The organism is Bacillus sp. PK3-037 (assembly GCF_054161355.1).
Window position 1 is genome coordinate 3903150 of record NZ_CP096408.1, and the last position, 49351, is coordinate 3952500.

Genomic DNA, 49351 nt, shown 5'->3' on the forward strand with positions numbered 1-49351 from the left:
CATTTTTGAATGACTAAATCATAGAAATAGTAGTGGATATTGCTGATTCCGCTTATAATCTCTGGAGTGGAAATTCTCATTGGTGAAGATAAAATGGAAGATAGTACATATTCAGCTGCAGTTAAAATGGGATCTAGTTTGTATGGGATATGGAACTTGTCCCAATGATGTAATGCACTTATAAATTGTTCTGTTGGAAGGTTTCCCGCACCTCGAGCCATCCCGCATAATGATGTATCTATAAAGGCTGCCCCCGCATCCATTGCTGCAAGAGCATTTGCAAAGGCTAATCCAAGATTGTTATGTCCGTGAAAACCAACTGGACAATCCGCCTGATCACATGCAGCAGCTACCCTGTTTTTAACACCATCCGGCGTTAAATTTCCGAAAGAATCAGCCATATAAAACACATCCGCACCAAAAGCATGCGCTTTTTTCGCTAGCTCAGCCACGTCCCTCTCTTCAATATAACTGGCTGCCATTACATTAAAACTAACGTGAAAGCCTTGATTTTTCAGATATTCAATATACGGTAAAGCATCTTCGGCATTATGAGGATACGAAGCAACACGCATCCATGGAATCTGCTGCGGATTCAGATTATCCAATAGATGAAGCTCACAGACTGATGGGACAACCATCGCCGCTAATTGTGAATGGCTCATCTTCGGCAGCTCATCTAGAAGTTCAGGTGTACAGTTTGCTAAACTCCCGACAGATTTTTCTTTATTGCTCCCCGAACCCCCTACATAACCGATTTCTATGATATTCACATTGGCTTTATCCAAGTTTCTGATAATTTGACCGATGTCTTCAGCAGAAAAAAACCAGTTATTGAAATTACCGCCGTCCCGAAGTGTACAATCTATTACTTGCGTATTCATACTGACACCTCATTTTCTAAAGTGATTTCATGTGTAAAACGCTGAACGATTTCTTGCGGTGTCCAATGCACTCTTTTACCGATTTTTTCACTTCGTGGTTCAACTTTAATATGGATGAGTGCCGGACCTTCGTTAGGCAAATCAAAGCTTTCCTGTACGGAATTGATTTCAACGGCATACTTATATCCCACCTGTAAAGCGATATCTGTTACATTCATTAGCGGAACCGTCTTTTGCCCGCCCGTACTTTCATGCATACCGTTATCCAAAACAACATGTATGAAATTTTTAGGCTTTTGATGGCCGATCATCGTAATAATCCCCATATTCATTAAAAACGAGCCATCTCCATCCAGCACAACCAGAGGAACATCAGGATACACGGCAGACAATCCTAATCCGACAGGAGCAGCCATCCCCATAGAGCCAACCATATAAAAATTCTTGGCTCTGTCATCTATGTTGTACAAATCACGGCTTATATGACCGCATGTACTAACCAAATATGCTGACGGAAACTGTTCTAAAACAAGCTGAATTGCGTCATGTTTATTCAAACTGACTCCTCCTATATTTCATCTTTAATTAATATCGCAACAGGGCGGTTTGTCTTTTCGATTAAAAAAAGCGCCTCTACTAACGTGTCTTCAGCATTTTCATCATCCAGCTCTTTGTAAGGGATGTCCACTGAATGGAGTAAATCAGTGAGTTTTTCACCGATTATGTCATGTTCAACAGCATCATTACCGTATGCCCCTCTCCAGCTAATGAGCAATAAAATAGGAATGTCATATATGAAGTTAAAGGATGTAAGTACATTTAAGCAGTACCCTAAGCCTGAATTTTGCATGAGCATCACGCATTTTTTCCCGCCTAGATACATACCGGATGCAACACCTAAAGCTGAATCTTCTCTAATGGAAGGGATAAACGTAATATTCTGTTTTTCCGCAGTTTCATTTGATTCCAGCAGCCTGAAAAAACCTTTTAACAATGAACATGGCACTCCGGTAAAATGTGTATAGTTGTTTTCTGTAAGTGTACTCAGCATTCTTTCTGCAGTTGAGTTCAAATCGAATTCTCCCCTTACATGAAATAAGTAATGATTATTTATTCATAACCTCAGCTTCATTAAATTGAATGAATCTATGCTTTCTGTTTCCGATACGATATGCTGTTAAGGCAAAACAGATCGACAAAGCTGCAACTAAGAAAATCGTTCTTCCGCCAAAAAGGCTGAGGATCATGCCTCCAAGCCACGGGCCTATAAACTCGCCTATATTATAGAAATTCTGCGCTCCATAATAAGCTCCCCTCATACTGTCAGGGGCCAACTCATCCATTAATACATTCATTGATGGAAAACATAGGATTTCGCCCATAGTTAATATAAACATAGAAATACAGAAAGTAAGCCAACCGGTTGAGAAAGCAAAACCAATATTCCCGATGATACAACACCCGGTTCCAACAGAAATCGTTGTCATTGATTTATATCTCTCAAAAAGCCGTGTTAATGGAAGCTGCAATATAATGACAGTTACAGCATTAATGGTTATTAAAATTGAGAAAATCTTCACGCCGTTCACGAAATCAAGATTGAGGTACTGAAGCAAGGTACTCTCCATCTGAGAATAACTAAATAACAAGAATATTCCGCCTGCTATATAATAACGAAGAGCAACATCCTTTTTTAGCGTCTTTACAATAAACGACAAATGAAATTCTTTTTTTGAATTTCTTTTATGTTTCAAAAGCAGTTTATTCATCATAAATAATAATAAAAGAGCATAACAAAGGTATACCGCGCCAGTAATAATAAAAGGAGTTCCGCTGCTCACGAGCCCCAGGTATGTTCCTAATAGCGGACCTAAAGCACCGCCAACGTTAATAGCCAGATACCGTAAAGAAAAAATACTGAGCCTCTTCTTGCTATCTGCTAATTCAACCATTAAAGCTTTCGAAACCGGCTCGAAAAAGGAATGACACAGACCGCTTAAAATATTTAACAAACTGAACCATAAAATTGTATGAACAATGCCAAAAAGAAAGAAAACAATACTCCAAATAAAAATGGAACATAACATAACACTTTTTCTGCCGATTCTGTCAGAGAGGGTGCCGCCAATGATTCCGCCTATCGTAGTTGCAAAATATCCTAAGCCAATAACCAATCCAATGACACCGAAACCCTCTCCTGTTTCTTGATGGAGGTAAATAGCCAAAAACGGCGTTGTCATTGATTTTGCTGCTTTTGTGACAAGAGTTCCCACAAGCAGAAACTTAATGATCGGATGTAATCCGAAAAACTCTTTTATTTGAGAGACCACGTTGATTGGCCTTCCCAAATCATATTCTCACTGCACCATGAGGCAACTTGATGAATTCTATTAATCAGTACATCTTCCGAATCCCCTTTGATTAAGTAACTTGATACCACATCTACACTAGAAGAAGCACCTTGAAAAATCTCCCCTTCTTTAGCAGATATCTTTTGCTTTGTTATCCAATTCTCAAAAGGAATTGAAGGAACTTTGACCAGCCGCCCGTGTTTAGGAGGAATTAAAATCCATCCGCTTAACTGTTTCGGCCCTCTTTTAAGCTGTGAATCATTTGGAATATCATAGGACAGGCCGCATTGTTTTTTCACGCAAACCTCATTCAAGTCAAAACCAAATCCTTGCTGTGTAGCCTCACGTATTAACCCACCTCCAGTCCGGCTGGCAATTTCGCAAAACACTAGCTTATCATCCGGAGTATGAAACACTTCCGCGTGAAAAGTAGTTGTTTTTGGTGATGGCAGCGCCTTTAGTGCTTTTTCAACAATGTCCGTTAGTCTGGCGGTCAATGGATTGTCAGCACCAAGCTGATAACTGGCTAAAAATTGTTCCTCTTGGAAAGCCAAACATCCGTTTATATACCGAGAGGGCCAATTTAATGTCATCTGTCCATCTATCAGCATCCCATCAATATGGTACATATCACCATCAACAAACGTTTCCGCTTCCATATTTTCACTGAGCCCTTTAGATAGATATTCCATCATGTCTGATTCATTTTTCAGCACCTTTGTACCGACAGATCCCGACCCGTCTATTGGCTTGACGACTACCGGAAAACCAAACTGCTGTACAAAAAGGTACAGGTCAACCGAAGATTCAATTTTCCGATAAGGAGGAACAGGAATCCCCGCTTCTTCCAAACGCTGCTTCATTAACACTTTGTCCCGAAATAATAATGCACTCTCATAAGACTGCCCTTCCACTCCTAAATGAGTACGGAGTTTACCTGCTCTTAAAAGATCATACTCAGACATTGCAATGATCGTATGAAATCTATATGTTTCATGTAACTCCAGCGCTCTGATTTCAATACATCCATTAACAGGGTACTCATCAAATGACTCGATCTGATCATAGTTTTTACATTCGTTCAATCGTTCAGTTGAAGTTAGCATGACGATAGGTTCTTCTAAATCCTTCAGCCATAAATCATACGGAGATTTAGAATATGAGGTTTTATTCAATATTAAAGTGCTAATCGCTTTTACTCCTCTCTTGTACGGTCTTTTGGTTCATTAATGATTCTTTAATAAACCATTTACATCACGAATCGACTCCATCGCTGATTTTACCTTTTCAAATTGCAACTCGACAGATTTAATATTGTTTTTAAACTTGCCGTTCAACTCTTTGCCAAAGTGATAATCGTGAAGAGCCCCAGTATCTTTTAAGATATTGCCTGTTAAAATACACAAAACTGATTCATCTTTGTCTATTATGTGCTGTGACCTCAATTGGCGGAGTCCTGCTGCAGTCGAGGCAGAGGCAGGCTCGCAACCCACTCCTGTTCTGTCGATTATTGCTTTTGCATCAAGAATATCCTCGTCTGTAACAGAAACAGTGATTCCATTTGTATCATCCAACACCTTTTTTGCTTTTTTCCAGCTAGGAGGATTTCCTATATTCAATGCAGAAGCTCTAGTATACGGAAATGGTTCTGGATCAAGGGTTTCTTTCTTTTCACTAATCATTTGATGAAATGGACTGGCGCCCTCTGCTTGTATGATGGCTACCCGAGGTATCTTGTCTATGAAGTGTAGAGCATATAAATCACGGAGCCCTTTCCCTAAAGCCGTTGCATTGCTAAGAGCACCCCCAGGAACAATAATCCAATCAGGCAATTGCCAGTCTAGATATTGAGCGATTTCATAAATAATGCTCTTTTGGCCTTCAATTCTGAAAGGATTAATAGAATTGCATATATAAAAACCAAAATCACTGCTATACTTTTCCAAAAACTTGATCCCGTCATCATAAGTTCCCGGAATACTGAATACATTTCCACCGTAAGCAGCTGTCTGTAATACTTTATTCATTGAAATTTCTTTATCTGGCACAAAAACGTAGGAGGAAGCATTTGCAAGAGAAGCATACATTCCCAATGATGAAGAAGTATTTCCAGTAGACGTGCAAGCGTATTTTTCATAACCTAAATGTTTGCCATGTGAAACAGCAACAGTCATGCCGTTATCCTTAAATGAACCGCTGGGATTTTCACTTTGCGCCTTTACATATACCTGTCTAACCCCTGTATATGTCGATAGCATCTCAGAGCGGTATAATCCTGTGTTCCCTTCATATTTTGTAACGATGCTTTCAACAGGCAAGTCTGGATAGATAAGTTCCTTATATCTCCAAACTCCGCTTGCAAAAACAGACATGCGTTCAGATAGACGTTCATGAAATACATGCTTTAAAAAATCGGGATCGTATTGAGAAAAATCATGAACAATATCTAGCAGTCCACCACAAGAACATTGATACTTAAAATCATCAGGAGACATTTCTTGGCCACAGTCAATACAAATTAGTTTCATTTTTTACTAGACATCAAGCTGCCTCTCACCACCTATAAAGTATTTATATGTGGATTTATAATAATATAGACAAATGGAAATTTCTAATATATATATATTTTATAATCATAATTATTTTTTATGAATGGAGAGATGAACGGTGAATCTTCATGCATTGAGACTGTTCTACACTGTAGCTGAGGAAGGAAATGTCACAGGCGCCGCAAAAAAACTAAATATAAGTCAGCCTGCTGTAACAGCTCAGATTAAAAAACTAGAGAAAGAAATAGGACTAACTTTGTTTCACCCTAGAGGAAGAGGTGTCTTTTTAACGCAAACAGGTCTCCAGCTTGCTAAACAAGCAAAAAGATTATTCTCACTCCAACATGAGATTGAATCCTATCTGGAACATATAAAAGAAGGCTCTGTAGGAACCCTGCATATCGTGACCACTAGTTTACCAGCTAATTTTTTACTCCCGAAGTGGATCAGCCGATTTAAAAGAGAATACCCTGATGTTGATGTAGAAATTACCACAGTCAATTCAACAGAAGCCATAAATCAACTAGTAAATTATAAAGCTGACATCGGTATTATTGGCGGAAACAGGACATTTAATAAACACATTAGCAGTTCATTATTATTGGAGGATGAAATGTTATTTATCTCTAATAACATACATAAATATGCAGAACAAACCATCTCGCTAGCGGAAATGGTAAAAGAACCGTTTGTTTTTCGTGAGGAAGGGAGCTTCTCTAGGGAGTTATTATTCTCTTTATGCAACCTTTTCAATGTGAATAAGCCATGTACCGGATTACAAATGAACGGACTAAATGAAACCATTAACACTGTCATAGAAGGATATGGCGTAACATTTGTTTCTTTCCTTGAAGTCAATAGTTATTTATCAAGAGGAGATGTGAAAAGAATTAATGTGGAACATGTAGAGGTTACTAACCCTATTTCGCTATGCTGGAGAAATGATGATGTCATCTCGACAACAGCATTTAATTTTATTGAACTAATAAGAACAGATAAAATGGAATAATCTTATCTCTCTATCGAATCAATCCCAAAAGATCCTAAATACCTTCTATTTATTATATGAATTCATCGCCCTCATCATATCACTTGCACTCTTTTAATTTTATATGTAATGAGCAGTTTTTCTTCGTGCTGAAAAACCCCTTACATATTCAGTCTAAGGGGTTTACATTTTATCATTTTTGAAATTGAAATGAGTTCCTGTTTTATCTGTTTTTAAATGGTACGTCATATGAAGAAGCCTGCATATATCATCAATAATCTTTAGCCCAAGCCCATCACTGTTCTTATTCTGGTCAAACCCAATACCATCATCGCGAATAGAAACAGTGCCATCTTCGATCGTGACTTCCATCTTATCAGCTTTTGCATGCTTTAATGTATTTTGAAAAATATTATCAAACAGCCTTTGCATCCATAACACGTTGCTCATCCATATCACATCTTGATCTGCCGGCTTAAAGTGCAATTCAATTCCATTCATACTATATAAATAATCCCACTTTTTCACGGCTGTTTCTAACAGCTCGTTTAGACGCACTTCTTCATTTACAATATAAGAACTTTCTAACGTCTCAGCGGAATATAAATTGAATTCATTGGTTAATTCCGCGATATAGTGGATTTGCTGATACAATGATTCAAATACGGCCTGATCATCACATTGGCCCTCCAAATAAAATAACTGCAGCCTGAGAGCTGTTAAAGGTGTATTCATGTCATGACGCAGTTTTTGCAAAAGCTCCTTTTTCACTTCCTCCTGCTGCCTCAGTTCCAGTTCACGGTATATCGTCCGTTCAATTAACAAATTGACCGACTTAATCAGTTCCCCGATTTCATCAGCGCGTTTCACTTCTATTTTATCAGGCACCTTTTGATCACTCGCCAGATGCCGAATGGTTTGATTCAATAGATTGATTTTATACAGCAGAGAATGAATCGATTTTGAAAATAAAAAAGCTAACAATAAAAGTGATAATAAAAATACAGCCAGCATTGCCGGATACGCAAAAGATCTGTGAAAGGGCATGCCATGATTGATCGGTTTAAACATGCTGTCATAAATCACCGACATCAAAATGCTAACCGCCAGCAATAGCACCGGAACACTAATGACGGCGGTACATAGTAACAACTGATATTTTGTCTTGAGCTTCATTTCTTCACAACGGTATTCAGCCGATACCCTTCTCCATAGATATTTTCAATAATCTCACCCGTTTGATCATTGATTTTAGCTCTGATTTTTTTAATGTGCACATTGACGATATTCGGGTTTCTGTCTTCGAGCTGCCACAGATATTCAAAGAAATGTTCCTTTGTCAGGGTGCTGTCCCTATTTTCATATAAATAAAAGAAAATTTTCCGCTCAATTGCAGTAAACAGCACCTCATCATGTAAGGTTTCATTGAACACTTTTTTCGTTTCTGCATCAATATACAAATGTTTGATTTGCGTAAAGGTGCCATAATGATGCTCAAGCATATTTTTCATTCTCAGCAGCAGCTCTCTCGGATCAAAAGGCTTTACCATGTAATCCTCGCCGATTTTCAACCCTTGAAGCTTGCTGTCCATGTCATTGCGGGCGGACAGAAAAATAATAGGAAGGTTTAACCCTAAATCTTTAATTTTCTTAGACATTTGATACCCGTCCTCACCCGGCAGCATCACATCCATAATGATCAAATCCGCCTTCTGAATGACCGAAAGCACATCCGCTCCATCTGTTTTCCACATCACATGATATCCCTCACGCTGTAAAATCTTCTGCAGCAGATCACCAATCATGACATCGTCTTCCACGATTAAAATATGATAACCCTTCATCTTAGCGAACCTTTCATTTCAGTTTTTGTTTGAGAAACTTCATAGAAAGCTGATAGATTTGATCAGGCTGGTATAAATATATGCTGTGTGTGCCCCTTAACTCTTTCACTTCTGATACTTCTAATTGGTCTGCAAGTTCTTTATAATCTTTACGTTTCTGTTTTGTATATTTTGAGTTTTTATATTGATCAGCGATGGCATCTAAAAATAAAATCGGGGTTTCTTTTGGTACCGGAAGATTGACTGATTTGCTGCCATTTTGGTAAGACTGTAACAGCTCATGCTCCATATCAGCATTAAAAAATTGCTTAAAATGAATGGCTTTATAGATTTCTTTTTCTTCATCAGTTAAAAACGACTGATGAATCACCTCAGGATTATATACTGCGGAAGGCATAAATCGATGAAAACCAATCGCAGTTAACAGATGAAACCCCCTCACTTTCAATCTGTCAATCTCGCTCATTTTATGCGTGACATACTGCTGAGGCAATCCAATATCCATCGCAACAATCGCCTTGATCTCCTTAGGATATTTCTGCGCCCAATACATCGCTTCAATCCCGGATATGGAATGAGGCATTAAAATATAAGGAGGCTTATTCCCGCTTTTCAGAAGCGCTTTCCTCGTCTGTTCTAATATTGTATCAATATCCCTGCCATCATCATACACGTCGCTGTAGCCATAGCCCGCACGATCCACTACAGCAATCTTGTTTTCTTTTGAAAACTTACTGTACAACCCTTTCATCTCATAAGCAGGCGCAGCAATCCCCGAACCGGACATAAACACAAACGTTTCCTTCCCGCTTCCCTCTTGATACACATTCATCTTTTTACCGTCAACATTGACTAATGTGCCTTTTTCTTTAAGGAGCGCTGCTTCCTTATTTAGCTGGTAATGGTGGTAGATAAAAACCGAGACGGCTGCAAGCAAAATCAAAGCACCTATGCTGCCAAAAAAGATTTTTACGACTTTCCATAACGTTTTCATATGATGCTCCTTTCCCTGATACGGAAAGGATACGACATGAAAATAAATAACTGATTAACTTTGGAACAGTTTTATTTTCATATTTGACTTTGCCCTTACGGAAAGGTGTACATTTGGAGCATGGAGGTGATCGCTTGCTGTCGATCGGTGAATTTTCAAAGATATGCAAAGTATCAACAAAAACATTGCGATACTACGATGAAATCGGACTCATCCACCCCGAGGACATTAATCCTGAAAATGGATATCGATATTATTCTATCAGGCAGCTCAAAGAAATGCTCTTGATTAACCGTTTAAAGTCGTATCATTTTTCTTTAGAAGAAATCAAAGCCATCCTCGATTTGGAAGAGGATCAGGCTGAAGAAAAGCTTGGTTCTGCCCTTCAGCGAAAAAGAAAAGAAGTACAGGAAAAGATCAATGCTTATGAATATACCCTTACCCAATTGAACCTCGATATTCTGCGTGCAGAGAAAGGCAAACCAATGATGTCATGGCTTGACGATATAGAAGTAGTGCTTGCTGAAACCCAGCCAATGAACATCCTGTATTTACGCAAAATGATGAGCAGTCATGACTATGCCCTAGGATACGAAAAATATTTTAGCAGGCTATATGAAAGAATTGCTGTTGATAAACTTACCTTGCTCGGCACGCCCATGACCATTTATCACAGCCCTGAATACAACCCTGCCGGCAATGATACAGAGTTTGCGATTCCAATAGAGGAGACTGTTAGAGGAACAAGAGATTTGCGCGGAGGCCTATGCGCAAAGTCTGTATTAAAGGGCCCCTATTCAGAATTGACATCCGTATACGCTAAGCTGAGGGAATGGGTCGAAGATGAAGGCTATGAATTGGCACAATCCCCCTATGAAGTGTACGTAACCGATCACCAGCAAGCTGGTGTCCCAGAGGATATTGTGACTGAAGTGTATTTTCCAATAAAGAAAAAAGAGAGGTAACTGTCATGCAAAGAAACGACTGGCCAACTGCAGACCCGGCAGCCTTAGGGATGGACGCCGAAAAACTGTCTGAGCTTGACCCTAAAATAAAGTCCGAATACAGCAATATAAACGGTGTGGTGGTTGTGAAAAATGGATACATCGCCTTTGAGCGCTATTATCATAGCTATGGACCGAATGATACGCATCATGTAGCATCAGTAACCAAAAGCATCATATCAGCTCTTATTGGGATTGCGATACATGCAGGATACATAAAAAGTATCGACCAAAACGCATTCGACTTTTTCCCAGAATACGTTCCGGCTCCCTATAATAAACAAAACCAAAACATCACCATACGCCATCTTCTCACAATGACGGCCCCCTACCCATTTGAGGATTGGCATGAACCGCTCGACAAGATGTGCATGCAGCCAGACTGGATCACCTATACGCTGGATATGCTGGGACAAGGAGGAACGATCGGCACATTTAAATACTCCACCGCAGGCGCCCACCTGCTGTCAGCCATCATCACCCGCAGCACAGGAAAAAGTGCCCGCAAATTCGCCAACGAGCGCCTGTTTAAACCGATCGGCATGAAAGAAATCCCGCATTATGATATGCAATCATTCGGCTTTGACGATCTATTCGGAAAAAACGTGAAGGGATGGGTTAATGATCCGGACGGCAACTCAACCGGAGGATGGGGGCTTACGCTGACTCCGCGGGATATGGCACGGTTTGGTTATCTTTATTTGAATCATGGTACTTGGAACAACCAACAGATCATTCCGAGATCATGGATTGACGAATCAACAGTGATGAACGCCAATAACTATGGTTATCTATGGTGGCTTCGTGATGAGGATGATGTTTTTTCATACTCATCACTAGGCGATGGCGGGAATGTGATTTGCTGTGTTCCGGAGAAAGATCTAGTCGTAGCGATCGCATCAGAATTCCTTATAAATGCTCTTGATAGGTGGAAGCTCATTAAGGAATGTATTGTCCTGTCAGTGAAAGATTAAACTTTTTTAGGAAAGATAAGAATAAAAATAAGCGGCAGCCTCAAAATTCTCTCCATATCTTTCTCTTAGAAAAGGCTGCCAACCTCCAATAGGAATTTTTCGTCCTTTCCCCTAATTTCACGGAACTATATAGAGAATAACAGTTCCTCATTCTCATTTTTACCGCTTATCGATACAAAACTAGAACACCTGCTATCCTAACTTCAATCCTCCTTATCTTTAAGCTGAAAAGCAATCAGCTTTCCTAATGCCTCTTCAGCCGCAAACGGAGCAACCATTCCTGAAGGGTGTTCATGCTCGCGTTTTAGGCACTCATACATCTTCGGTTCAATGTGAGACGGATCGATCCATGCAATACACCAAGATGCCCAAAAACATGATTGCCCTTCACTATCTTGAGCGATTTTGATGACAAAGGGGAGGCTGGGTTTCCCAATTCTCATGAGTGAAATGGCCGCAGCCATTCTTGTATCTTCTGCATGACTTTTTAATAGACGTGATAGTTCTTCCGCTGCTTCACTCGCATCTTCCCCAAACTCACCTAAAACAGCCGCAGCGATATTACGCAAAGAGCCTTCATCTTTTAAAGCCTCAACCAAAACAGGTATCGCGTCTTTTCCTGACTTCTTTAACTCCCCTATCGCTTGAACAATTGTGATCTCATTTGTATTCGCTAAATTTTGGACAGATAACGATAATTCATCACCATTTGATTTCATAAAAGAGCCCCTCTCTCGTTTGATAACAGATACTCAGCATATTTTCCACAAAGATATATCAGTAAGCGCCTTAACTTCCAATTAACATATAAATACCACAAACACTATGAATACTCCTGTGAGGAGCTAATAAAACGACTAACAAACTGACCATTTTGATATCATATATACTACTGTTAACTTGTTTGTCAGTTAGTATCAGTCATACTACTATAAGGATCTCAGCTGCTCTTTCAGCGAGATAATGCAAGTGTTTACTCCCCAAGGGGCAACTTCCTTGACGTTTACGCGGATGTTCAGGTTTACATGCTCTTGTGTTTCCAGTTTTCGATCAAGGCAATCGTGCCATGCTTCAGCTCACCGCCGGCAAAACCTTAAGAAATCTCTTTCAGCTTCAGAACGCCTTCAACACATACAGAACGATGTTGGCCCTTGGAAGTCTTATGAACTGACTTTGAACAGCTTATAAAAAAACACCCGCTTGTATAACGGGCGGATGTTAGATCTTTCGAAATGAACCTATTGAATTTTAAGAAGTATATTATTGATTAAGATCTTTTAGCGCCTGTTTCGGTTGTGAATGAAAAATCATCAATGATGCAATAATGGCAATCATAACCCCTAATGCACCAATCCAAGTAATCGAAGCCAATGATACGTTTTCTACAAAAACTCCCCCTATTCCTGCGCCGACTGCCATGGCAAGTTGCATCATTGACTGATTCATGCTAAGCAAAACACCTGACATTCCCGGCTCTATTGTAGCCAGGTGAAATTGCTGTGTCGGACCGGTAGACCATGCGGCAAACGACCATAATATCAGAATCACCAACACTCCGATATGGGAATGGGTGACAAGTGACAGCAGAATCAGTGTGACGATATGCAATGTCATCCCGCCAACGAGTGTAAAGGGCACTCCCCATTTATCGGTGCTATATCCCCCAAACTTTGATCCAATCAAACTGGCAATTCCAAATATAAGCAAAACACCGCTAAGCAGCTTGCCGCTTATTCCTGAAATGTTCAAGAGATACGGTGACAGATAGGTATAAGCAACTGAATACCCCCCGAGCCAGAAGAAAGTGATTGATAAGCCCATCGCCACTTTCCGTTTTTTGAAAAGAGCAAGCTGTTGAAGCAATGGTACAGGTTTATCCCCTTCAGTATGCGGAAGAGTAAAGAATATAACGGCCATTGCGATCAATCCCAACAAAGCAATTGCACCAAATACAGATTTCCAGCCTAATGCTACTGCTATCATTCTTCCAAGCGGAACACCAATGATTAAAGAAGCGGTAAATCCCATAACGACCGTAGCGATGGCACTGCCCTGCTTCCCTTCCGGCGCAATCTTAGCGGCAATCGTTAATGCAGTTACAACAACCACACCCGCTCCCATCGCCATAATGATCCGCGCTGCAATAAACCAACCATAACCAGGCAGAACAAAGGCCAAGATATTGCCGAACACAAACAAACCGAGAGCATACATCATCAATCTGCGTCTATCCATACTTGCTGTCAACGCCATGAGTACGGGTGTTAAAAGAGCATATACAAGTGAAAAGATCGTAATGAGCTGGCCCGCGGCAGCCAAGGTGATCCCGAGTGTATGAGCAATGCGATCCAAAATACCCGAAATGATGTACTCTGAAGTTCCGACTAAAAAGCTGACAATGGCTAACATATAAATTTTGAAGGTGTTAGACATAAACGTTCACTCCTTAATTTTTATTATAACAACATATCACGAATTATCGATATGTTAATTTAAAAAATAAACACATCGTAATATGTCGATATGTATGGTGTAAAAATAAACATCTTTTGATGTTTATTTTTTATATCTCTGTTTTAAGAAAGTCCGCAAGCTTCCCAATGGCTTCTTCATCTCTTTTATAATAAGTGAACTTTCCAATACGCTCCGCCTTAATCAGGCCGGCTCTTAAAAGGATGGTGAGATATTGGGAAGCCGTTGATTGCGTCATTTTCAATTTGTCTGTTATTTGACTGACACATACCCCGATTGTGTTCATATCAATCCCTTCATGGGGTGAAAAATGACGATCAGGTTCCTTCAGCCATTGCAAAATTTGCAGCCTTGATTCATTTGATAAGGCTTTGAATACTTCAATGGGTTCCATATCGTTTATTATATCGTTATATTCCGATATGTCAATTCGTTTTTTTCTTTTTTGATGCCTAACTTCTTTTTAGACATTAAAAATCTGAAGACTTATTTCAGGCCAGTTGGAGGTATTACAGAACTTAACTTTCGCATATCTACTGTTAGATTGACCATTAGAAAGCGCTGCTTTATATATACTTTGCTCTCATTCTGCTTTTTTATCTCTCCAAATATTATAGATTTTTCTCAAGATCATTACATAATTTAAATACCATCACGCGTTCACCTGTCCGAGAGCTTAAATCAGTATGAAAACTTATCACTTCTTCTCCAGTTATCGTTAGGATAATATCCTTTAGACCCTCTATCCCTGATTCAACTAACTCCGAACGAGTTTGTTTGATAGATAACATACCCTCTTTTGATCCACAAACTGCATATTCTGCTGGTGTTAAAATTCCTTTTAAATTAACGATGATCATATCCCGCAGTATATCAGTTTTAACAGATACAGACCCGCGCCCAAGATAATCCTTCTCCCATTGCGTAATGGACTTACTGATCTCTGATTCAATAGAACCCTTCGTTTTTTTCATATATAACACATCTCCTGGCAAAAAAATTGGCATATTCTATTCGTTATTTCGTCTCATTAATATTCTCTTACAACATATCCTTCATATACACCTTCAATATCCAAATCAGTTGTGCCGTTTCTTGTGACCGCTACAATTTTGGATAGCATATTTTCTTCCATCATAGAGTGTACATGCAAAAATCGAACGCTCCCTAAATGGGTTTCCTCAACTTCTTCATAAGATTTTAAATGATAAAAATGAATTGCTTTTCTTATTACTGTTTTTATACATTCCATATTTTCACGATCAAACAGAGTCATTTCCTCTATTGTTTTCGTGACAAAATCAGTTATACTAGCGCCCATTACATTCTCCTTAAAACTGCTTTCTCCCCATATATGGGTGTAGAAGCTGACCACTTCACTCCATCATGACAAGCAATGATCAGGTAAGGCTTGACCTGTTTTAATAGAAGGAACCTCCACAATTGAGGATTCCCCATCCTTATGATCAACGATTAAACCTCTGACTTTAACATATGACGGCACCAGTGGATGCTGACGAATGATATCAACACTTTTTTCAATACCATTGCTTTTTTCATTTAGCCATTCATCGACTGTACCACCTAAAAATTCAGGCTTGCAATTTTGAAAGAGATAATCCAATGTTTGTATTTTATCCTTCATTGTTTCAAGTTGAGTTAGCATATGATCTGTTGAAGTCCGCTTATCTTTAGTTCCTACAACAAAGACCTCCTCAACATCTTCCTGGTAAATCGCAAAAATAACAGATCTCATGATTTCTCCATAAGGATGTGAGATAGCGGCACCATAGCTTTGTATCGTCAGCATATTTTCTGCTGGAGTGTTCGTCACTTCTTGTAAAATAGGCTCCAAACCGTTTTCCATGTCCGTCAAAAATAATACTTTTTTATTTACATTCATATAACACACCTCTTCCTTATGTTTCATCATTTTATATTGAGTAACAAATCCATTTGATAAATGTTTAGATTCATGGTTACCAGCTTTCCCAACATCCATCTGAATCAATACTAGCCAGTCGAACCCATCCATTTTGAACTTTTTGCAGAAATACTGGGTCACTATTTAATAACCGTTCTACATGTTGTCTAGGCGCTTGGATGACAATCAACAAACGAAGAGGAGAATGATATGCCTCATGATCTGATTGCATGACGGATTGCCAAGGCAGTCCGGCTAACAAGTCGCTTGCATTCCCCTGCATCACTCCGAGACCTGCAGTAACGGTTTGTGTTGCTTTATTTCCGCTGCCATAATATTGGGGTGCTACTGTTGATGCGTAATATTGTAAATTAATCCATTGGGCCACAGTTCCAGGTCCTGCAATAATATTTGCTAGGAGTTCACCGCTTTCATCCTGCTTCCAATCATAATTATGAAGGAAAGCTCTTCCTTCCAAATCACAATCCTGTGTCAGTTCACGTTGGCCGATAATAAAAGCGGCATTACGAGCCAGTCCCCATTCCGGACGTATCTCACTCCAATCTTCCGCAAATCGGTGTGCCTCAGCCTTCGGATTTTTAAGGTTCGATTGGATATTCGGTAATTGGGCCAGACGTTCTGCATTTACGTTATGTCTCACTTTCGGCATAATAGCTTCGATATGTTCAAACGCTTGCTGCGCAGCTTCGGAAAGCTCTGGCACATAAAGCCAATGTAATTCATCCACCGTTGTATTATGTTCAGCGGCGGCAAACACCGTATCCTCAGGGATTTTCATTCCTTCAGTTAATAGAGCTTCTCTTACCTCTGAAAGATTACATAAAGCAGCTAACACTCTTGCATTGAATCCGCCGGCCGCTCCACCGCAGGCACCACAATCAAGAGCCGCGGCATAAGGATTATTTGTGCTTTGACTGCCATGTCCGCAAATCACGACTAAGGGTGCAAAATTCTCTGTTAATCCCATCATTTTTAGTGCTTGCCGAGCATAGTTCACTTTTTCTTCTTCAGTAAAACCCACAGGAATCTCTGCCTCTGTATCATTAACATGATGAAGCGAGAGTTTTGTATCAGGTTTGCACAGCCAAGCCTCACGGAGATTACGAATGAAACGACCCGCTTTTCTTGGCACAAAGCTACGTGCTGCCATTTGCACAGTAAGCCAAGGTCCGCTTAGCTCAGGTAGAAGTAAGCTTGAAAGCACATTCTGTTTCATCGTTTTAAATGTATAGCTTAAGGAATGAACTGCCTGCTTGCGTTGGTTGTATTTTTCGAGTACACCTTCATCCGCGAACTCTTTTATTCTATTTTGCGGTTTTTGTATGATCGGCAAGGAGGCATGACTGTGTTTACTGCCAAGTTCACAAGTTGCAATCGGCACCCCGAAGAAACCTGCGATGCCAATCGTTTCAAACGGACCTTCTTTTTCTAGATGACGACGAAAAGGCTCTGACCGTACATCGATACAGAATGCGAATTGAGCTAATGCAGATTTTTTACCGGTTTCACGTTGTTTCGAGATGATCTTTTGACTTAATCGATCAGTGTATGTTTGTTCCCAAGCTTCTAACCAAAGTTTCCTGCGAAGTTTCTCATCAAAGCTGTAGGCAAATGATAAATATTCGTTTTGTTCATCGGCCGACATCTGTGGCCATTCCTCTAATGTAAGGCCCCCCCAATGAATCCAAGCTGCTATAAGGGGAGCAGTTGAAATTTTATTCCCAAATCGTTCATTATTAATAGGTAAATATGGCTTTATAAGAGCCCACTCCATGGATATTCGGACTGCTAAATATTCTGTTAGAAGTGCATGTTCATGGCTCGATTGTTGGGAGCGCCAAAGCATCATCCCTGCCCATCCGGGTAAGGAAAGTAAATGGCCTTCAAGATAACGCTGTATCTCTGATTCAGGGATTTCTAGTGCGAATAATGCTTCTTGTAAAGCCAAATGTGCCTCTTGCGGCCAACCTTTTAATCTTTCACGCTGCTTTTTACTAAGTGCTGGATCATACTGAATGAGATGCTGCCAGGCACGATAGAAACCTTCCTCACGGTTGGGCATTGTCCAACCTGCCTGAGAGTCATCAAGATATAATTTACTCCACTTAATGACATGATGGTCTAGTATGTTGCCTACCTTTTCACCATCCTGATTCTCTATATACGAACTGATTGGCTGCATAAAAACATTCTCGATATGATCCAGTCCACTGCATTCATTCACCAATTTCTCCAGCTTATGTGATGATAAAAGGTCAGAAGGTAATGGATCTAATTGTAATCCCGCATGACAAAACCGTTCTGCCACGTCCCGTGGGATTTGAAAAGAATGTGAATTAAGCCAATGCTGCAGCCCCATTTCCACAAAATCTTCATCAATCTCACCTTTATTCTTCGCTGATCGGATCATAGACGTACTAGGGTATATATCAACATCACGAGTATGTTTCAACCAGCTTGCAACCTGATCAAAAGGCTGGTTTTCAAGTCCCATCCACGGGTTACGTGCAGCGAACGTTGAAATAGGCCAAAGCGGTGCAATGACTCGGCTGGCCGATTCAATTAAAACGTTTATATCTCTTTCTTGAACATCAATATCTGTCTTTTTTACATTTTCTTTCGTTAATACGGATGTAATGCCCAACACTTATTACCTCCTTATGATAAATATTGTTTAAGGTAGTCTGGATGACTCTCTACTGTCTTGGGTTTTGCTTCACCTAATCGTACTAACCATAGATAGAGTACTGCGAAGAAAACTGAAGAACGATGACGAGCAACCCAAGTACCTAAAGCACTGCCAAATAGCAAGAGACATACGACAATGATGACAGCTGACATTGGAGGTTGAACACTTTGGAAAACGCTTGTATGCAGCCACTTATAGAAGAGGTTATGAATGATAAAATATACAAAGGCTGCTCCTCCTAAACATGTTAAGCCAACAATTCGACCCATTTTTCCCTCTCCAAAAGCTACGAGCTGAGTCCAAGAAACGGACAATGACCACCCTAAGATTAGGGCACTAATGAATTGATATCCCTCTCCAGGAGCAATAAGCCAAAAAGCAACACCTATCATTAAGGCTAACGTCCGGCCAGCCATGATCCATAAATAGGTTGATCTTTCATTAACACGAGTCGATACTTCGAAACGCCGTACCGCCGAACCAGCCTGTAAAAACAACGTCGCTTTGAATAAACCATGTAAAATAAGATGAATAATGGCTGCGATATAGGCTCCTAATGCACACTGAATGAGCATAAACCCCATTTGTGCAATTGTGGAACCTACTAACTGGCGTTTATAGTCAACCTGGACCAAACTAATACCCGTTCCTATCAATACAGAGATGCCAGCAAGCAGAAGTAAAATAATCGATGCTATACCACCATGAAATAGAGGTGAAAATCGAGTGAGTATAATCCCGCCTGCGTTTACTAAACCTGCGTGCATAATCGCAGAAACAGGAGTTGGAGCAACAATAGACTCAATTAACCACTTTTGGAATGGCCATTGAGCCGCAGGAATGATCACTGCTAATACAATCAATAGATTAATCCCTGTTCTCTCCCATGCCCCCAGTTGAGCTAAGCTTTCATTTGTTAAAACCAATGATAACTGCCATTGACCTGTGACTTGAAAAAGCCAAACTATCGCGAAAAACAAAGAAAGCCAGCTTAACAAAAATAATCGGCCAGTAACCTTGGCTGCTTCACCAGCGACTTGCCAAGCACTGTTTAACCTGATAAGCAGGGTTAAACCGACAAGAGTTGCTCCCCAAGAAATAACCATCAAGCGGAGATCTCCACTTAACCACGCAATTGAAGCAGCACCTGTAGTGAAAGTAAAAAGTGTAAAATATTTTCGATAAGATCGGTCTCCCATTAAGTAACGTACAGAAAAACGCTGAATGATTAAACCAATTGTAAGAACAAAGAAAGTCATTAACCAAGCTAAGGAATCGAAGTGCCAAGGGCCAACATTCCCATTCACAATCCTATTGGCAAGAATCACTAAGGAAACCAAAGGCGGTAAAGCCAAGATACCAATATGAATGCGGACATAACTTAAGGTTACGCGTGGATGTAATAACAATAGTCCACTTATCCCAGAAGCAATGAGCGTAATAAAAAATAATGCTAATAATGATGATAAGCTCAGCGAAACTAACATTCTAACTTCTCCCTTTTTTAGATCTCGTTATTGTTCAAAAGACCTTTAAATCAGATCATATTTTTCTATCATTTAATACAAATTTTATCTATCTCCATTTTTCCCCAACAAAAAAGCCGACAATTTCAAAATTTCAATGATTATGTTAGATCATTGAATCTTGAAAATTGTCGGCTTCACTTCAACTAACTTCTCCGAAGTCTTTTGAAGAGCTACCTTATTATTGGTCATGTTACTATTTGCTATGTTTTAACTTCCTTCTAAAGGAATGAAATCATCGCTACATTTTAATATAGTGCTTAATTATCAAATAAAATCGACTTATGTTTCTCTTCCATTTAAATTAGGATACTTTTTCATCCTGTCAAGATGAGTTGAAAGAATGCTAAAGACCTAATAATGTAACAAACGAAAATAAACATCTGCGCCGATTATTAAGTTACGTATAAGATATGCTAAATTTTAAACATTGTCAAGGTGTTGGAATATAGAGAAAGACATATCCCCCCCTCTTTCCCTTTGAAAAAACATTTTTTTGCAGAAATCCAAGAACCCCTGCATCGCGGTTTACTATCAGCTTCACAAACTGCATTCATTTGAGTCTCGTTTTTTTACATTCTCCACTTTTATTTAGCGAACTCTGATGCCTTTTGTTCTGGTCGGTTATAAAATATTTCATTTTTGCACCTTATAGGACAGCTGTCCTTATCATTGTCAAATAAGATCCGCAACCTAAAGTCAAAAATACCTCACAAACATTGTACGGCAATAATTACTTTTTGCTAGATGAAGCTCGCTTTTCCAGATCGAGGAGCATTGTCTTCATTTCAAATCCCCCCCGATAGCCAGTTAATGAGCCATTCTTTCCTATTACACGATGGCACGGTACAGTAATTAATACCGGATTAGCCCCAATAGCCGCGCCTACAGCACGAACAGCTGCTGGTTTATTTATATCATGTGCAATGTCGGAATAGGATTTCGTCTGTCCATAAGGAATTTCACAAAGTGCATTCCAGACTGCTAGCTGAAATGGCGTACCTGCGTACTGAAATGGAACAGTAAAGGTTTTCCGCTTTCCTTCTAGATACTGAGTGATTTCAATAATGTAGGGTTCAAGCTTATCCTCATCTTCAACAAGAGGACTTCCTGGAAAGTGTTTCTGAGCCCATTCGAACAATTCCGCAAATGGTTTATTCTGTGAACCTACAAACACAAGCCCCTTTGACGTTGATGCAATATAAAAGTTCCAATCCTTAAACATCAGTAAAGACCAATAAAGGATTGGCTTATTCTTTGTTTCCATTGTACGTTTCCTCCACTTTACTCATTTGACGAAATTGTGCTGGTGTCTGTCCAGTTTTCTTTTTAAATAAAGTAATAAAATAAGGTGCGTTAGCGATACCCACACATATAGCGATATCTCCAATCGCTTTATTTGTCTGAATCAAATACTTTTTAGCCGCCTGTACTCTAACCTGTTGTAAATACTCAACCAGCGTAATACCTTTAATCTTTTTAAATGTTCGATGCATATGATACGGACTCCCGTGACAAATATCTGCTAACGATTCTAGAGTTAATTTTTCCGTGAAATTTTCATCAATGTATTCAGTAATTAGATCAACCCACTCGCTATCAGGCATTTTTTCATTAGTAGGCTTACAGCGTTTGCAAGGACGAAAATTTGCGCGGAGAGCTTGTTCTGCGTTTGGAAAAATGCACACATTTTCTTTTTTCGGAACGCGAGATTTACAGGATGGTTTACAAAATATCCTTGTCGACTTCACAGCGTAGAAAAATTGATTATTGTACGCTGCGTCATTATTTATAATTGCTTGCCACTTTTCATCTGTTAGCATTTCTACATCATTCGAAATTCTATGATCATGGCTCTCTTTATGTCCGTTATTGATACTATCCGGCATTTATTTCACCTCTCCTTACAATACTCATCTATTTCATTTTGAATTGAATCCCAATTTACGTTTTCGACACGCGTTTTTATATCTTGGGCGATTTTAATCCACTCCCGTTTAGCATTCTTGATAACTAACACTATAACCTCATAAATAGAAAAAAATAAGGTGGTTAGAATGTAATAGCAAGATAACAAAATGAGTAAAGCTTATTATGTGATAAAGTAAAATTTCAATCAGTGTGAGTTTTCTTATAATTATTCAAGATAAGGAGAATGAAAAGTGACATGGTATGAAGTCAATGACGGTATTGTCATTACATTACCTGAAATTTTCGACATGAATGCGAACCTAGCCTATCTAACCAGGGAAAAAAATGAATGCATGTATGAAATAGAGAACGATATCATTACAAAAGTTATAGCCATTGGGGAAATTCGGTCCTTAGTACAGGTAAGCGTAATCAATAATAAACAAATGGTTGTTCAATTCCTAAACGATTCTAGACCTATTGAAAAGTGGAAACGGGAAGAGATTGTAAAATATATTCATGAATGGTTTGATCTTGATAACGATTTAACACCATTTTATGAAATGGCAAAAGCAGATCCATTACTTAAAATGCCTGTCCAAAAATTTTATGGATTGCGCGTTATCGGCATTCCCGATTTATTTGAAGCTTTATGTTGGGGAGTTTTAGGGCAACAAATTAACTTAGCCTTCGCGTACTCCTTAAAGAAGCAATTTGTAGAAGGATTTGGCGATTCTATCGAATGGAATGGTAACAAGTATTGGGTGTTCCCACCGTACGAACGAATTGCACGGTTAACACCTGCCGACCTAGCAGATATTAAAATGACGGTAAAAAAAAGTGAATATATCATTGGAATTGCCAGGTTAATGGAAAGTGGAGAATTGTCGAGGGAAAAATTAATGAAAATGAACTTTAAAGATGCTGAAAAAAACTTAATGAAAATACGAGGAATCGGTCCTTGGACAGCCAATTATGTTCTAATGCGCTGCCTTAGGTTCCAGACAGCTTTTCCAATCGATGATGTGGGTCTTATTAATTCGATAAAAATATTACGTAGTATGAACCGAAAACTTGCGAAAGATGAAATCTTAGAAATATCGTTTCGATGGAAAAAATGGGAATCATACGCTACCTTTTATTTATGGCGTGTCCTTTACTGAATCATTACAACTTAAACCGGAATATACTCAATAAAAAGAGAATGAACTTTAAAACCTGATCCCTCAAGTACATTCTCTTTATAACTCATCTTTCACTTTAATTGTATGTGCGACTTCATGTAGGCTCTCCGGTCGGATTTCTAGAATGCTTAATTCCAAGTTCATCTGCTATCAACAGTGTATTTTCTTGAGGTAATAAAGGGAACTTCTCTTTTATATCAGTAATAACATCAGGAATTCAGTCAAGCAAAAGCAGTTTCGCTCCAAGTCTGATAAAAACTCATGCTGTCTCTGGTTTTAATGTCTTTTAACCTTGTTGCCCGACCTAATGAAGAAGCATCTTGAATCTTGAGCCATGGCAGATAGTCTGTACCTGTTCCAGTACCACGGCCTTCTATAATCCATTTTCCACTTTTCTTTTGGACATAAAAACACCCCTTTAGACAAACATATCCAAAGGGGTTAAACATTTATTATTCCACAGTAACACTCTTCGCAAGGTTACGCGGCTTATCTACATCACAGCCGCGATGCAGCGCAGCATAGTAAGCGATCAGCTGCAATGGAACAACAGATACCAATGGAGCAAGCGCTGGGTTTACTTCCGGTAATACGAATCTGTCATCCGCATCGTCTAGGCCTTTCAGTGAGATGATGCATGTGTTAGCTCCGCGAGCGGCAACTTCTTTGACGTTTCCGCGGATGCTTAGGTTTACGTGCTCTTGTGTTGCCAGTGCGAATACTGGTGTTCCTTGTTCGATCAAGGCGATGGTGCCGTGCTTCAGTTCGCCGCCGGCAAAGCCTTCTGCCTGGATGTAAGAAATCTCTTTCAGCTTCAGTGCGCCTTCGACACATACGAAGTAGTCGAGGCCGCGTCCGATGAAGAAAGCGTTTCTGGATACAGTCAGGTATTCACGAGCGATCATTTCCATTTCGTCTTTCTGGTCGCAAAGGGCTTCCATTGCGTTTGCCGCGATACCAAGTTCTTTGACAAGATCAAACCCGATATCGATGCCGTTTTTGTCAGCAGCTACAGATGCAAGAACCGCAAGAACTGCGATTTGTGCTGTGTATGCTTTTGTTGACGCAACAGCGATTTCAGGGCCTGCATGAAGCAGCAATGTATAGTCAGCTTCACGGGAAAGCGTTGATCCCGGTACGTTTGTGATCGTCAGCGCTTTGTGTCCGAGTGCTTTGACTTGAACAAGCACCGCGCGGCTGTCTGCTGTTTCTCCGCTTTGAGAAAGGAAAATGAAGAGCGGTTTCTTAGACAGAAGCGGCATGTTGTAAGAGAATTCACTCGCTACATGCACTTCAACCGGCACGTTTGCCCACATTTCAATGTATTGTTTACCGACAAGTCCTGCGTGATAGCTTGTTCCGCAGCCAATGATATAGATGCGGTCCGCTTCCGCTACAGCCTCAGCGATATCGCCAGGCACAGACAGTTTGCCGTTTTCGTCTTGGTACGTTTGGATGATTTTACGCATCACAACTGGCTGCTCATCCGTTTCTTTCAACATGTAGTGAGGGTACGTGCCTTTTTCGATATCACTGGCATCCAGCTCAGCGATATAAGACGCGCGTGAAATAACGTCGCCATCAAGGTTTTTGATAACAACTTGATCATCAGTCACGATGACCATTTCTTTATCCATTAGCTCTACATATTCGTTTGTGACTTGAAGCATTGCCATCGCGTCAGACGCCACGACGTTGAATGTATCTCCAAGTCCGACTAATAGAGGACTTTTGTTTTTCGCTACAAAAATCGTTTCTTTGTTATCGTTATCGAATAAAGCAATTGCATAAGAGCCTTTTAACAGTGTAAGTGTTTTGCGGAACGCTTCTTCTGTATCAAGTCCTCCGTTGACAAATTGCTCGATTACTTGAACGACTACCTCTGTATCGGTGTCACTTTTAAGCTCTACATCTTTTAAATACTCTTGTTTCAGCTGAACATAGTTCTCGATCACGCCGTTATGAACAAGTGTAAAGCGGCCCAGTGCGCTCTGATGCGGGTGAGCGTTTAGATAGCTTGGTTCGCCGTGTGTTGCCCAGCGAGTATGGCCAATTCCGGCTTTCGCTCCTACATTGGCATCCACAACTTCACGAAGATCGGCAATGCGTCCTTTTTCTTTAAACACATGGATCCCCTGTTCGTTGGCAACTGCGATACCCGCAGAGTCATAGCCGCGGTACTCAAGCTTCTCCAACCCTTTTAGCAAAATTTCCTTCGCATCAAGCTGACCGATATAACCTACGATTCCACACATAATTTCTTCCTCCTAAGATTGTAAAAGGAGACGAAGAAAGTCATTTTTCAAGGGGACTTTCAGTCGTCCCCTCCTACATGTTTTATGGAAGATCATGTGATTTCCCTTTGTTCAAGGAGTCGCCTCCTTGGTTTGAAGAAATCCTTACGGCTGTGATCTGCATACTCAGCCGGGAGGCATCCGCCGAAAAATCGATAACCTCCATCCTCGTCAACTAAGCCTTTTTTCGGGCGCTTAGTTCGGGCGCTATAATTATAAGTGAAACAAAATCCCGTCTTTCCTGCCTCTAGAAAACAAGAACAAGACAAGCTTGATTTTACAGCATGTGCCAAGAATGGTCAATTGTTTTTTAAACAACTTTGCCGCCTGTATCACAATTATTATATGTGAGTCGCACTTGTCTTGTTCGCTCTCTGTTTATAGATTTCGTTACTCTAATCCCATTTCTGACCGGACGACTTCAACAATGCGATTAACATATTCATCACACAGTTCTTTCGTCTTCGCTTCAGCCATCACACGAACGAGCGGTTCAGTGCCAGATGGGCGCACTAAAATCCGGCCGTCGCCGTTCATTTCTTTTTCAACCTCAGAAATAACGGCTTTTACTTTTTCGTTTTCTTCGACTTTATATTTATCAGTTACTCTCACATTAACTAAAAGCTGCGGAAACTTCTGCATTTCAGCCGCAAGCTCTGACAGCGGCTTGCCTGTCGCTTTTAATGTATTCATCAGCATAATGGCGGATAATAATCCGTCCCCTGTTGTGTTGTAATCAAGGAAAATTAAGTGGCCGGACTGTTCTCCGCCGACATTGTAGCCGTCTTTTTTCATCGCCTCTACCACGTAGCGGTCGCCGACAGCCGTCTGCACGCTCTTTATCCCTTCTTTTTCAAGCGCTTTATAGAAACCGAGGTTGCTCATGACTGTGGAAACAACCGTATCATCCTTTAAGCGGCCCTCTAATTTCAGGTATTTTGAGCATATGTACATAATTTGGTCGCCGTCAACGATATTTCCTTTTTCGTCGACTGCGATCAGACGGTCGCCGTCACCATCGAACGCAAGACCGATATCAGCATTTTTCTCTTTTACAAACGCACTAAGCGCTTCAGGATGAGTCGATCCGACTCCGTCATTGATGTTTAATCCGTTCGGAGAAGTTCCCATAGTCGACACGTCTGCGTCTAAATCGGCAAACAAGTGTGTCGCAAGCGATGACGTCGCTCCGTGTGCGCAGTCAAGCGCAACATGAATGCCTGTAAAATCTTCGTCGGCAGTCTGTTTTAAAAATTGCAGGTACTTTTGGCCGCCTTCAAAATAGTCGTTTACAAGTCCCAGGTCAGCTCCAACCGGTCTTGGCAGCTTATCCTCCGGTTCATCCATCAGACGCTCAATTTCAGCCTCCTGTTCATCAGAAAGCTTAAATCCGTCTCCTCCAAAGAACTTGATTCCGTTATCCTGCACTGGGTTATGAGAAGCAGAAATCATGACGCCCGCCTCTGCATCCATCGCTTTTGTTAAATAGGAAACACCAGGTGTAGAAATGACTCCCAGACGCATGACTTCTGCGCCAATTGATAAAAGTCCGGCGACAAGGGCTCCCTCCAGCATATGGCCGGAGATGCGTGTATCGCGGCCTATCAGCACTTTTGGACGTTGTTTATCTTTTGTCAGCACATACCCGCCGAAACGTCCGACTTTAAAGGCCAGCTCAGGCGTAAGCTCGCTGTTGGCAACACCTCTTACACCATCTGTTCCAAAATACTTGCCCATTTTATAATCGCTCCTTTTTTATTCTGATGAAGATTGTGAACCTGAATTTGATTCATCTTCATCCTGATCCTGATTTTGGTCTTGGTTTTTGTCTTGATTTTGATCATCATTGTTTTTATCGCTGTTCGTTGTATCTTCTCGCTGATTATTCTCTTTGTCATTCGTCTTGTCATCAGTGTCATCCTGGTTCCCTGACGTCGTATTGCTTTTATCTTTTGTTGTCGTATTCGTTTTTTTAGACGTAAGCTTGATTTTTGCGTTTTTCTGCCCCAAGGACCAGGTTACATTTTGAGGCCCGTTTACTTCAAGCTTCACACTGTGCTCTCCGTCATCTAAATCAGATACATTCACATACAATTCTATGTCTGATTTCTGCAATTTTTTTATGTTGCCGGGAGAGCCTTTGGCCGTAACATTTATCGTTTGTGATTCCGGATCCAGAAATTCAATGTTCTGAGAGCTGCTCAGCCCTACAGTCTTAATAGGGATATTCTCAAACGTCTGATCCGCTTCACTATCTACTTCTATATGCAACGTCACCTTTGACGGCGAAATTTTTTTGACGCCGTCAGGAAGCGGAATATCTGCCTCGATATCAGAATCCTTTTTGATTTTGCTTAAATCTAAGCTGACACCATCTATAAATTCAAGAGAATCCAAGACATCCTGCGAGCCGTAAACCGTCACCTCACTGGGACTTGATTCGATATTCGCTATGCTGACCCCGTCAGGAAGGCTTCCTGTCCGCTCAATTTTAAAGGGCACTTTTTTACTCGGACTTGTCACCGGAACGGTAATTTTGATGACCGAGGGCTCCACATCGACAGGAAGCGCGTTTCCGTCTTTATCATAGACAGTCACTTTCGCTTCCTTTTCAATCGTTTCATCTGCATTTTCCAGGTTTACTGAAGCTTTCACAAGAGAAATATTATCAATCACAGCTTTAGAACCGGTAATCTGTACATTTTTAGGACTGACAATCGGCTGCTCCGGAGAATAGCCTTTTTTCATCTTGCTTTTGTTGTAGTACTCCACTTCAACAGGAAAGCTTTCTGTCGTGCGTTCTTGAATGGTGACGGTCGTCACGGACGGATTAATGGATATCGTCAGCCCCTCCGACACGTTTTTGGCTTTAAGCTCAACCTTATGTGTGCCGGTTTTCAGCTTCTCCATATCCGCGTATATCTCAAAATTCTTTGTCTGCCTCGCCTTCTTCACGGCGCTTGTCGGACCTTTTATCGTGACATTCACCGTTTGCGGAACGCCTGTCACGACATAATTTTCATCATCGTAATATGCTTTAACCGGTATATCAGTCAGTGTTGCCTCATCAGTTGTAGATGTCGGGAAAAATGATTCACCTGGTTTTTTCGGAGTTGGTGCTTGGTTGCTGTTAACCGCTACATAAAGCAAGAGCGCGAAAAGCAGCGCAATGATTTTCACAGCCCAGCGGTTGTTTAAGAATTTATCCATTTTTCTTGCCCCTCCAATACCAGCGGTTAGAAGAAGTGTCTCTGGTGTTTTTCTTAAACTCTGCTTCAAGCATTTCTTTCAGCGCTTCTTCCGTCAGCTCTCTGTGAAGGTCGCCATTCCTCGCCACACTGACGCCGCCGGTCTCTTCAGACACGATAATCGTCAAACTGTCTGTAACTTCACTGATTCCGACAGCCGCTCTGTGCCGCGTTCCCAGTTCTTTTGAAATGAACGGGCTTTCAGAAAGCGGCAAATAACAGGCGGCAGCGGCAATTTCATTATTCTTCATAATCACCGCACCGTCATGAAGCGGGGTGTTTGGAATAAAAATATTGATCAGCAGTTCAGAGCTGACTTTGGCATTCAGTGGTATGCCGGTCTCAATATAATCCCCCATTCCAGTATCCCGCTCAATGGTTAAAAGGGCGCCGATCCGGCGTTTCGCCATATAATTGATCGCTTTCGTTATAGCCTCAATTGTTTTCTGCTGCGCTTCCTCAACCGGCGTGCCGCTCCTCGAGAAGAAGCGGCCCCGTCCAAGCTGTTCAAGCGCTCTTCTCAGCTCAGGCTGAAAGATAATAATAATTGCTAAAAATCCCCATGTTATCGCTTGGTCCATCAGCCACTGAAGCGTGCTGAGGCCCAAATATTGACTGGCCATACGGACAAGCACGATCACAACGATTCCTTTTAAGAGCTGAACCGCCTTCGTGCCGCGTATCACCATAATCAGTTTATATATCACATACCAAACAAGGAGAATATCAACGGCATTGCCGAGGTACTGCAAAAAAGGGATATCCTCAAAAGCCATTTCCTCGTCCTCCAAGAATTCAGTCATTTCGTATTTTGAAGTTTAATGTGTTACGCATATGTACTTTACATAGCGAGCCCATTATACCACATTTCATTTTGGCAAGTGAAATATGCCAGCCGTTTGAGAACCTAAAAAAGAGTAAAGCGCGCCACACGCTTTACTCTTCTCCGTTCGGGTCTAATGCATTGAATACACTTTTCCCCGCAGACTTCATTTTATACCATGTCCAGTCGAATAATTGATTAATCTCCTCAATTTGACCGGTGACTTGTCCAGCAGAGGCCATATACTTTTCTCCGTTTACAACGGTTACATCCCCGTCTATTTTCCCTTTAATAATCAGCTTGCCGTTTTTGACGGTGACATCACCTTTGACCGTCTCACCTTCTGGCACGATCACAGTGTTGTTTTGCACGACCAGATTCGGCTGCTTCGACACGCTGAAGTTGTGGTCATTGTGCCAGCTGTTTAACAATCCGCCGCCCATCAAAATGATGAATACCGCAGCAGCCGCGATAACCGGATGGGATCTGAACCATCTTTTCACAGAAGCTCTTTTCTTCTCCTTAGGCAATTTTGCCATGACGTTAGCGGTAAAATCGGCGGGGGCTTCGACATGCGATGTGCTCCGGACGAGCGCAATGGATTTTTCCATCTCATAAAAATGCTTTCTGCATTCCTCGCATGCCTCCAGATGTTCTTTTAATACTTGTTCATCTTTCGGAAGGATATCTCCATCAAGATGCATATGCATAAGCTGCACAATTTGTTCAGGACAGCTCATTTCATCACCCCACTTAAAGATCCCTTAATTGTTTTCTAAGAGCCTCTCTGCCTCTGTGAATCCGCGTTTTTACAGTCCCCACAGGAATGTTCAGAATCTCGCCGATTTCAATTAATGAGAGTTCATCAATATACTTTAATACAATGACAGTTCTGTATTTGTCAGGAAGCTTTAATATTTTCCGCTGAATCGTGTGTGAAAGCTCCAGCGATACGACTGCATCTTCAGGCAACACTCCATCTGCGGCGATTTGGGAATACATCGTCAAGCCTTCTGTACCCGCCACTTCTGCATCGAGGTAATAATCCGGCTTCTTTTTGCGAATGCGGTCAATGGTCAAGTTGGTCGCAATTCGATAAAGCCAAGTTGAAAATTTCCGGTTGATATCAAAACTGTCGATATTGACGTACGCTCTGATGAAAGCCTCTTGTGCGATATCTTCCGCCTCATGCACATTGCCAAGCATACGGTAGCAAAGCTGATAAATTTTATCCTTGTAAATATCTACGATGTCCGCAAATGCATTTTGATCGCCTTTTTTGACTTGCTTAATTCTCTTTTTAATCATCATTTCCATATTTATCTAACCTCTGCCTTCACCGGTCTGTATGTATACGAGCTTCGTTTCTAAAGGTTTCAATTTTTTTATAAAATAAGTTTAACAAATTTTTGGCAGGGTGTAGATGGCAATTTGTGAATAAACTACCTTAACATATTTTTAAAATTATTATACAGACTGAACAGTTAGAAATTGGAATGATTTTTCAAAAAGAAAAAAGACACCTTTTGATCAAAGGTGTCTGTGACTGGGCTAGCTGGATTCGAACCAACGCATGACGGAGTCAAAGTCCGTTGCCTTACCGCTTGGCTATAGCCCAATGATGGTGGAGGGGGGCAGATTCGAACTGCCGAACCCTGAGGGAGCGGATTTACAGTCCGCCGCGTTTAGCCACTTCGCTACCCCTCCATATTTTTAAGAAAAACAGTGCCGGCAAGAGGACTTGAACCCCCAACCTACTGATTACAAGTCAGTTGCTCTACCAATTGAGCTACACCGGCAAGATGGTGGAGGATGACGGGCTCGAACCGCCGACCCTCTGCTTGTAAGGCAGATGCTCTCCCAGCTGAGCTAATCCTCCAAATGGTGACCCGTACGGGATTCGAACCCGTGTTACCGCCGTGAAAGGGCGGTGTCTTAACCGCTTGACCAACGGGCCGTTTGTGTTCTCGTCGAGCTGACAAAAGTTATTATATACAGGTTACCCCCCTTTTGTAAAGAGGAAATTTAAATTTTTTATTTTCAAACTTTTTTACCCCTTTTTTAACTGAAAAAGCCTCCTACCATTTATCATTTATTTTAAGATAGATATAGATCGAATTAAGAGAGGAGATACCAATATGATACTAGTCAGCTCTTGCCTCGGCGGTATTGAATGCAGATACAACGGTTCGCATGCCGCATCAGAGAAAATCCGAAAACTGATTGAAGAAAAACAAGCAGTGATGGCTTGCCCTGAGCTTCTCGGCGGGTTCTCCACTCCCCGGGAACCAGCAGAAATCATCGGAGGCACTGGTGAGGATGTTCTTAATGGAGCCGCGAAAATCATAACGTCTTCAGGAGAAGATGTAACAGATTTATATATGAAGGGCGCGGCCCAAACATTGGCCTATGCAAAAGAAATCAACGCCTCTGCCGTCATATTGAAAGAAAACAGCCCATCATGCGGAAGCAATTTCATCTATAATGGCTCATTTTCAGGCAAAAAAATCGCTGGAAACGGAGTAACCGCCGCGCTATTAAAACAAGCAGGGTACCGTGTAATTTCTGAAAACCAGTTAGACGACATATTATAAGGAGGCTCATCATGACGCAAGATATCTCTTTATCCTTCTATAAGCCTGAGCATTTGCCGGAGCTTCACGCATTTACTTTACACAATGATGACAAACGCTTTACCGCTCTCCCAAAAGAGGTGCTGACCCAGGCCCTAAGCATTCAGGAGCGCTATCCGGTTGTCATCTTAAAAGGTGATCTGCCAATAGGCTTTTTCATTCTGCATACGTCAAAAGAAACCATTGCTCCCTATTCCAACAATCCATTTGCTTTATTGCTCAGTTCCTTATCATTAAACTCTGCCCACCACGGACAAGGCTATGCGAAAAAAGCCATGCTTCAGCTTCCCTCTTTTGTTAAAGGGTATTTCCCATGGTGCGATGAAATCATTTTAGCCGTCAATCACCTGAACACCCGTGCAAAGCAGCTATATATGAAAACAGGATTTCTTGATAAAGGGCGCCGAAAAATCGGGCCGCTTGGCGAACAGCTGATACTTCATTATTTCCTATAGCCTCTTTTGAAATAAAGTTTCAAAAATTAAAAATGATAGTTGAAATATCATGACAGAAATGAATATACTGAATATTAAGATATATTTTTACACAGGGGGCTTCCTCATGTCAGAACAATTGAATCTTCACAGCCTTACCACGGAATCACGCAATAGCCAAACATCGGAAATACACAAAGCAAACACCCTCGATATCTTAAAAATGATTAACAATGAAGATATCAAAGTCGCTGCCGCCGTTCAGCGTGTCCTTCCCGATATAGAAGCAGCCGTCGAATGCGCGTATGAATCCTTTCAAAATGGCGGACGGCTCATTTACGCAGGTGCAGGCACTAGCGGCCGACTCGGTGTGATGGACGCAGTTGAATGTCCTCCGACCTACAGCGTCAGTCCTGATCAGGTAATCGGATTAATGGCAGGCGGTCCCAACGCATTTTTGCAGGCGGCTGAGGGAATTGAAGATCATGAAGAAGCAGGTGCCGAGGATTTACGATCCATCCATCTCACCTCAGCCGATACAGTGATCGCGATTGCAGCAAGCGGCCGTACGCCTTATGCAGCGGGTGCGCTGAAATACGCCCGCAAAATCGGAGCAAACACCGTCTCCCTTACCTGTAACAGTCAATCTGCCATCAGCAAACACGCTGATCACAGCATTGAGGTCGTCGTCGGGCCAGAAGTCATTACAGGCTCGACACGTATGAAAGCCGCAACCGCTCATAAAATGATTCTAAACATGATATCCACCGCTGTAATGGTCAAAATCGGCAAGGTCTACGAAAACTTGATGGTGGATGTCAATGTCAGCAACAAAAAACTAAAAGAACGCGCCATCAGCATCATTCAAAGCCTCACAGACGTTTCTTATGAGAAAGCGCAATACACACTTGAACAGGCGAATCTTCATGTCAAAACAGCAATTGTTATGCTCAAAACCAGCACAGATCAAAACAAAGCGAAAACATTGCTTGATGAAGCGAACGGTTTTATAGACAAAGCAATTGAAAACTACCATTCATGATAAGGAGAGACAGTAATGGCGACAGGCGGGTTAGCTATCATTCAATCAATGAAACACAAGTTGCCACAATCAGAGCGTAAGCTTGCGGACTACATATTAGCCCACCCCCACAAAGCGATAGAAAGCACAGTCAGCGAAATCAGCGCCTTAGCTAATTCAAGTGACGCTGCCGTTATCAGGCTCTGCAAGTCACTGGGACTAAAAGGATTTCAGGATTTAAAAATGAGGGTAGCGGGCGATCTGGCAAAGCCTGCTGTTCAAGGCTACCGGGACATCGCTCATCATGAATCGCTGCCTTCCATCTCTGAAAAAGCAGCCGGCAATGCCATTCAAGCAATTCAAGACACCTCAGATCTCATGGATTTTCAAGAGCTTGAGCGCGCTGTTTCTCTGCTGCTTCAAGCGAACACTGTACATTTTTTCGGTCTGGGCGCCTCGGGAATTGTCGCCAAGGACGCTCAGCAAAAATGGCTTCGAATTCATAAACAGGCGACTGCTTTCACGGACACTCATCTTGTGGCATCTTTAATCGCAAATGCAGATAAAAAAGACATTGTATTTGCCATTTCATTTTCAGGTGAGACACAGGAAATCATCGAGCTGCTTTCGATGGCGAAGGAAAAAGGCATCACAATCATCAGCCTCACCCAATTCAGCCAAACCTCCGTCTCTGCATTAGCCGACGTTTCTTTATATACAGCCCATTCCAACGAGGCCCTGATTCGAAGCGCAGCCACTTCCTCCCGTCTCGCCCAGCTTTTTATGATTGATGTTTTGTTTTTCAGCATGGCGGCCGAGCAGTATGAAGAAACGGTCGGCTGCATTGATAAAACGAGCGAAGCAATCAAATCTATGAGAAAGACATAAGGCACCTTGAAAGGGAGGGGTTTGTATGAGCAAAGAAAAACACTACAATACTCTGGCGGAAAAAATCCTTGAGCTATGCGGGGGGGAATCCAATATTTCTTCCTATACGCATTGCATGACCCGCTTGCGCATTACGCCTTACGATGTCAGCAAAACGGATAGTAAGGCGTTAAGAGAACTTGATGGCGTCCTTGGAGTCGTCGAAGCTGAAACCCTGCAAATTATCCTCGGCACTGGTGTCGTTAATCATGTCACCGCTGCTTTTTCGAAGCTGGTATCATCAGAAGATTTTAATCTAAAAGAGGCCGCCGCCAAAAAGAAATCCGATATCAATCGTAAGAACGCCACTCCATTTAAGCTTTTTCTACGTAAAATAGCCAGCATCTTCATACCTCTCATTCCCGCACTCGTCGCTTCAGGCTTAATTACCGGGATTACCAAAGCGATAATCCAAGCCGGCTGGCTCTCTGCAGAATCACAAACAGCTATTGTCCTCACAGTCATCGGATCAGGCCTGTTCACTTATCTCGGCATTCTCGTCGGCATTAACGCGTCAAAAGAATTTGGCGGGACGCCCGCTCTCGGCGCTCTGGCAGGGATTCTGATCATTAACCCGGAAATCGCAAAGATCAGCTTATTCGGAGAACAGCTTCTTCCCGGCAGGGGAGGCCTCATCGGCGTTCTATTCGCAGCTATATTCATTGCTTACACAGAACAATTCGTCCGCCGCTTTATTCCTCAATCACTCGATATTATCGTAACTCCAACTGTTTCACTTTTGATCACTGGAATATTGACGTATATCGTTTTCATGCCTTTAGGCGGGTTCATTTCAGATGTCATCACATCCGGTCTTCTGTCCATCTTAGACATCGGCGGAATCGCTGCAGGCTTTATTCTGGGCGCGACCTTCCTCCCTCTCGTTGTCACCGGGCTACATCAAGGCCTGACGCCGGTGCACATGGAACTTATCAATTCGATCGGTGATGATCCGCTTCTCCCTATCCTTGCCATGGGAGGCGCAGGACAAGTGGGCGCAGCCTTCGCCATCTTCGTTAAAACAAAGAAAAAAACACTGAGAAAAGCGATCACAGGGGGTCTTCCTTCAGGACTGCTCGGCATCGGTGAACCTCTTATATTCGGTGTCACGCTGCCGCTTGGCCGTCCGTTTTTGACAGCATGCTTAGGGTCGGGGATCGGCGGAGCTTTTCAAGCTTATTTTCAGGTAGCCACAGTTGCGATCGGTGTCTCAGGATTGCCGCTCTCTTTTCTGGTTCTGCCTTCTCAAATCATCTTATATATCATTGGTCTCTTTATTTCCTATGCGGCCGGCTTTTTATTGACCTACGCTTTCGGATATAAAGATGAAATGGCTGCCCAGTTCGATTAAATGATGACGTTTTAGGAATAGTAACGGCATAGAAACACGGAAAGGAGCAAGCTTGTGAGAACGAAGACATTAGCATTACTCAGCGCTATTTTAACCGTGTCCATTCTGACGCCGAACGAAGCCTTCGCACAAACCGCCCTCCATCAAGCAGACAACCAGGTTGAGCCGAAAACAATAAATCCAGAAACTGCACAGTTTTCGCCGAAGAAACTAAGGAAGGTTGATCAGGTGATTGAACAGGACATTGCAGCAGGATTCCCCGGCGCCGTTCTAGTCGTCGTGAAGGACGGACGTATGATCAAAAAAGAAGCATACGGCTACAGTAAAAAATATGACGGGGCTGAACTCTTGCGCCGTCCGGCAAAAATGAAAACCCGCACGATGTTTGACTTGGCATCAAATACAAAAATATATGCGGCCAATTTTGCTTTACAGCGCTTAGTCAGCCAAGGCAAACTCGACGTTTATGAAAAGGTATCTGCTTATTTGCCTGATTTCAAGGATCAGCCTGCAGATCGCATCAAAGGGAAAGATAACATTCGTGTCATTGATGTCCTGCAGCACCAATCAGGGCTTCCATCCAGCTTCTACTTTTACAGCCCGGAAAAAGCCGGAATGTATTATTCTCAGGAGCGGGAGAAAACCATTGAATACTTGATGAAAATCCCGCTGGATTATGAAACAGGAACAAAACACGTATACAGTGACATTGGATACATGCTTCTCGGCTGTATTGTCGAAAAACTCACCGGCAAACCGCTTGATGTCTATACGGAACAAGAGCTCTACAAACCGCTGAAGCTGAAACATACGTTGTACAATCCGCTGCAAAAGGGCTTTAAAGCAAAACAGTTCGCGGCCACTGAACGTATGGGCAATACACGAGACGGTGTTATCCATTTTCCTCATATCCGCACAGACACGCTGCAAGGAGAAGTACATGACGAAAAAGCCTTCTATTCGATGGAAGGCGTTTCGGGCCACGCCGGACTGTTTTCAAACGCTGAGGATATGGCGATTCTGCTTCAAGTCATGTTAAACAAAGGAACGTACCGAAACGTTTCATTATTCGATCAGAAAACAGCTGACCTTTTTACGGCGCCATCAGCAACAGATCCGACGTTTGGCCTTGGATGGCGGCGAAACGGCAGTAAAAACATGGAATGGATGTTTGGCCCTTATGCAAGCGAAAATGCGTACGGACATACTGGCTGGACAGGAACGGTTACCATCATTGATCCGGCATACAATTTAGGCATCGCTTTGTTAACAAATAAAAAGCATTCACCTGTCGCTGATCCAGCGGAAAATCCGAACGTGTTTGAGGGTGACCAATTTTCAACAGGCAGTTACGGAAGCGTCATTACCGCGATTTATGAAGCAATGAAATAATCGACGATAGGAGGAAGTTGTTATGAAACCTGTCATTTCGCTTATCCTTTCCACCGTCCTTTTTCTTTCATGTTTTCTCGGCGTCAGTCAGACAGCTGAAGCAAAACCTCGCAGCTCAGAAGATGCCAAACAGATCGTTGATCGTATGACGTTAGATGAAAAACTTGGCCAGATGCTGATGCCGGATTTCAGAAACTGGAAAAAGGAAGGTGAGTCTTCTCCGCAAGCCTTCACAAAAATGAATGAGGAAGTCGCTGGCCTCATCAAGAAATATCAATTCGGCGGCGTCATACTATTTGCAGAAAATGTAAAAACAACTGAACAAACGGTACGGCTGACAGACGCATATCAAAAGGCCAGCCCCAAGATTCCGCTCTTACTCAGCATTGATCAAGAAGGCGGGATCGTGACAAGATTAGGGGAGGGCACTAATTTCCCAGGCAATATGGCGCTTGGCGCAACAAGAAGCAGAATCAATGCCTATCAGACCGGCAGCATGATTGGAAAAGAGCTTTCTGTCTTAGGCATCAATACAGATTTCAGCCCGGTCTTGGACATTAATAATAACCCTGATAATCCCGTGATCGGTGTGAGATCATTCAGTTCTGATCGTGAACTGACAGCACGACTCGGTTTATATTCTATGAAAGGTTTGCAACGGCAAAATATCGCCTCTGCTCTTAAACATTTCCCGGGACATGGAGACACTGACGTTGACAGCCATTATGGACTGCCGCTCGTCTCTCATAACCAGAAACGGCTTCGTGAGGTTGAACTCTACCCTTTTCAAAAAGCGATTGATGCCGGAGCAGATATGGTGATGACAGCTCATGTTCAATTCCCAGCCTTTGACGACACCACATATAAAAGCAAGCTTGATGGATCAGATATTATGGTTCCCGCTACACTTTCAAAGAAAGTAATGACCGGGCTGCTTCGGGAGGAAATGGGATTTGGCGGTATAATCGTCACTGATGCTCTCAATATGAAAGCCATAGCAGATCATTTCGGTCAGGAAGAGGCCGTCGTCATGGCCATAAAGGCCGGTGTTGATATCGCGTTAATGCCTGTCTCAGTTACATCTTTAAAAGATGAACAAAAGTTGGCAAGCGTGATTGACTCCTTAAAAGAAGCCGTTAAAAATGAAGACATTCCCTTACAGCAAATCAACAAATCGGTGGAAAGAATCATTTCCCTGAAAATAAAGCGCGGTATTTACCCCGCTCAGCATGACAGCAGCATAGATAAAAAGGTGAAGAAAGCGTTCAAAACAGTGGGAAGCAGGCACCATACGAAGACAGAGCAAAAAATCGCTGAAAAGGCAGTGACAGTATTAAAAAATGATCAGCATACCTTGCCTTTCAAACCCAAAAAAGGCAGCCGAATCTTAATTGCCGCACCTTACGAGGAACAAACAGCATCCATTGAAAAATCCATTCACGATTTAATGCAGCGAAAAAAAATCAAATCTGTTTCCCTTAACAAAATGAACTTTGCAGAAAAGGTATTTAATGCTGAGGATGAAAAACAAGTAAAAGAAGCTGATTATATTATTACAGGCTCTTACGTTGTAAAAAATGACCCTGTCGTCAACGACGGTGTCATCGACGACACGGTAACAGATTCAAGCAAATGGGCCACCGCTTTTCCGAGAGCTGTCATGAATGCCGCACTGCAGCACAAAAAGCAATTTGTCTTAATGAGTCTGCGCAATCCATATGATGCCGCCAATTTCGAAGAAGCAAGAGCTTTGATTGCCGTCTATGGTTTTAAAGGGTATGCAAACGGGCGTTATCTTCAGCCGAATATTCCGGCCGGCGTTAAAGTGATCTTCGGACAATCAAAGCCAAAGGGCACGCTGCCAGTCGACATTCCATCCGTCACAAAACCGGGAGACATCCTTTACCCGTATGGCTATGGAGTAAACATCAAAACGGGAAAACCGCTTTAATAAGGAGGAGCATATGAAGAAAACGGTATGGGTTCTTCTCGCAGGGCTTATGATGTTCGGAACAATAACGGCCGCCTCAGCTTCGCCTGATTCAGAAAAACAAACAGCAAAAAAACCTAAAGTCCAGACCGGTATTGATATCCTCTTGTCACAACACAAAAAGCAGCTAAAGAGAAAAAGAGTTGGGCTGATTACAAATCCAACAGGTGTGAGTGCATCCCTTAAAAGCAGCGTAGATATTCTTTACGAAGACCCCGATATTCAGCTGACAGCTTTATTCGGGCCCGAGCACGGCGTTCGCGGCGACGCTCAGGCAGGAGACGAAGTAGGCTCTTACATTGACGAAAAAACCGGGGTTCCCGTATACAGCCTTTACGGAAAAACGAAAAAACCCACTCCTGATATGCTGAAAAATGTCGATGTCCTTCTATTTGACATCCAGGACGTCGGGACTCGTTACTATACGTACATTTATTCAATGGCATATGCAATGGAAGCCGCTAAAGAAAACGGAATTCCTTTTATCGTGCTGGACCGCCCGAATCCCCAAGGCGGAAAAAAGGTTGAAGGACCAGTGCTGGAGCCCGAGTACGCATCCTTTGTCGGACTCTATCCTATTCCGTTAAAGCACGGGATGACCATTGGAGAATTGGCTTTACTATTCAACAAGGAATTTAATATTGATGCTGATATGTCAGTCGTAAAAATGAAGCAATGGAAACGCTCTATGGATTTTGACGAAACCAGACTGCCATTCGTCCTCCCTTCACCGAACATGCCAACCGCAGAGAGTACATTTGTATACCCTGCAACAGGGTTAATTGAAGGAACAAATATATCTGAAGGGCGGGGAACGACTAAGCCATTCGAGTTGATCGGAGCTCCCTTTATCAAAAGCACAGAGCTTGCAGATAAAATGAACAGTCTTGATCTGCCTGGCGTTACATTCAGAGCTTCCTCCTTCACTCCAACGTTCTCTAAACATCAAGGAACTCTTTGCCACGGCGTGCAGCTCTATATTACGGACAGAGAAAGATTTGAAGCGGTGAAAACAGGACTGTCGCTTATTAAAATGATACATGACCTCTATCCTGATGATTTTCAATTCCTAGCGTCTGGCTCATTTGATAAATTGGCAGGCAACGGCTGGGTTAGAACGAAAATCGAGAACGGTGCTTCAATTGATGAAATCATTGACACCTATCAAAAACAGCTGAAGCAATTCAATAAAACCAGAAAACAATATCTCCTTTATTAAGACTTAAGAATGGTATGTTACACGTGTAACATTTTCTTACCCAACAAAAGCATGGTCTTTTTCCCTTGCCCGCACATTGCGGCAAGGGTTTTTTAAATCTAAAAACAACGCGCTTTATATAGGAAAACTTTCATTTATTTGGTACAATCTTATTGAAAATGATTATCATTTAAGCGAGCGTTTCTGAAAAGGTGGTCTTCTCCTTGCAAAACTCAATGATTTATCATCCGGTACAAATTGAATATATGAAGAAAACGAGTGATCTCTTCTCAGAACAGCAATTGGCCGACTCATTCGTGCTGATCTTTCATTTAAAAGGTGATGGACATATTTCTATCGGAACGAGAACCGCTCCTCTCCAAAAAAAGACACTGTATGTTTGTCCGCCTCATGAGACTTTCGGCATTATACCTGCAGAAGAGAGAAATATAGATATGTGTCTGATCAGACTTCACTGCTATACAGCGGAAGCCCGGCAAGATCTCTTAAAACCATGCACTGAAACTGATTTATCCAGTCTAAACCTTGTGAATGTTTCACATATCGAAAACCTTTCAGCCCGGCTTCAAGAACTTGCAGAAATATGGACAGAATCAGCTCAGCTTTCTCAATTAAAATGTGTGATAGAGGTTCAGAGCCTGATTTATGATCTATTCACAGCTCATGTATCCGATCAAAACGATACACAATCTGCGATTGAAAAAACAAAACATTACATTGAAACTCATGCCGATACGAAAATTACACTTGCCCAGCTCTCAAAAATGGCAGGAATCAGCGCCAAGCATTACAGCGAAACCTTTAAAAAATGGACTGGCCAGAGCGTAACAGAATTCATTACAAAAACTCGGATTACCCGAGCAAAGCGGCTTATGGCAAGATCCAACTGTAAACTGAAAGAAATCGCCCATCAAACCGGCTATCAAGATGAATTTTATTTCAGCAGAATCTTTAAAAAGCACACAGGCTCTTCACCTACAATCTATATGAAAAAACGCAGGCAAAAACTAGCCGCCTATGGAAAGGGAACAATGGGGCAGCTCATTCCTCTCCATCACATCCCATTTGCAGCCGCACTCCATCCAAAATGGACGGCTTACTATTATCAGCATTATTCAGCAGATATTCCAGTACAGCTCAGCGCATATCGGTTTAATGAAAAGTGGGAGGAAAACCTGCAGACGTTGTCCCAAGCTGAACCCGATATCATTTTCAGCATGGATTCTGTCTCTTCAGAAGAGCAAAAGCGCCTGAACAGCATTGCAGAAGTATGTTACCTTCCTGCAGAAGAAAACTGGAGAGCTCACTTTCTGCACACCGCCTCGTTTTTAAAGGAAGAATCGGAGGCTGAAAAGTGGCTCGCAGCCTATGACAAGCAGATTTCTGCCGCTAAAATGACATTGCTGCACGCTCAAGAGTTTCGTTATCTCTTTCTTCGTCTGCATAAGCAGCGCTTTTATATGGCGCATAATCGCAGCGTCCGCGAAGTTTTCTTTGAAGATTTAGGATTCAAACCGGCTGACACGCCTTCAGAACAAGCGATTTCATTAGAAGACATCACAAATTGCCAAGCTGACTGTATCATGCTCTTTCTTTTTAAAGAGCCGGAAACCATTGCTTATTATCAGCAATTAAAACAGTCGGAAATATGGCAAAACCTAAGCGCAGTGCGGAATGGACGTGTGTATCACCTCTCTTCAGACCCATGGAATGAGTACTCGGCTTGCGGACATGAGCGGATTGTTCAGCAAACCATTTCTATGCTATCCGGTGATAGTCCATGATAAATATGGAATTTGTCCATGGTGTTATGTCTGTTCATTCTCTATAATTCCAATTGATAATAGTTATCAATTGAACAGGAGGCACTATAGATGAAAAAGCTCTCTCTTACCTTATTAATCTTGCTTCTCGCACTCACGGCGGCAGCTTGCGGCAGCAAAGAAGAATCCTCTGCGAGCAAAGCGAACGGCACAAAGTCCGAGAAAAAGAAAATCGAGTATTTGGATAAAACGTACGAAGTAAACGTACCGACAGATAAGATTGCCATTACGGGAAGCGTTGAATCCATGGAAGACGCAAAACTGCTGGACGTTCATCCGCAGGGTGCAATCTCATTCTCCGGAAAATTCCCTGAAATGTTCAAGGACATCACAGATAAAGCAACACCTACAGGGGAAAAAATGGAACCAAACATTGAAAAAATTCTTGAGATGCAGCCAGACGTGATCCTGGCATCTACAAAGTTCCCTGAAAAAACCCTGCAAAAAATAAGTACGGCCGGCACTACCATTCCGGTTTCTCACATCTCATCAAACTGGAAGGAAAATATGATGCTGCTTGCCCAGTTGACTGGAAAAGAGAAAAAAGCGAAAAAAATCATTGCAGACTATGAACAGGATCTAAAAGAAACAAAAACGAAAATCAGTAAACAAGCAAAAGATTCAAAAACGCTTGTCATCAGAATCAGACAAGGAAATATTTACATTTATCCTGAACAAGTGTACTTCAACTCAACTCTTTATGGCGACTTAGGCCTTAAAGCGCCGAATGAAGTCAAAGCCGCAAAAGCGCAAGAGCTGATTTCATTAGAAAAACTCAGTGAAATGAATCCTGACCACATTTTCGTCCAATTTTCTGATGATGAAAATGCGGATAAACCCGATGCATTAAAAGATTTAGAGAAAAATCCAATCTGGAAAAGCCTCACAGCAGTCAAAGAAGATCATGTGTACGTCAATTCAGTTGATCCTCTTGCACAAGGCGGTACGGCTTGGAGCAAAGTCCGCTTCCTGAAAGCGGCATCTGAAAAATTAACACAAGACTAAATTAGAGTAGGTTTTTGTATGTATTCAAAACAGTGGACACGTATCATTTTGATTACTTCTCCATTTGCTATTGCATTATCATTGCTGCTTTCCGTCCTCTATGGCGCAAAGCAGCTTAATGCTGATATTGTCTTTGCATCACTTTTTCATTTTGATCCGGGAAACACAGACCATCAAATCATATGGCATTCCCGGATTCCAAGGGCTGCCGGCGCTCTGCTCATTGGGGCAGCCCTTGCTGTATCTGGAGCGCTCATGCAAGGCATCACACGCAATTATTTGGCATCGCCCTCAATTATGGGTGTTTCAGATGGTTCCGCGTTTATCATCACGCTTTGTATGGTTCTGCTCCCGCAATCATCTTCGCTTGAAATGATCATTTACTCTTTTATCGGCTCCGCATTTGGAGCCGCATTGGTATTCGGCCTGGCAACAATGCTGCCTAACGGGTTTACGCCCGTACAGCTAGCCATCATTGGCACAGTCACAAGCATGCTGCTTAATAGTTTAGCGGCTGCCATATCGATCTATTTTCAAATTTCACAGGATCTGAGTTTCTGGTACAGCGCCAGACTTCATCAAATGAGCCCCGACTTTCTAAAGCTTGCCGTTCCATTTTTCCTGGCGGGTATCGTCATAGCTGTTTCTCTCAGCAAAAAGGTGACCGCTGTATCACTAGGCGACGATATTTCTAAGAGTTTGGGCCAAAAGAAAAAAACGATCAAAATCATGGCAATGATCTCTGTCATCATTTTAACCGGAAGTGCTGTAGCGCTTTCCGGAAAAATCGCGTTTGTCGGTTTAGTCGTTCCGCATATCACGAGATTTCTCGTCGGCTCAGATTATAACAGACTGATTCCTTGTTCCTGCATCTTGGGCGGCGTCTTTTTAACGCTGTGCGATCTCGCCAGCAGATTTATCAATTATCCATTTGAAACACCGATTGAGGTTGTGACTTCTATTATCGGCGTTCCTTTCTTCCTTTATTTGATCAAACGAAAAGGAGGAGAGCAAAATGGCTAAAAAATATGCAGTGTTCATCGTATTGATTCTCATCGTCAGCTATTTCAGCATGACCAGCGGATCATTTTCAGTTCGTCCGACAGAGCTGCTCTCCACTCTTTTTCAGATCAATCCCAATCCGCAGTATGAAGTTTTGCTGTTCGACTTAAGACTGCCGCGGATTGTCATGGCAGCCATTATCGGACTCGGACTCGGCATAGCAGGAGCTGTCATACAGGCCATCACACGAAACGGCCTTGCAGACCCGGGAATATTGGGCATCAATGCCGGAGCAGGGGCAGGTATTGTGGCGTTTATGCTGTTGTTCCAAGGCCAGAAAGAAGTAACTTCGATTGTCGCGGCAATGGGAATGCCGTTTTTCGGCCTGATCGGCGGACTGGCTGCCGCAGTCATGATTTACATATTCGCTTGGAACAGAGGCAATTTAGATTCAGGCAGAATTATTCTGGTAGGAATCGCGATTAATTCAGGCTTCAGCGCGTTGTCTTTGTTTTTATCATTAAAAATGGACCCGCAAGATTATGAAATGGCCATGGTATGGAAAAACGGCAGCATCTGGTCGGCAAACTGGACATATATCACAGCGGTTCTTCCGTGGATGCTGCTGTTTATTCCTATTCTTCTGGCCAAATCTCGTTTGCTCGATACCATCCGCTTTGACGAAGACACGGTCAGAAGCCTTGGCATTTCGTCAAATAAAGAAAAAACCATTCTGCTCGTCGCTTGTGTCGCCATCATTAGCGCCTGTGTCTCTGTGGCGGGAAGCATGGCATTTGTCGGCTTAATCGCGCCTCATATTTCCCGGAGATTGGCCGGCGTCGAACACCGCTATATTTTGCCTTTGAGCGGCTTGATCGGCATGCTGCTTTTATTGAGCGCGGATTTTGCCGGGAAACTGTTTTTCCAGCCCGCAGAAGTGCCAGCAGGCATTATTTTAGCGATACTCGGTGTCCCGTATTTCTTATACCTGCTTTTCAAACAAAAAAAGGGGGAGAGCGTTTGAACGGATCTTTATCAGAGCATAAGGCGGGCGACAGGAAGTTCAAGCTGTATCTTCCTCCTTCCTACAGTACGGACAGCAGGGCATTTCCTTCTGTTTACGTACAGGATGGCGGTTCTTTGTTTCAAGATCAACTAGAACGGATAGAAAACAGGTTTCATCAAAACAGCGTGCCTGAGCTTGTGCTGATCGGCGTAAAGCCTAAAAACCGGCTCGACGAGTATACTCCTTGGCCCGCCGCATCACTCACCGATCAGTTTCCAGACTTCGGCGGTAAGGGGGCTGACTATCTTTCTGAAATAACAAACCGGCTCATTCCGGTTGTGGAAGAAAACTGGAATGTCTCCAGAAGGGCACAATCCAGAGGTATGATCGGCGCCTCATTAGGCGGCCTCATCTCAATGTTCGCCTTTCTGAGACATTCATCATTATTTGGAAAAATAGGATCTCTCTCAAGCTCATACTGGTACGAGAACGCAGCAGAAACGATCTATACTTCCTCTGTAAGACCGGGTTCAACGCGTATTTTTATGTCTGTCGGCAGTGAAGAAGGCGCCGGAAAACAATCGACTCAGCAGACGATGCTACAAAAAACAAAAAACGTGCACGAGAGCCTAAAAGAAAAAGGATTCACTCAGAGTCAGCTGTGCCTCGTCATTGAAAAAGGGGCGGTGCACCACCACAAGCATTTCTGCAAACAATTTATCAATGCGCTGGAATGGCTATACGGAAAAAACCGCTCCAACATATGAGCGGTTTTTTCATGCCTTCTGCAAGACGGGTTTTAATTCGAAACGGTTCAGCATATAGCCGAACAAGGCAGCCAGGATTTGCTGAAACAGCATGCCAATCACAACCGGAACAGCCACCTGAGACGGGAAGAAAGTGACGGCAAGAACAGCGCCTGCACTGATATTCCTCATGCCTCCCGTAAAAATAAGAGAGACAATTTCCTCCTGCCGTCTTTTCATCATTTTTCCGATAAGCCACGCCGCAGCATACCCGGTTAACGCGATACAAAAAACAGTGATAGCAATCCCTAAAAATCTTAAATCAATCGCTTTGAAATAAGGAGCTATCGCAGAGCTGTTAATTGCAATCACGGCCATCAGGCACAGCTTTGAAAAGGGAGACAGCGTACTGCTCAACGCCGCGGTTCTTTCTGGAGATGACATCTGATTAAACAGCATGCCCAGGAATGAAGGAATCACTACCATCACAATCAGACCCTTCATCATTCCCCAGATATCCATGTGAACCTGGGCACCGGCCAGCACAGAAAGACTCAGCGGAACGATTAACGGCGACAGCACGGTATCAATCAATATGATAGAAAGCGTCAAACCGACATTTCCTTTGTACATTGCAGCCCAAATCAAGCTCGTAATTCCTGTAGGGATGACAACAGCTAATGTCAAACCGGTGATCGTTAATGGATCACCTTGAAATATGAGATGTCCGCTGCCCCAGGCGAAAAGCGGCATAAAAATATGAAGAACAAATAATGCAAGAATCATAGGAAGAGGATGCGCCAAGGCGTGTCTTAAAGACTGAAAGTTCGCGCTCATGCTGCCCGCAAACGTAATAAAAGCAAATATCCAAGGCACTGCGCTTTCATATCCATTTAAAAACTGAGACAGCAGCACGCCAAGCACAACACTAGTCGGTGTCAAAAGCGGCATGACTTTCCCCAATACACGGTTCAGCTTCTGAAGCATCATATACAAGTCCCCTATTAAAAATTTCTTTCTATCTATTATATCAATGCTGTTCAACCATATGTTATATAAAAAAGTCCAGATCTCATCAATCTGGACTTTCATACTTTTATGCCATCTGTTTCATAAGGGCTTTACTTGCATTGTTCAGCCCCTTTAATTCAGCTTCAATTCCTTGCTCTTTAAACTTCGCAACAACTTTATCAAGCGCAGCCGCTCCTGAATCATCCCATACGTGAGCATCGGTTAAGTCAATGACAACTCGCTCGATATCCTCTTGATAGATAAACGCATTCGTAAGATCAGTTACTGACGCAAAAAAGATCTGTCCCTTCACTTGATACGTTCTCAGCTTTTGATCTTCTGCATGAGAAACGATTTTCAGCTTCGAGATTTTGGCTACGAAGAATACGGCACTTAACAGAACACCGACGAATACGCCTTTCGATAAGTCATCCGTCACGACAACCGTAATCACCGTCACAACCATTACAATTGAATCTGTAATCGGCGCTTTTTTCAAGCCTTTTAAAGAAGACCAATCAAATGTGCCGACAGATACCATAACCATAACAGCCACTAACGCAGCCATCGGAATGTTTACAACAACATGACTCAAAACGGCAATTAAAAACATAAGAAAAGCACCGGCAACAAAGGCTGATAACCGTCCGCGGCCGCCTGCTTTTGTATTAATAACAGATTGTCCGATCATAGCGCAGCCCGCCATACCGCCAAAAAATCCAGTGACGATATTCGCGATACCCTGTCCGCGGCTCTCTTTATTTTTATCACTGTCCGTATCCGTCATTTCATCAATAATCTGTGCTGTCAGCAAAGATTCAAGCAAACCGACAAACGCCAAAGCAATGGAATAAGGAAAAATAATTTTGAGCGTTTCGAAGGTAAACGGAACATCAGGTATTAAAAAATGAGGCAATGAACTAGAGATATTGCCCATATCTCCAACCGTCCGCACATCCACATGGAATGTGACCGCAATAATCGTCATCACAATAATTGCGACAAGCGGAGATGGCACCGCAGTCGTGAACCTCGGCAGTACATAAATAATAACCAATGATCCGGCAAGCATCGCATACATGCTCCAAGATGCAGCTTCAAATTGAGGCAGCTGCGCAGAAAAGATCAGAATCGCCAGCGCATTCACAAACCCGATCATTACAGAACGAGGAATGAATTTCATTAATCTCGCAATTTTACTGATACCTAAAATCACCTGAATAACACCTGTCAAAATGGTGGCCGCAAATAAATACTGAAGCCCGTAATCGGCAACCAGCGACACCATCACAACCGCCATCGAACCAGTCGCAGCCGAAATCATCCCCGGTCTTCCGCCAAAAATAGAAATAATAATGGCAATACAAAATGAAGCATAAAGACCAACCATTGGATCAACGCCGGCAATAATAGAAAAACCAATCGCTTCGGGTATTAAGGCTAACGCCACCAATATACCAGCAAGAATATCTTTTCGGATATTACCGAACCACTGCTGTTTTAATGTAAAACTATTCAAATATAACGACTCCTTTTTAAAAATAAATCCGCACCGTTTCTGTTGTATTGGGAGCTTAATTATTTTACGGAAGAAAATGAAAAGAAAAACTTTCGGAGAAAAAGGGGAAACGTTGAGTATAGTGTATTGAGGTAAGGAGTTATTATACAAAGAGTATCATAATAAATTTTAATCCAATGTGCAAGGTCAAATGCTGAAGAAAAAAATGGCTCAACATATTTAAGCCATTTGCCATGATACATCATATCAGGATCAGAAACAAGAATGGTTTTAACTGCTTGAACATTGATGCCGGGTCTATGCCCATCAACTTTTGGATGGCAGATCCAGCGGCGTTTTTTCCGTAATGAGCTCAGAAAGCTGTGGCATATCTACAGCGCATGAAACCGCGGCCTCCATGATCTGCCGAGTCACGCCGGTTCCGACGCTCGTAACCCCGTTAGAAAGCAATTGAAAAGGCCTGATTTTCATTTCATACGTATCAACAAACCCCATCTGCACAAGCCTTCCTCCCTTGTCTATTAACGGATAGGCCCAATCAAGCTGATTGCCGATCGCGTCAAAGATCACATCAAACTTTCTTCCTTGATTA

General features: G+C 42.1%; 44 protein-coding genes, 5 tRNA genes and 2 pseudogenes (2 of these 51 only partly in view). 17 read left to right on the forward strand and 34 right to left on the reverse strand.

The genetic code is table 11. The annotated features are described in order from the left end of the window. The 6 genes from M1D69_RS20015 to thrC form a co-directional block, all read right to left on the reverse strand. A protein-coding gene (locus tag M1D69_RS20015) for a beta/alpha barrel domain-containing protein (RefSeq protein WP_202646892.1) crosses the window boundary here: on the reverse strand, positions 1-884 show its 5' portion. 127 nt of this gene lie to the left of the window's left edge; the window shows 884 of its 1011 coding nt (coding positions 1-884); its start codon is at positions 882-884; its stop codon lies off the left edge, out of view. Further along, the gene (locus M1D69_RS20020; protein ID WP_202646891.1) at positions 881-1441 is read right to left on the reverse strand and encodes a thiamine pyrophosphate-dependent enzyme; all 561 of its coding nucleotides are present in this window, start codon (positions 1439-1441) and stop codon (positions 881-883) included. The genes M1D69_RS20015 and M1D69_RS20020 overlap by 4 nt, the downstream gene beginning before the upstream one ends. Before the next feature lie 11 nt (positions 1442-1452). Next, complete coding sequence (locus tag M1D69_RS20025; RefSeq protein WP_202646890.1) at positions 1453-1956, reverse strand: thiamine pyrophosphate-binding protein; 504 nt, start codon at positions 1954-1956, stop codon at positions 1453-1455. Positions 1957-1990: 34 nt separating this feature from the next. After that, entirely contained in the window at positions 1991-3214 is a 1224-nt protein-coding gene (locus M1D69_RS20030) for an MDR family MFS transporter (protein WP_458105070.1), read from the reverse strand. Further along, on the reverse strand, positions 3199-4341 hold the full coding sequence (locus tag M1D69_RS20035) for an ATP-grasp domain-containing protein (RefSeq protein ID WP_458105069.1): 1143 nt from the start codon (positions 4339-4341) through the stop codon (positions 3199-3201). The genes M1D69_RS20030 and M1D69_RS20035 overlap by 16 nt, the downstream gene beginning before the upstream one ends. 120 nt (positions 4342-4461) lie before the next feature. Further along, positions 4462-5763, reverse strand: a complete 1302-nt coding sequence (gene thrC, locus M1D69_RS20040; RefSeq protein WP_458105068.1) for a threonine synthase — start codon at positions 5761-5763, stop codon at positions 4462-4464. Between the two features lie 139 nt (positions 5764-5902). Between thrC and M1D69_RS20045 the strand changes: the two genes are divergently transcribed. Further along, a complete protein-coding gene (locus M1D69_RS20045) occupies positions 5903-6793 on the forward strand; it encodes a LysR family transcriptional regulator (RefSeq protein WP_202646887.1) in 891 nt (296 codons plus the stop codon). A 162-nt stretch (positions 6794-6955) separates the two neighbouring features. On the opposite strand, the gene M1D69_RS20050 is transcribed toward M1D69_RS20045, so the two are convergent. The 3 genes from M1D69_RS20050 to M1D69_RS20060 are packed head-to-tail and all read right to left on the reverse strand — an operon-like array spanning position 6956 to position 9610. Beyond that, positions 6956-7948: a sensor histidine kinase gene (locus M1D69_RS20050; protein ID WP_458105067.1), complete on the reverse strand. Its 993-nt coding sequence runs from the start codon at positions 7946-7948 to the stop codon at positions 6956-6958. Next, positions 7945-8616 (reverse strand): response regulator transcription factor, encoded by a 672-nt coding sequence (locus M1D69_RS20055; protein ID WP_458105066.1) that lies wholly within the window; start codon positions 8614-8616, stop codon positions 7945-7947. The genes M1D69_RS20050 and M1D69_RS20055 overlap by 4 nt, the downstream gene beginning before the upstream one ends. Before the next feature lie 13 nt (positions 8617-8629). After that, on the reverse strand, positions 8630-9610 hold the full coding sequence (locus M1D69_RS20060; RefSeq protein ID WP_458105065.1) for an alpha/beta fold hydrolase: 981 nt from the start codon (positions 9608-9610) through the stop codon (positions 8630-8632). Positions 9611-9744: 134 nt separating this feature from the next. On the opposite strand from M1D69_RS20060, the gene M1D69_RS20065 reads away from it, so the two are divergent. Both M1D69_RS20065 and M1D69_RS20070 read left to right on the forward strand, forming a co-directional pair. Next, positions 9745-10575 carry a MerR family transcriptional regulator gene (locus tag M1D69_RS20065; protein WP_069487426.1) on the forward strand — a complete coding sequence of 277 codons (831 nt, stop codon included), beginning with the start codon at positions 9745-9747 and terminating at the stop codon, positions 10573-10575. Between the two features lie 5 nt (positions 10576-10580). Then, on the forward strand, positions 10581-11588 hold the full coding sequence (locus tag M1D69_RS20070) for a serine hydrolase domain-containing protein (protein WP_458105064.1): 1008 nt from the start codon (positions 10581-10583) through the stop codon (positions 11586-11588). A 203-nt stretch (positions 11589-11791) separates the two neighbouring features. Here M1D69_RS20070 and skfG read toward each other — a convergent pair whose 3' ends face one another. From skfG to adaA, 11 genes and pseudogenes are all read right to left on the reverse strand, one after another. Continuing rightward, a complete protein-coding gene (gene skfG, locus M1D69_RS20075; protein WP_094231265.1) occupies positions 11792-12307 on the reverse strand; it encodes a sporulation killing factor biosynthesis/export protein SkfG in 516 nt (171 codons plus the stop codon). Between the two features lie 231 nt (positions 12308-12538). Continuing rightward, positions 12539-12729 (reverse strand): annotated as a pseudogene (locus tag M1D69_RS20080) (glutamine--fructose-6-phosphate transaminase (isomerizing)); the annotation flags it as partial. Between the two features lie 119 nt (positions 12730-12848). Next, positions 12849-14021: an MFS transporter gene (locus tag M1D69_RS20085; RefSeq protein WP_458105063.1), complete on the reverse strand. Its 1173-nt coding sequence runs from the start codon at positions 14019-14021 to the stop codon at positions 12849-12851. Between the two features lie 130 nt (positions 14022-14151). Next, a complete protein-coding gene (locus M1D69_RS20090) occupies positions 14152-14454 on the reverse strand; it encodes an ArsR/SmtB family transcription factor (protein WP_458105062.1) in 303 nt (100 codons plus the stop codon). A 217-nt stretch (positions 14455-14671) separates the two neighbouring features. Then, a complete protein-coding gene (locus M1D69_RS20095) occupies positions 14672-15034 on the reverse strand; it encodes a DUF2294 domain-containing protein (RefSeq protein WP_458105061.1) in 363 nt (120 codons plus the stop codon). 56 nt (positions 15035-15090) lie between these two features. Beyond that, complete coding sequence (locus M1D69_RS20100) at positions 15091-15381, reverse strand: DUF6407 family protein (RefSeq protein WP_458105060.1); 291 nt, start codon at positions 15379-15381, stop codon at positions 15091-15093. A 63-nt stretch (positions 15382-15444) separates the two neighbouring features. After that, positions 15445-15963, reverse strand: coding sequence for a carbonic anhydrase (locus M1D69_RS20105; protein WP_458105059.1), 519 nt, complete (start codon positions 15961-15963; stop codon positions 15445-15447). A 76-nt stretch (positions 15964-16039) separates the two neighbouring features. Beyond that, on the reverse strand, positions 16040-18649 hold the full coding sequence (locus M1D69_RS20110; protein WP_458106096.1) for a DUF2309 domain-containing protein: 2610 nt from the start codon (positions 18647-18649) through the stop codon (positions 16040-16042). Between the two features lie 14 nt (positions 18650-18663). Then, positions 18664-20181, reverse strand: coding sequence for an NADH dehydrogenase subunit 5 (locus M1D69_RS20115; RefSeq protein ID WP_458105058.1), 1518 nt, complete (start codon positions 20179-20181; stop codon positions 18664-18666). 772 nt (positions 20182-20953) lie between these two features. Beyond that, entirely contained in the window at positions 20954-21487 is a 534-nt protein-coding gene (gene adaB, locus M1D69_RS20120; protein ID WP_458105057.1) for a methylated-DNA--[protein]-cysteine S-methyltransferase, read from the reverse strand. Further along, a complete protein-coding gene (adaA, locus tag M1D69_RS20125) occupies positions 21471-22109 on the reverse strand; it encodes a bifunctional transcriptional activator/DNA repair enzyme AdaA (protein ID WP_458105056.1) in 639 nt (212 codons plus the stop codon). Before adaA ends, adaB begins: the two co-directional genes overlap by 17 nt. A 273-nt stretch (positions 22110-22382) precedes the next feature. Between adaA and M1D69_RS20130 the strand changes: the two genes are divergently transcribed. Further along, positions 22383-23294 (forward strand): DNA glycosylase, encoded by a 912-nt coding sequence (locus M1D69_RS20130; protein WP_458105055.1) that lies wholly within the window; start codon positions 22383-22385, stop codon positions 23292-23294. Positions 23295-23767: 473 nt separating this feature from the next. Here the strand turns inward: M1D69_RS20130 and glmS are convergent, their stop codons facing one another. The 11 genes from glmS to M1D69_RS20185 form a co-directional block, all read right to left on the reverse strand. Next, entirely contained in the window at positions 23768-25570 is a 1803-nt protein-coding gene (gene glmS / locus M1D69_RS20135) for a glutamine--fructose-6-phosphate transaminase (isomerizing) (RefSeq protein WP_458105054.1), read from the reverse strand. A gap of 429 nt (positions 25571-25999) precedes the next feature. Continuing rightward, entirely contained in the window at positions 26000-27346 is a 1347-nt protein-coding gene (gene glmM, locus M1D69_RS20140) for a phosphoglucosamine mutase (protein WP_458105053.1), read from the reverse strand. Positions 27347-27364: 18 nt separating this feature from the next. Next, on the reverse strand, positions 27365-28819 hold the full coding sequence (locus M1D69_RS20145) for a CdaR family protein (RefSeq protein WP_458105052.1): 1455 nt from the start codon (positions 28817-28819) through the stop codon (positions 27365-27367). Then, complete coding sequence (gene cdaA, locus M1D69_RS20150; RefSeq protein WP_042975593.1) at positions 28812-29633, reverse strand: diadenylate cyclase CdaA; 822 nt, start codon at positions 29631-29633, stop codon at positions 28812-28814. The genes M1D69_RS20145 and cdaA overlap by 8 nt, the downstream gene beginning before the upstream one ends. Before the next feature lie 160 nt (positions 29634-29793). Then, complete coding sequence (gene rsiW / locus M1D69_RS20155; RefSeq protein ID WP_059292084.1) at positions 29794-30420, reverse strand: anti-sigma-W factor RsiW; 627 nt, start codon at positions 30418-30420, stop codon at positions 29794-29796. A 13-nt stretch (positions 30421-30433) separates the two neighbouring features. Then, positions 30434-30997 carry an RNA polymerase sigma factor SigW gene (gene sigW, locus M1D69_RS20160; protein WP_458105051.1) on the reverse strand — a complete coding sequence of 188 codons (564 nt, stop codon included), beginning with the start codon at positions 30995-30997 and terminating at the stop codon, positions 30434-30436. Positions 30998-31226: 229 nt separating this feature from the next. Beyond that, positions 31227-31298, reverse strand: a tRNA-Gln gene (locus M1D69_RS20165). 4 nt (positions 31299-31302) lie between these two features. After that, positions 31303-31387, reverse strand: a tRNA-Tyr gene (locus tag M1D69_RS20170). A 19-nt stretch (positions 31388-31406) separates the two neighbouring features. Then, a tRNA-Thr gene (locus M1D69_RS20175) sits at positions 31407-31479 on the reverse strand. 4 nt (positions 31480-31483) lie between these two features. After that, a tRNA-Val gene (locus tag M1D69_RS20180) sits at positions 31484-31559 on the reverse strand. A gap of 3 nt (positions 31560-31562) precedes the next feature. Next, positions 31563-31637: transfer RNA gene (locus M1D69_RS20185), tRNA-Glu, on the reverse strand. 181 nt (positions 31638-31818) lie between these two features. Between M1D69_RS20185 and M1D69_RS20190 the strand changes: the two genes are divergently transcribed. From M1D69_RS20190 to M1D69_RS20250, 13 genes are all read left to right on the forward strand, one after another. Next, a complete protein-coding gene (locus M1D69_RS20190) occupies positions 31819-32274 on the forward strand; it encodes a 2-thiouracil desulfurase family protein (RefSeq protein WP_105991847.1) in 456 nt (151 codons plus the stop codon). Between the two features lie 11 nt (positions 32275-32285). Then, on the forward strand, positions 32286-32768 hold the full coding sequence (locus tag M1D69_RS20195) for a GNAT family N-acetyltransferase (RefSeq protein WP_458105050.1): 483 nt from the start codon (positions 32286-32288) through the stop codon (positions 32766-32768). A 106-nt stretch (positions 32769-32874) separates the two neighbouring features. Further along, positions 32875-33789 carry an N-acetylmuramic acid 6-phosphate etherase gene (gene murQ, locus M1D69_RS20200; protein ID WP_101860239.1) on the forward strand — a complete coding sequence of 305 codons (915 nt, stop codon included), beginning with the start codon at positions 32875-32877 and terminating at the stop codon, positions 33787-33789. A gap of 15 nt (positions 33790-33804) precedes the next feature. Next, positions 33805-34656: a MurR/RpiR family transcriptional regulator gene (locus M1D69_RS20205; RefSeq protein WP_458105049.1), complete on the forward strand. Its 852-nt coding sequence runs from the start codon at positions 33805-33807 to the stop codon at positions 34654-34656. A 25-nt stretch (positions 34657-34681) separates the two neighbouring features. After that, positions 34682-36046: a PTS transporter subunit EIIC gene (locus tag M1D69_RS20210; protein ID WP_458105048.1), complete on the forward strand. Its 1365-nt coding sequence runs from the start codon at positions 34682-34684 to the stop codon at positions 36044-36046. Positions 36047-36100: 54 nt separating this feature from the next. Further along, the gene (gene pbp4b, locus M1D69_RS20215) at positions 36101-37438 is read left to right on the forward strand and encodes a penicillin binding protein PBP4B (protein ID WP_458105047.1); all 1338 of its coding nucleotides are present in this window, start codon (positions 36101-36103) and stop codon (positions 37436-37438) included. Between the two features lie 22 nt (positions 37439-37460). Beyond that, positions 37461-39389 (forward strand): glycoside hydrolase family 3 protein, encoded by a 1929-nt coding sequence (locus M1D69_RS20220; RefSeq protein ID WP_458105046.1) that lies wholly within the window; start codon positions 37461-37463, stop codon positions 39387-39389. 13 nt (positions 39390-39402) lie between these two features. Next, a complete protein-coding gene (locus tag M1D69_RS20225) occupies positions 39403-40647 on the forward strand; it encodes an exo-beta-N-acetylmuramidase NamZ family protein (RefSeq protein ID WP_458105045.1) in 1245 nt (414 codons plus the stop codon). A gap of 203 nt (positions 40648-40850) precedes the next feature. Next, positions 40851-42431 carry a bacillibactin transport transcriptional regulator Btr gene (gene btr, locus M1D69_RS20230; protein ID WP_458105044.1) on the forward strand — a complete coding sequence of 527 codons (1581 nt, stop codon included), beginning with the start codon at positions 40851-40853 and terminating at the stop codon, positions 42429-42431. A gap of 90 nt (positions 42432-42521) precedes the next feature. Beyond that, positions 42522-43475, forward strand: coding sequence for an iron ABC transporter substrate-binding protein FeuA (gene feuA / locus M1D69_RS20235; protein WP_059334369.1), 954 nt, complete (start codon positions 42522-42524; stop codon positions 43473-43475). A gap of 18 nt (positions 43476-43493) precedes the next feature. Then, positions 43494-44498 (forward strand): FecCD family ABC transporter permease, encoded by a 1005-nt coding sequence (locus M1D69_RS20240; protein WP_458105043.1) that lies wholly within the window; start codon positions 43494-43496, stop codon positions 44496-44498. After that, positions 44491-45501, forward strand: a complete 1011-nt coding sequence (feuC, locus tag M1D69_RS20245) for an iron ABC transporter permease FeuC (RefSeq protein ID WP_458105042.1) — start codon at positions 44491-44493, stop codon at positions 45499-45501. The genes M1D69_RS20240 and feuC overlap by 8 nt, the downstream gene beginning before the upstream one ends. Beyond that, the gene (locus tag M1D69_RS20250; protein WP_458105041.1) at positions 45498-46250 is read left to right on the forward strand and encodes an alpha/beta hydrolase; all 753 of its coding nucleotides are present in this window, start codon (positions 45498-45500) and stop codon (positions 46248-46250) included. The genes feuC and M1D69_RS20250 overlap by 4 nt, the downstream gene beginning before the upstream one ends. 9 nt (positions 46251-46259) lie before the next feature. Here M1D69_RS20250 and M1D69_RS20255 read toward each other — a convergent pair whose 3' ends face one another. The 3 genes and pseudogenes from M1D69_RS20255 to M1D69_RS20265 all read right to left on the reverse strand — a co-directional run. Then, positions 46260-47180, reverse strand: a complete 921-nt coding sequence (locus M1D69_RS20255) for a bile acid:sodium symporter family protein (RefSeq protein WP_458106095.1) — start codon at positions 47178-47180, stop codon at positions 46260-46262. Positions 47181-47325: 145 nt separating this feature from the next. After that, positions 47326-48759 carry a SulP family inorganic anion transporter gene (locus M1D69_RS20260; protein WP_458105040.1) on the reverse strand — a complete coding sequence of 478 codons (1434 nt, stop codon included), beginning with the start codon at positions 48757-48759 and terminating at the stop codon, positions 47326-47328. Positions 48760-48998: 239 nt separating this feature from the next. Beyond that, positions 48999-49351 (reverse strand): annotated as a pseudogene (locus tag M1D69_RS20265) (zinc-dependent alcohol dehydrogenase); its annotated part runs 68 nt beyond the window's last position; the annotation flags it as partial.

Bases quoted from the DNA above. Each gene is read 5' to 3' on its own strand.
- M1D69_RS20035 (WP_458105069.1), bottom strand. From the start codon at position 4,341: ATGCTAACTTCAACTGAACGATTGAACGAATGTAAAAACTATGATCAG.
- thrC (WP_458105068.1), bottom strand. From the start codon at position 5,763: ATGAAACTAATTTGTATTGACTGTGGCCAAGAAATGTCTCCTGATGAT.
- M1D69_RS20050 (WP_458105067.1), bottom strand. From the start codon at position 7,948: ATGAAGCTCAAGACAAAATATCAGTTGTTACTATGTACCGCCGTCATT.
- M1D69_RS20055 (WP_458105066.1), bottom strand. From the start codon at position 8,616: ATGAAGGGTTATCATATTTTAATCGTGGAAGACGATGTCATGATTGGT.
- M1D69_RS20060 (WP_458105065.1), bottom strand. From the start codon at position 9,610: ATGAAAACGTTATGGAAAGTCGTAAAAATCTTTTTTGGCAGCATAGGT.
- M1D69_RS20070 (WP_458105064.1), top strand. From the start codon at position 10,581: ATGCAAAGAAACGACTGGCCAACTGCAGACCCGGCAGCCTTAGGGATG.
- skfG (WP_094231265.1), bottom strand. From the start codon at position 12,307: ATGAAATCAAATGGTGATGAATTATCGTTATCTGTCCAAAATTTAGCG.
- M1D69_RS20085 (WP_458105063.1), bottom strand. From the start codon at position 14,021: ATGTCTAACACCTTCAAAATTTATATGTTAGCCATTGTCAGCTTTTTA.
- M1D69_RS20090 (WP_458105062.1), bottom strand. From the start codon at position 14,454: ATGGAACCCATTGAAGTATTCAAAGCCTTATCAAATGAATCAAGGCTG.
- M1D69_RS20095 (WP_458105061.1), bottom strand. From the start codon at position 15,034: ATGAAAAAAACGAAGGGTTCTATTGAATCAGAGATCAGTAAGTCCATT.
- M1D69_RS20100 (WP_458105060.1), bottom strand. From the start codon at position 15,381: ATGGGCGCTAGTATAACTGATTTTGTCACGAAAACAATAGAGGAAATG.
- M1D69_RS20105 (WP_458105059.1), bottom strand. From the start codon at position 15,963: ATGAATGTAAATAAAAAAGTATTATTTTTGACGGACATGGAAAACGGT.
- M1D69_RS20115 (WP_458105058.1), bottom strand. From the start codon at position 20,181: ATGTTAGTTTCGCTGAGCTTATCATCATTATTAGCATTATTTTTTATT.
- adaB (WP_458105057.1), bottom strand. From the start codon at position 21,487: ATGGAAACAAAGAATAAGCCAATCCTTTATTGGTCTTTACTGATGTTT.
- adaA (WP_458105056.1), bottom strand. From the start codon at position 22,109: ATGCCGGATAGTATCAATAACGGACATAAAGAGAGCCATGATCATAGA.
- glmS (WP_458105054.1), bottom strand. From the start codon at position 25,570: ATGTGTGGAATCGTAGGTTATATCGGTCAGCTTGATGCGAAGGAAATT.
- glmM (WP_458105053.1), bottom strand. From the start codon at position 27,346: ATGGGCAAGTATTTTGGAACAGATGGTGTAAGAGGTGTTGCCAACAGC.
- M1D69_RS20145 (WP_458105052.1), bottom strand. From the start codon at position 28,819: ATGGATAAATTCTTAAACAACCGCTGGGCTGTGAAAATCATTGCGCTG.
- cdaA (WP_042975593.1), bottom strand. From the start codon at position 29,633: ATGGCTTTTGAGGATATCCCTTTTTTGCAGTACCTCGGCAATGCCGTT.
- rsiW (WP_059292084.1), bottom strand. From the start codon at position 30,420: ATGAGCTGTCCTGAACAAATTGTGCAGCTTATGCATATGCATCTTGAT.
- sigW (WP_458105051.1), bottom strand. From the start codon at position 30,997: ATGGAAATGATGATTAAAAAGAGAATTAAGCAAGTCAAAAAAGGCGAT.
- M1D69_RS20190 (WP_105991847.1), top strand. From the start codon at position 31,819: ATGATACTAGTCAGCTCTTGCCTCGGCGGTATTGAATGCAGATACAAC.
- M1D69_RS20195 (WP_458105050.1), top strand. From the start codon at position 32,286: ATGACGCAAGATATCTCTTTATCCTTCTATAAGCCTGAGCATTTGCCG.
- murQ (WP_101860239.1), top strand. From the start codon at position 32,875: ATGTCAGAACAATTGAATCTTCACAGCCTTACCACGGAATCACGCAAT.
- M1D69_RS20205 (WP_458105049.1), top strand. From the start codon at position 33,805: ATGGCGACAGGCGGGTTAGCTATCATTCAATCAATGAAACACAAGTTG.
- M1D69_RS20210 (WP_458105048.1), top strand. From the start codon at position 34,682: ATGAGCAAAGAAAAACACTACAATACTCTGGCGGAAAAAATCCTTGAG.
- M1D69_RS20220 (WP_458105046.1), top strand. From the start codon at position 37,461: ATGAAACCTGTCATTTCGCTTATCCTTTCCACCGTCCTTTTTCTTTCA.
- M1D69_RS20225 (WP_458105045.1), top strand. From the start codon at position 39,403: ATGAAGAAAACGGTATGGGTTCTTCTCGCAGGGCTTATGATGTTCGGA.
- feuA (WP_059334369.1), top strand. From the start codon at position 42,522: ATGAAAAAGCTCTCTCTTACCTTATTAATCTTGCTTCTCGCACTCACG.
- M1D69_RS20240 (WP_458105043.1), top strand. From the start codon at position 43,494: ATGTATTCAAAACAGTGGACACGTATCATTTTGATTACTTCTCCATTT.
- feuC (WP_458105042.1), top strand. From the start codon at position 44,491: ATGGCTAAAAAATATGCAGTGTTCATCGTATTGATTCTCATCGTCAGC.
- M1D69_RS20255 (WP_458106095.1), bottom strand. From the start codon at position 47,180: ATGCCGCTTTTGACACCGACTAGTGTTGTGCTTGGCGTGCTGCTGTCT.